Source organism: Paraburkholderia sacchari, from assembly GCF_000785435.2.
Taxonomy (GTDB): Bacteria; Pseudomonadota; Gammaproteobacteria; order Burkholderiales; family Burkholderiaceae; genus Paraburkholderia; species Paraburkholderia sacchari.
Genome location: NZ_JTDB02000003.1, coordinates 171,245 through 227,260 on the forward strand (window position 1 = coordinate 171,245; position 56,016 = coordinate 227,260).

Annotated in this window: 54 protein-coding genes and 1 pseudogene (1 of these 55 running past the window's edge); 36 read left to right on the top strand and 19 right to left on the bottom strand. The window is 62.8% G+C overall.

The window, feature by feature from the left end:
* From NH14_RS13005 to NH14_RS13015, 3 genes are all read right to left on the bottom strand, one after another.
* Nucleotides 1-832 carry the 5' portion of an MFS transporter gene (locus tag NH14_RS13005; protein ID WP_035532376.1) on the bottom strand. It extends 827 nt beyond the left edge of the window, so 832 of the gene's 1,659 nt are visible here — the first part of the coding sequence; its start codon is at nt 830-832; its stop codon lies beyond the left edge, outside the window.
* A gap of 286 nt (nt 833-1,118) precedes the next feature.
* Nucleotides 1,119-2,693, bottom strand: coding sequence for a sensor histidine kinase (locus tag NH14_RS13010; protein ID WP_035532379.1), 1,575 nt, complete (start codon nt 2,691-2,693; stop codon nt 1,119-1,121).
* A 12-nt stretch (nt 2,694-2,705) separates the two neighbouring features.
* Complete coding sequence (locus NH14_RS13015; RefSeq protein ID WP_035532381.1) at nt 2,706-3,488, bottom strand: response regulator transcription factor; 783 nt, start codon at nt 3,486-3,488, stop codon at nt 2,706-2,708.
* A gap of 275 nt (nt 3,489-3,763) precedes the next feature.
* Between NH14_RS13015 and recA the strand changes: the two genes are divergently transcribed.
* The 8 genes from recA to NH14_RS13055 all read left to right on the top strand — a co-directional run bounded on the left by recA (nt 3,764) and on the right by NH14_RS13055 (nt 12,449).
* Nucleotides 3,764-4,840 carry a recombinase RecA gene (gene recA / locus NH14_RS13020; protein WP_035532383.1) on the top strand — a complete coding sequence of 359 codons (1,077 nt, stop codon included), beginning with the start codon at nt 3,764-3,766 and terminating at the stop codon, nt 4,838-4,840.
* A 55-nt stretch (nt 4,841-4,895) separates the two neighbouring features.
* Complete coding sequence (recX, locus tag NH14_RS13025; protein ID WP_084225860.1) at nt 4,896-5,552, top strand: recombination regulator RecX; 657 nt, start codon at nt 4,896-4,898, stop codon at nt 5,550-5,552.
* Between the two features lie 133 nt (nt 5,553-5,685).
* Nucleotides 5,686-6,378 carry a DUF2889 domain-containing protein gene (locus NH14_RS13030; RefSeq protein WP_084225861.1) on the top strand — a complete coding sequence of 231 codons (693 nt, stop codon included), beginning with the start codon at nt 5,686-5,688 and terminating at the stop codon, nt 6,376-6,378.
* 50 nt (nt 6,379-6,428) lie between these two features.
* Nucleotides 6,429-7,595: an ADP-forming succinate--CoA ligase subunit beta gene (gene sucC, locus NH14_RS13035; RefSeq protein WP_035532385.1), complete on the top strand. Its 1,167-nt coding sequence runs from the start codon at nt 6,429-6,431 to the stop codon at nt 7,593-7,595.
* A gap of 94 nt (nt 7,596-7,689) precedes the next feature.
* Nucleotides 7,690-8,571: a succinate--CoA ligase subunit alpha gene (gene sucD / locus NH14_RS13040; RefSeq protein ID WP_035532387.1), complete on the top strand. Its 882-nt coding sequence runs from the start codon at nt 7,690-7,692 to the stop codon at nt 8,569-8,571.
* A gap of 214 nt (nt 8,572-8,785) precedes the next feature.
* A complete protein-coding gene (locus tag NH14_RS13045; protein WP_035532389.1) occupies nt 8,786-9,496 on the top strand; it encodes a TerC family protein in 711 nt (236 codons plus the stop codon).
* A gap of 185 nt (nt 9,497-9,681) precedes the next feature.
* Entirely contained in the window at nt 9,682-10,359 is a 678-nt protein-coding gene (locus NH14_RS13050) for a pilin (RefSeq protein WP_269151829.1), read from the top strand.
* A gap of 257 nt (nt 10,360-10,616) precedes the next feature.
* Nucleotides 10,617-12,449, top strand: coding sequence for a PglL family O-oligosaccharyltransferase (locus NH14_RS13055; protein WP_035532391.1), 1,833 nt, complete (start codon nt 10,617-10,619; stop codon nt 12,447-12,449).
* Between the two features lie 105 nt (nt 12,450-12,554).
* On the opposite strand, the pseudogene NH14_RS13060 reads toward NH14_RS13055, so the two are convergent.
* Nucleotides 12,555-12,689, bottom strand: a pseudogene (locus tag NH14_RS13060) (cyclic pyranopterin monophosphate synthase MoaC); the annotation flags it as partial.
* 317 nt (nt 12,690-13,006) lie between these two features.
* Here NH14_RS13060 and NH14_RS33855 point away from each other — a divergent pair.
* The 7 genes from NH14_RS33855 to NH14_RS13095 all read left to right on the top strand — a co-directional run bounded on the left by NH14_RS33855 (nt 13,007) and on the right by NH14_RS13095 (nt 18,493).
* A complete protein-coding gene (locus NH14_RS33855; protein ID WP_269151830.1) occupies nt 13,007-13,132 on the top strand; it encodes a hypothetical protein in 126 nt (41 codons plus the stop codon).
* Between the two features lie 10 nt (nt 13,133-13,142).
* Entirely contained in the window at nt 13,143-13,445 is a 303-nt protein-coding gene (locus tag NH14_RS13070; RefSeq protein ID WP_152617276.1) for a hypothetical protein, read from the top strand.
* Nucleotides 13,446-13,475: 30 nt separating this feature from the next.
* Nucleotides 13,476-13,991, top strand: a complete 516-nt coding sequence (locus tag NH14_RS13075) for a hypothetical protein (protein ID WP_035532393.1) — start codon at nt 13,476-13,478, stop codon at nt 13,989-13,991.
* Between the two features lie 131 nt (nt 13,992-14,122).
* The gene (locus NH14_RS13080; protein WP_202031655.1) at nt 14,123-14,350 is read left to right on the top strand and encodes a hypothetical protein; all 228 of its coding nucleotides are present in this window, start codon (nt 14,123-14,125) and stop codon (nt 14,348-14,350) included.
* 36 nt (nt 14,351-14,386) lie between these two features.
* Nucleotides 14,387-15,226, top strand: a complete 840-nt coding sequence (locus NH14_RS13085) for a hypothetical protein (protein WP_035532397.1) — start codon at nt 14,387-14,389, stop codon at nt 15,224-15,226.
* Nucleotides 15,227-15,358: 132 nt separating this feature from the next.
* Nucleotides 15,359-17,401: a phage NrS-1 polymerase family protein gene (locus NH14_RS13090; RefSeq protein ID WP_084225862.1), complete on the top strand. Its 2,043-nt coding sequence runs from the start codon at nt 15,359-15,361 to the stop codon at nt 17,399-17,401.
* Between the two features lie 456 nt (nt 17,402-17,857).
* Entirely contained in the window at nt 17,858-18,493 is a 636-nt protein-coding gene (locus tag NH14_RS13095) for a recombinase family protein (RefSeq protein WP_035532489.1), read from the top strand.
* Here the strand turns inward: NH14_RS13095 and NH14_RS13100 are convergent.
* Nucleotides 18,488-18,730 carry a helix-turn-helix domain-containing protein gene (locus NH14_RS13100; protein WP_084225863.1) on the bottom strand — a complete coding sequence of 81 codons (243 nt, stop codon included), beginning with the start codon at nt 18,728-18,730 and terminating at the stop codon, nt 18,488-18,490. The two genes, NH14_RS13095 and NH14_RS13100, sit on opposite strands and share 6 nt — an antisense overlap.
* Before the next feature lie 259 nt (nt 18,731-18,989).
* Here NH14_RS13100 and NH14_RS13105 point away from each other — a divergent pair, with 259 nt between their 5' ends.
* From NH14_RS13105 to NH14_RS13130, 6 genes are all read left to right on the top strand, one after another.
* Nucleotides 18,990-19,553: a hypothetical protein gene (locus tag NH14_RS13105; protein ID WP_152617277.1), complete on the top strand. Its 564-nt coding sequence runs from the start codon at nt 18,990-18,992 to the stop codon at nt 19,551-19,553.
* A 50-nt stretch (nt 19,554-19,603) separates the two neighbouring features.
* A complete protein-coding gene (locus tag NH14_RS13110) occupies nt 19,604-20,773 on the top strand; it encodes an ADP-ribosylglycohydrolase family protein (protein WP_084225864.1) in 1,170 nt (389 codons plus the stop codon).
* A 196-nt stretch (nt 20,774-20,969) separates the two neighbouring features.
* Entirely contained in the window at nt 20,970-21,236 is a 267-nt protein-coding gene (locus tag NH14_RS13115) for a hypothetical protein (protein ID WP_084225865.1), read from the top strand.
* A 262-nt stretch (nt 21,237-21,498) separates the two neighbouring features.
* On the top strand, nt 21,499-23,388 hold the full coding sequence (locus NH14_RS34010) for a DUF262 domain-containing protein (protein WP_035532400.1): 1,890 nt from the start codon (nt 21,499-21,501) through the stop codon (nt 23,386-23,388).
* Nucleotides 23,389-23,457: 69 nt separating this feature from the next.
* The gene (locus NH14_RS13125) at nt 23,458-24,444 is read left to right on the top strand and encodes a hypothetical protein (RefSeq protein ID WP_152617278.1); all 987 of its coding nucleotides are present in this window, start codon (nt 23,458-23,460) and stop codon (nt 24,442-24,444) included.
* A gap of 115 nt (nt 24,445-24,559) precedes the next feature.
* Nucleotides 24,560-24,925 (top strand): hypothetical protein, encoded by a 366-nt coding sequence (locus tag NH14_RS13130; protein ID WP_152617279.1) that lies wholly within the window; start codon nt 24,560-24,562, stop codon nt 24,923-24,925.
* A gap of 23 nt (nt 24,926-24,948) precedes the next feature.
* Here the strand turns inward: NH14_RS13130 and NH14_RS13135 are convergent, their stop codons facing one another.
* The 3 genes from NH14_RS13135 to moaC form a co-directional block, all read right to left on the bottom strand.
* Nucleotides 24,949-25,272 carry a hypothetical protein gene (locus NH14_RS13135; protein WP_152617280.1) on the bottom strand — a complete coding sequence of 108 codons (324 nt, stop codon included), beginning with the start codon at nt 25,270-25,272 and terminating at the stop codon, nt 24,949-24,951.
* Nucleotides 25,273-25,357: 85 nt separating this feature from the next.
* Complete coding sequence (locus tag NH14_RS13140; protein WP_035532404.1) at nt 25,358-26,341, bottom strand: tyrosine-type recombinase/integrase; 984 nt, start codon at nt 26,339-26,341, stop codon at nt 25,358-25,360.
* Between the two features lie 139 nt (nt 26,342-26,480).
* Nucleotides 26,481-26,960 carry a cyclic pyranopterin monophosphate synthase MoaC gene (gene moaC, locus NH14_RS13145; protein ID WP_035532406.1) on the bottom strand — a complete coding sequence of 160 codons (480 nt, stop codon included), beginning with the start codon at nt 26,958-26,960 and terminating at the stop codon, nt 26,481-26,483.
* Between the two features lie 371 nt (nt 26,961-27,331).
* On the opposite strand from moaC, the gene NH14_RS13150 reads away from it, so the two are divergent.
* The gene (locus NH14_RS13150) at nt 27,332-29,245 is read left to right on the top strand and encodes a M48 family metalloprotease (RefSeq protein WP_084225866.1); all 1,914 of its coding nucleotides are present in this window, start codon (nt 27,332-27,334) and stop codon (nt 29,243-29,245) included.
* Between the two features lie 16 nt (nt 29,246-29,261).
* On the opposite strand, the gene NH14_RS13155 is transcribed toward NH14_RS13150, so the two are convergent.
* The 5 genes from NH14_RS13155 to NH14_RS13175 all read right to left on the bottom strand — a co-directional run bounded on the left by NH14_RS13155 (nt 29,262) and on the right by NH14_RS13175 (nt 33,455).
* Entirely contained in the window at nt 29,262-29,915 is a 654-nt protein-coding gene (locus NH14_RS13155; RefSeq protein ID WP_035532409.1) for a DUF2946 family protein, read from the bottom strand.
* Complete coding sequence (locus tag NH14_RS13160; protein ID WP_035532411.1) at nt 29,908-31,032, bottom strand: hydrolase; 1,125 nt, start codon at nt 31,030-31,032, stop codon at nt 29,908-29,910. The genes NH14_RS13155 and NH14_RS13160 overlap by 8 nt, the downstream gene beginning before the upstream one ends.
* A 69-nt stretch (nt 31,033-31,101) precedes the next feature.
* Entirely contained in the window at nt 31,102-31,548 is a 447-nt protein-coding gene (locus NH14_RS13165; RefSeq protein ID WP_035532414.1) for a nuclear transport factor 2 family protein, read from the bottom strand.
* A gap of 327 nt (nt 31,549-31,875) precedes the next feature.
* Nucleotides 31,876-32,901: a lipopolysaccharide heptosyltransferase II gene (waaF, locus tag NH14_RS13170; RefSeq protein WP_035532417.1), complete on the bottom strand. Its 1,026-nt coding sequence runs from the start codon at nt 32,899-32,901 to the stop codon at nt 31,876-31,878.
* Nucleotides 32,902-33,260: 359 nt separating this feature from the next.
* Nucleotides 33,261-33,455 carry a zinc-finger domain-containing protein gene (locus NH14_RS13175; protein ID WP_035532420.1) on the bottom strand — a complete coding sequence of 65 codons (195 nt, stop codon included), beginning with the start codon at nt 33,453-33,455 and terminating at the stop codon, nt 33,261-33,263.
* 495 nt (nt 33,456-33,950) lie between these two features.
* Between NH14_RS13175 and NH14_RS13180 the strand changes: the two genes are divergently transcribed.
* Nucleotides 33,951-35,150: a phosphoglycerate kinase gene (locus tag NH14_RS13180; RefSeq protein ID WP_035532423.1), complete on the top strand. Its 1,200-nt coding sequence runs from the start codon at nt 33,951-33,953 to the stop codon at nt 35,148-35,150.
* Here the strand turns inward: NH14_RS13180 and NH14_RS13185 are convergent.
* Nucleotides 35,147-35,542 (bottom strand): hypothetical protein, encoded by a 396-nt coding sequence (locus NH14_RS13185; RefSeq protein ID WP_035532426.1) that lies wholly within the window; start codon nt 35,540-35,542, stop codon nt 35,147-35,149. The two genes, NH14_RS13180 and NH14_RS13185, sit on opposite strands and share 4 nt — an antisense overlap.
* Between NH14_RS13185 and pyk the strand changes: the two genes are divergently transcribed.
* The 6 genes from pyk (at nt 35,541) to NH14_RS13215 (ending at nt 42,543) form a co-directional block, all read left to right on the top strand.
* Nucleotides 35,541-36,977 carry a pyruvate kinase gene (pyk, locus tag NH14_RS13190; RefSeq protein WP_035532430.1) on the top strand — a complete coding sequence of 479 codons (1,437 nt, stop codon included), beginning with the start codon at nt 35,541-35,543 and terminating at the stop codon, nt 36,975-36,977. The genes NH14_RS13185 and pyk overlap by 2 nt on opposite strands.
* A gap of 382 nt (nt 36,978-37,359) precedes the next feature.
* Nucleotides 37,360-38,424, top strand: a complete 1,065-nt coding sequence (gene fba / locus NH14_RS13195) for a class II fructose-bisphosphate aldolase (RefSeq protein ID WP_035532433.1) — start codon at nt 37,360-37,362, stop codon at nt 38,422-38,424.
* A 228-nt stretch (nt 38,425-38,652) separates the two neighbouring features.
* Nucleotides 38,653-39,543, top strand: coding sequence for a phosphoribosylaminoimidazolesuccinocarboxamide synthase (locus NH14_RS13200; RefSeq protein WP_035532436.1), 891 nt, complete (start codon nt 38,653-38,655; stop codon nt 39,541-39,543).
* Nucleotides 39,544-39,586: 43 nt separating this feature from the next.
* On the top strand, nt 39,587-40,105 hold the full coding sequence (purE, locus tag NH14_RS13205; RefSeq protein WP_028217826.1) for a 5-(carboxyamino)imidazole ribonucleotide mutase: 519 nt from the start codon (nt 39,587-39,589) through the stop codon (nt 40,103-40,105).
* A gap of 154 nt (nt 40,106-40,259) precedes the next feature.
* A complete protein-coding gene (locus tag NH14_RS13210) occupies nt 40,260-41,477 on the top strand; it encodes a 5-(carboxyamino)imidazole ribonucleotide synthase (RefSeq protein WP_035532438.1) in 1,218 nt (405 codons plus the stop codon).
* 13 nt (nt 41,478-41,490) lie between these two features.
* Nucleotides 41,491-42,543 carry an L-threonylcarbamoyladenylate synthase gene (locus NH14_RS13215; RefSeq protein WP_035532440.1) on the top strand — a complete coding sequence of 351 codons (1,053 nt, stop codon included), beginning with the start codon at nt 41,491-41,493 and terminating at the stop codon, nt 42,541-42,543.
* Between the two features lie 97 nt (nt 42,544-42,640).
* On the opposite strand, the gene NH14_RS13220 is transcribed toward NH14_RS13215, so the two are convergent.
* The 3 genes from NH14_RS13220 to dacB all read right to left on the bottom strand — a co-directional run bounded on the left by NH14_RS13220 (nt 42,641) and on the right by dacB (nt 47,067).
* Nucleotides 42,641-44,029, bottom strand: a complete 1,389-nt coding sequence (locus NH14_RS13220; RefSeq protein ID WP_035532442.1) for an SGNH/GDSL hydrolase family protein — start codon at nt 44,027-44,029, stop codon at nt 42,641-42,643.
* A gap of 96 nt (nt 44,030-44,125) precedes the next feature.
* Complete coding sequence (locus tag NH14_RS13225) at nt 44,126-45,061, bottom strand: sterol desaturase family protein (protein WP_035532444.1); 936 nt, start codon at nt 45,059-45,061, stop codon at nt 44,126-44,128.
* Nucleotides 45,062-45,342: 281 nt separating this feature from the next.
* Complete coding sequence (gene dacB, locus NH14_RS13230; RefSeq protein WP_052148428.1) at nt 45,343-47,067, bottom strand: D-alanyl-D-alanine carboxypeptidase/D-alanyl-D-alanine endopeptidase; 1,725 nt, start codon at nt 47,065-47,067, stop codon at nt 45,343-45,345.
* A gap of 270 nt (nt 47,068-47,337) precedes the next feature.
* On the opposite strand from dacB, the gene NH14_RS13235 reads away from it, so the two are divergent.
* The 6 genes from NH14_RS13235 to NH14_RS13265 all read left to right on the top strand — a co-directional run bounded on the left by NH14_RS13235 (nt 47,338) and on the right by NH14_RS13265 (nt 53,183).
* The gene (locus NH14_RS13235) at nt 47,338-48,000 is read left to right on the top strand and encodes a response regulator (RefSeq protein ID WP_035532497.1); all 663 of its coding nucleotides are present in this window, start codon (nt 47,338-47,340) and stop codon (nt 47,998-48,000) included.
* Nucleotides 48,001-48,028: 28 nt separating this feature from the next.
* A complete protein-coding gene (locus tag NH14_RS13240) occupies nt 48,029-49,330 on the top strand; it encodes an ATP-binding protein (RefSeq protein WP_035532446.1) in 1,302 nt (433 codons plus the stop codon).
* Nucleotides 49,331-49,468: 138 nt separating this feature from the next.
* Nucleotides 49,469-50,962: a DegQ family serine endoprotease gene (locus NH14_RS13245; protein WP_035532451.1), complete on the top strand. Its 1,494-nt coding sequence runs from the start codon at nt 49,469-49,471 to the stop codon at nt 50,960-50,962.
* A 466-nt stretch (nt 50,963-51,428) separates the two neighbouring features.
* On the top strand, nt 51,429-51,875 hold the full coding sequence (locus NH14_RS13255) for a peptidase associated/transthyretin-like domain-containing protein (protein ID WP_407947147.1): 447 nt from the start codon (nt 51,429-51,431) through the stop codon (nt 51,873-51,875).
* Between the two features lie 117 nt (nt 51,876-51,992).
* Nucleotides 51,993-52,358: a DUF427 domain-containing protein gene (locus NH14_RS13260; RefSeq protein ID WP_035532453.1), complete on the top strand. Its 366-nt coding sequence runs from the start codon at nt 51,993-51,995 to the stop codon at nt 52,356-52,358.
* A 96-nt stretch (nt 52,359-52,454) separates the two neighbouring features.
* A complete protein-coding gene (locus tag NH14_RS13265; RefSeq protein ID WP_035532458.1) occupies nt 52,455-53,183 on the top strand; it encodes an SRPBCC family protein in 729 nt (242 codons plus the stop codon).
* Nucleotides 53,184-53,219: 36 nt separating this feature from the next.
* Here the strand turns inward: NH14_RS13265 and NH14_RS13270 are convergent, their stop codons facing one another.
* Entirely contained in the window at nt 53,220-54,281 is a 1,062-nt protein-coding gene (locus NH14_RS13270; protein ID WP_035532461.1) for a helix-turn-helix domain-containing protein, read from the bottom strand.
* A 233-nt stretch (nt 54,282-54,514) separates the two neighbouring features.
* Between NH14_RS13270 and NH14_RS13275 the strand changes: the two genes are divergently transcribed.
* Complete coding sequence (locus tag NH14_RS13275; protein WP_035532462.1) at nt 54,515-55,150, top strand: cysteine hydrolase family protein; 636 nt, start codon at nt 54,515-54,517, stop codon at nt 55,148-55,150.
* Nucleotides 55,151-55,230: 80 nt separating this feature from the next.
* Here NH14_RS13275 and NH14_RS13280 read toward each other — a convergent pair whose 3' ends face one another.
* The gene (locus NH14_RS13280) at nt 55,231-55,881 is read right to left on the bottom strand and encodes a TetR family transcriptional regulator (protein WP_035532464.1); all 651 of its coding nucleotides are present in this window, start codon (nt 55,879-55,881) and stop codon (nt 55,231-55,233) included.
* Nucleotides 55,882-56,016 lie beyond the last annotated feature (135 nt).

Genomic DNA, 56,016 nt, shown 5'->3' on the forward strand with positions numbered 1-56,016 from the left:
GCGTCTGCGTGAGGAAGAAGAGCGCGTAGAACTGGCCCGTGTACCAGACCACGGCCTGGCCCGCCGTCACGCCGATCAGCGCGAGGATCACGACCTTGAGGTTCTTCCATTGGCCGAACGCTTCCGAGAGCGGCGCCTTCGAAACCTTGCCTTCAGCCTTGATGCGCTTGAACGCAGGCGATTCGTCGAGTTGCAGGCGGATCCACACCGAAACCGCGAGCAGCAGGATCGAGGCCACGAACGGAATGCGCCATGCCCAGGTGGCGAACGCTTCTTCGCCCACCGTCGTGCGCACGCCGAGGATCACGAGCAGCGAGAGGAACAGGCCCAGCGTCGCCGTGGTCTGGATCCACGAGGTGTAGAAGCCGCGGCGTCCGGGCGGCGCATGTTCGGCCACGTAGGTCGCCGCGCCGCCGTACTCGCCGCCGAGCGCGAGGCCTTGCAAGAGGCGCATGGCGATGAAGATCACGGGCGCGGCGATGCCGATCGACGCGTAACCGGGCAGGAAGCCGACCACGAAAGTGGACAGGCCCATAATGACGATGGTGACGAGGAACGTGTGCTTGCGGCCCACGAGGTCGCCGAGGCGTCCGAACACGATTGCGCCGAACGGCCGCACCGCGAAGCCCGCCGCAAAGCCGAGCAACGTGAAGATGAAGCCCGCGGTGGGGTTCACGCCGGAGAAGAAGCTTTTGCTGATGTAGGCCGCGAGCGAGCCGGCCAGGTAGAAGTCGTACCACTCGAACACCGTGCCGAGCGACGACGCGAAGATCACGCGTTTTTCGTCGCTGGTCATCGGCGCGTGTGAGACTTGTCCGCCAACGGTTGCCATATGTGTCTCCAGTCTTGGTATGCGCTTGTCTGTATGGCCCGCCTCCCGGCGATCTCGGGCTCGTGCGGTCCTGCGGAGCATTATTGGAATGGAAACTTACGCGGTTCTGACGGCGGAGGCGCTTTTCGGCCGGGCATTCGGGATGTCCCGTTGTTTGCTAATTTTCGGCAACCCACATCGAACGACGGTCAACGCTTCTATAAATCCGGTTATCTGCTGAATTCATGCGAGGTGGGTTGGCGCCGGCTAAGGGTAAGTCCCATCCCGGTTTTTGCCCGTTCTGCCGTCAGCTAACGTCGCGCAGACGCAGTGTCACGCGCACCAGCGTGCCGGCGAGGCGCGGTTCGAGTTGATAGACGTTGTCGTCGATGGTGAGCGTGCCGCCGTGCATCGCGGCGATTTCGCGCACGATCGCGAGTCCGAGGCCGCTGCCATCGCCCTCGCGCCCGAGGATGCGATAGAAGCGCTCGAGCACGCGTTCGCGCTCGGCCGCCGGAATGCCGATGCCGGTGTCCTCCACTTCCAGATGCACCACGTGCGCGGCGGGTTCGGGCCGCACGCGCACAGTGATGCGGCCGCCGGCCGGCGTGTAGCGGATCGCATTGTCGATCAGGTTCGACAGCATCTCGCGCAGCATCACGGGGTTGCCGTCGACCTGCACCGGCGCGGCCCGGCCTTGGGCGCCGCGCTCGCCGCTCTCATTGCCGTCGTTCGTTGCGCTCTCCGGACCTTCGTAACCGAGGTCCATCTGCTTGGCGAGCGCGGGCTGCACCCAGTCGCGCACCGCGTGACGCGCCACATCGGCGATATCGACGGGGACGAAAATCTGCCCTGACATCCGGTTCTCCGCGCGGGCGAGCGCGAGCAGTTGCGTGACGAGCCGCGCGGCGTGCTCGGAACTCGTCGCGATCTGCTCGAGCGAGCGGTGCACTTCGGCGCTTGCGTCCTGGCGCAGCGCCAGCTCGGCCTGGGTGCGCAGGCCCGCAAGCGGCGTCTTCATCTGGTGCGCGGCATCGGCGATAAAGCGCTTTTGCAGCTGCATGTTCTGTTCGAGGCGCGTGAGCAGGTCGTTGAACGAGGTCACGAGCGGCTCGATCTCGGGCGGTGCGCGCCGCGCTTCGAGCGGCGAGAGGTCGTCGGGGCGGCGCATGCGCATGTTCGATTCCAGCGCGTGCAGTGGCGCGAGGCCGCGCGAGAGGCCGAACCAGACGAGCAGGATCGCGAGCGGCAGGATCACGAACTGCGGCAGGATCACGCCTTTAATGATGTCGTTGGCGAGCTGCCGGCGCTTGTCGAGCGTCTCGGCCACCTGCACGAGCACGGGCTGCGAGCCCGACAGATTGGGCAGTTCGACCGTCGTATAGGCCACGCGGATGTCGATGCCGTGCAGCATGTCGTCGCGGAATTCCACGAGGCCGGGGGGCGGTCGGTCGTCGTCGCGCGGCAGCGGCATCTCGCGGTCGCCACCCACCAGTTCGCCGCGGCTGCCGAGCACCTGGTAGAACACGCTGTCGATGTTGTCGGCGCGCAGGAAGTCGCGCGTGGAGGCGGGCAGCGAGAGCTCCGCCACGCCGTTGACCGGATGGATCTGGCGCGCGAGCACGTAGGCGTCGGTTTCGAGCGCGCGGTCGAACGGGCCGTTGGCGATCGACTTGGCGACCAGGTAGGTGACCGCGATGCTCATCGGCCAGAGCAGCAGGAGCGGCGCGAGCATCCAGTCGAGAATCTCGCCGAACAGCGAGCGCGGGCGCGCGGCGGCGGCTTCGGCCTCGTCGGGCGGGGCGAAGGGGTTGGCGTAGCGGGCGTCGCGCGCCTCGTCGTCGAGCGCGCCGGGCTGGGCTGCGGGAGCGGGCTCGGCCATCGTGGCGCCTGGCTATTTGTAGTAGTGGCTGGCCGGCATGGCGGGGGGCGCGTCGGCGTCCGCCGGGGTGCTTGTCGGCGCGTTCGCGGGAGCGCTCGCGGGCGCACTCGTATTCGCGCTCGGCGGATTTGCTTCTTTTTCGAGGCAATATCCGAGCCCGCGCACGGTCACGATGCGCACGCCGCCCGCTTCGAGCTTCTTGCGCAGCCGGTGCACGTAGACCTCGATTGCGTTGTTGCTCACTTCCTCGCCCCATTCGCACAGATGGTCGACGAGCTGTTCCTTCGAGACGAGGCGCCCGAGCCGTTGCAGCAGCACTTCGAGCACGCCGAGTTCGCGCGCCGAGAGATCGAGCACCTGGTCGTTGATGCGCGCCACGCGCCCGACCTGGTCGAACGCCAGCGCGCCATGGCGCACGACCGTGGGGCCGCCGCCCGCGCCGCGCCGCGTGAGCGCGCGCACGCGCGCTTCGAGCTCGTTGAGCGCGAAGGGCTTGGCCATGTAGTCGTCGGCGCCGAGGTCGAGGCCTTTCACGCGCTCGTCCACGCTGTCGGCGGCGGTGAGGATCAGCACAGGGAGGTTGGAGTTGCGCGCGCGCAAGCGGCGCAGCACTTCGAGGCCGGGCATTTTCGGCAGGCCCAGATCGAGGATCAGGAGGTCGAACGACTGCATCGACAAGGCCGTATCGGCATCCACGCCGTGACGCACGTGATCAACGGCATAGCCCGCCTGGCGGAGTGATCGGACGAGACCGTCCGCGAGTATGCTGTCGTCTTCGGCAATGAGAATTCGCATGTGCGCCAGCGTCGCCCTCGTCGCGCTTTGATGCCCGTTTTGTGCGGCGCGGGGTGTGCGGCGCGCGCAGCGCTCCCGGCAGGGAGCGGGCCCGGGCAGCGTCGGGCGGCGGTCTCCGAAAATTCGCGGTTTCGGCGCGCGCGTTTGCCCAAAACGGCCAAAAACGGCTTGCCAAAACCACTGTTTTTTTATACAGTGTCTGCGTTCAGGCGCATGCGTGCAAATGTACGCGCGCATCGTCACCAGACGCCGTTCATCATAGCAAAGGACGATTCATGGAAGATAGCAAGAAAGGCTCGGCTGGGCTGACTGCTGAAAAGAGCAAGGCACTGGCTGCCGCGCTCGCGCAGATCGAAAAGCAGTTCGGCAAAGGGTCGATCATGCGGCTCGGCGACGGCGAGGCGGTCGAGGACATCCAGGTGGTCTCCACCGGTTCGCTCGGCCTCGACATCGCGCTCGGCGTGGGCGGCTTGCCGCGCGGCCGGGTGGTCGAGATCTACGGTCCGGAATCGTCGGGCAAGACCACGCTCACGCTCCAGGTGATCGCCGAATTGCAGAAGCTCGGCGGCACAGCGGCGTTTATCGACGCGGAACACGCGCTCGACGTGCAGTACGCGTCCAAGCTTGGCGTGAACGTGCCGGAGCTGCTCATCTCGCAGCCGGACACGGGCGAGCAGGCGCTCGAAATCACTGACGCGCTGGTGCGCTCGGGCTCGATCGACATGATCGTGATCGACTCGGTTGCGGCGCTCGTGCCGAAGGCCGAAATCGAAGGCGAAATGGGCGACTCGCTGCCGGGTCTGCAGGCGCGTCTGATGTCGCAGGCGCTGCGCAAGCTCACCGGCACGATCAAGAAAACGAACTGCATGGTGATCTTCATTAACCAGATCCGCATGAAGATCGGCGTGATGTTCGGCAACCCGGAAACCACCACGGGTGGCAACGCGCTCAAGTTCTACTCGTCGGTACGTCTGGACATTCGCCGTATCGGTTCGATCAAGAAGAACGATGAAGTGATCGGCAGCGAAACGCGTGTGAAGGTCGTCAAGAACAAGGTGTCGCCGCCGTTCCGCGAAGCCGTGTTCGACATCCTCTACGGCGAGGGCATCTCGCGCCAGGGCGAAATCATCGACCTCGGTGTGCAGGCCAAGATCGTGGACAAGGCCGGCGCGTGGTACAGCTATAACGGCGAGCGCATCGGCCAGGGCAAGGACAACGCGCGCGAATTCCTGCGCGAGAATGCGGACATCGCTCGCGAGATCGAAAACCGCATTCGCGAGTCGCTTGGCGTGAGCACGATGCCGGACGGCGTCAACGACTCCGGCGAAGTCGAAGTCGCGGACGAAGAATAAGTCTCGAAGTTAAGTCTCGAAGTTAAGTCTCGGCACCAGGGAGTCCACGATCGTGATGCGCAAGAGTGGGTTCGCCTCGGTGCCGCATGAGACGGAAACGTCAGAGGCCCTGCCTTCGCCTTTGGACGAAGGCGGGGCCTCGTCGCAAGCCGATCAATTCGAGCGCACCTCCACTTCGCGTACCTCACGCACCTCGCGAAACGCGCGCACAAACGAAGCACCCGGCCGGCAGCGCCCCGAGCGCTCACTCAAGGGCCGTGCGCTCGGCTATCTCTCGCGCCGCGAATACAGCCGCGCGGAGCTTTCGCGCAAGCTCATGCCCTTCACCGAAAACGCCGACGAGCTCGAAGCACTGCTCGACGCGCTCGAACGCGAAGGCTGGCTGTCCGACGCGCGCTTTGCGGAAAGCGTCGTGTACCGCCGCGCCGCGCGCGTGGGGGCGGGGCGCATCGTCAGCGAACTCAAGCGTCACGCCGTGGGCGACGCGCTCATTGAAGAAGTGAACGCGCAATTGCGCGAAACGGAACTCGCCCGGGCCCGCGGCGTCTGGCAGAAGAAGTACGGCCAGTTGCCCGAGACGCCCGCCGAGCGCGCGCGTCAGGCGCGTTTTCTGGCCGCGCGAGGCTTTTCGATGTCGATTATCGGCAAGATTTTGAAGGGCATCGAAGACAGTTTCGAGGGCGACTTCGAAGGCGGGTTCGACGGCTACTAATCGAAAACTGATCCAGCTGGCTCAAAAATCAGTCGAGGCCCGGTACCGCCAGGCGCGGTGGGTTCATCGCTGTCTCAAATACTCGGTATGCTAAAATCGAGCGGTTTTCCTGTCCGGTCTTACCTCTACTAGCATGCCGCTTTCTTCGCCAGCGCCTCGCCAGTTGCGTCATCAGCGCGCTATCCGGGCGGTCGCCTATGAGCGCGAAGACGGCCTGTGGGACATCGACGCGTGCCTGACCGACCATAAGCCACGCGACGTGCCGCTCGCCTCCGGTGTGCGGCCCAATGGTTTGCCGATCCATGAACTCTGGCTCCGCATCACGATCGATCGCAAGCTCAACGTCGTCGACGCCGAAGCGTCGTCCGACTGGGTGCCCTACGACGGTCAGTGCCAGAACGCTCATCCCGCCTATCGGGCCCTTATCGGGCTCAACCTCCTCAAGAATTTTCGCCGCGAAGCGGGCCAATTGCTCGCCGGCACGGTCGGCTGCACGCATCTCACGGAAATGCTGGGAATGTTGCCGACTGTCGCTATTCAGGCGTTTGTCGGGGCGGTATGGGATGTATCGACTGGGGCGCCCGGCGAAGAGTCCGGGCAGGAACCGAGCAAGACCGCCGACGGCGAAGCCGCCGGCGAAAAGCCGCCTTTCCAGCTAGGCCGCTGCCATGCGCTGCGGTTCGACGGCGAGGCGGTGAAGCAGTTTTATCCGCGCTGGTATGGCCATGTGCCGCGTTCAATAGAGCGCGGCGCGCCAGCCTCCGGCGTGCGCGACAACCCCGGCCCGAGCCAAGAGGGCAGGGCCGGCATGCTCGCGCATGAATAACAACAGCGGAAACGAAGTTCACTCCAACTCTCAGACTGAAGGAATCACGCATGAAGATTCACGAGTACCAGGGTAAGGAAATCCTGCGGAAATTCGGAGTCGCGGTACCGCGCGGCAAGCCGGTGTTTTCGGTGGACGACGCGGTCAAGGCCGCTGAAGAGCTGGGCGGTCCGGTGTGGGTCGTCAAGGCGCAGATTCACGCGGGCGGCCGCGGCAAGGGCGGCGGTGTGAAGGTGGCGAAGTCGCTGGAGCAGGTTCGCGAATACGCGAGCCAGATCCTCGGCATGCAGCTCGTCACGCACCAGACCGGTCCGGAAGGCCAGCGCGTCAACCGTCTGCTGATCGAAGAAGGCGCCGACATCAAGCAAGAGCTGTATGTCAGCCTCGTCGTTGACCGCGTGTCGCAGAAGATCGTTCTGATGGGTTCGAGCGAAGGCGGCATGGACATCGAAGAAGTGGCCGAAAAGCATCCGGAACTGATTCACAAGGTCATCGTCGAGCCGTCGACGGGTCTGCTCGACGCCCAGGCCGACGACCTCGCCGCGAAGATCGGCGTGCCGGCTGCTTCGATTCCGCAAGCCCGCGCGATCCTGCAAGGCCTGTACAAGGCATTCTGGGAAACCGACGCGTCGCTGGCCGAAATCAACCCGCTGAACGTCACGGGCGACGGCAAGGTCATCGCACTCGACGCGAAGTTCAACTTCGACTCGAACGCGCTGTTCCGCCACCCGGAAATCGTCGCTTACCGCGACCTGGACGAAGAAGATCCGGCTGAAATCGAAGCCTCGAAGTTCGACCTCGCGTACATCTCGCTCGACGGCAACATCGGCTGTCTCGTGAACGGCGCAGGCCTCGCGATGGCCACGATGGACACCATCAAGCTGTTCGGCGGGGAGCCGGCGAACTTCCTCGACGTGGGCGGCGGCGCCACGACCGAGAAGGTTACCGAAGCGTTCAAGCTCATGCTGAAGAACCCGGGCCTGAAGGCGATCCTCGTGAACATCTTCGGCGGCATCATGCGCTGCGACGTGATCGCGGAAGGCGTGATCGCCGGTTCGAAGGCCGTGAACCTGAATGTGCCGCTCGTCGTGCGCATGAAGGGCACGAACGAGGACCTCGGCAAGAAGATGCTGGCCGATTCGGGCCTGCCGATCATCTCGGCGGACAGCATGGAAGAGGCTGCGCAGAAGGTCGTCGCGGCTACCGAAGGCAAGTAATTTTCAGCGGATACGAATGGCATCGTGCCGGCGCGAAGGCTCGGGTCCGCCCGGCTGACGCGACGCGCGACGCCAAACGAACAGAGGTCAATACATGTCGATTCTGATCAACAAAGACACCAAGGTCATCACGCAGGGCATCACCGGCAAGACCGGTCAGTTCCATACGCGCGCCTGCCGTGAATACGCCAACGGCCGCGAAGCGTTCGTCGCGGGCGTGAACCCGAAGAAGGCCGGCGAAGACTTCGAAGGCATTCCTATTTACGCGAACGTGCGTGAAGCGAAGGAAGCCACCGGCGCGACCGTTTCGGTCATCTACGTGCCGCCCGCAGGCGCAGCCGCCGCGATCTGGGAAGCGGTGGAAGCCGATCTCGATCTCGCGATCTGCATCACGGAAGGCATCCCCGTCCGCGACATGATCGAAGTCAAGGACCGTATGCGCCGCGAAGGCCGCAAGACGCTGCTCCTCGGCCCGAACTGCCCCGGCACGATCACGCCGGACGAGCTGAAGATCGGCATCATGCCGGGTCACATCCACAAGAAGGGCCGCATCGGCGTTGTGTCGCGTTCGGGCACGCTCACGTATGAAGCGGTGGGCCAACTGACGGCGCTCGGCCTCGGCCAGTCGTCGGCAGTCGGTATCGGCGGCGACCCGATCAACGGTCTGAAGCACATCGACGTCATGAAGATGTTCAACGACGATCCGGATACGGACGCCGTGATCATGATCGGCGAGATCGGCGGTCCGGACGAAGCCAATGCGGCTTACTGGATCAAGGACAACATGAAGAAGCCGGTGGTTGGCTTCATCGCGGGCGTCACGGCGCCTCCGGGCAAGCGCATGGGCCACGCCGGCGCGCTGATCTCGGGCGGTGCGGATACGGCCGACGCGAAGCTGGAAATCATGGACGGCTGCGGCATCAAGGTGACGCGCAACCCGTCGGAAATGGGTCGTCTGCTGAAGTCGATTCTGTAATTTCCGTGCGGTAATTTTCAAAACCGGCTGCGCGCCCGCGCATGGTGTGACGCGCGGGTGGCCAGCGTTTTTGATATGCTTGCGGAACCCTTTCACGAGGTTTCCGGACAGAAGCGAGGGAGTCAGTCATGGCTGCCTCGCTTTTTTACTGGTGCGGCTGTTTTTCCCTGCGGCCGCGCCTTGTCGCAGTATTCACGGTTCTCCTGCCGCTTTCATGCTTGAGTTTTTCACGTCGCTCCACTGGGGCGCTGTTTTTCAGATCATCGTCATCGACATCCTGCTTGGCGGCGACAACGCTGTGGTCATCGCGCTCGCCTGCCGCGATCTGCCCGCGCAGCAGCGCCTGCGCGGCATCGTCTGGGGCACCGTCGGCGCGATCGTGCTGCGCGTCGTGCTGATCGCTTTCGCAGTCGTGCTGCTCAATGTGCCGTATCTGAAGTTTACGGGCGGCCTGTTGCTGCTGTGGATCGGCGTGCGCCTGCTTGCGCCGGCGCATCTCGAGCATGCCAACGTGAAGCCGTCCGAGAAGCTGATCGGCGCGATCAAGACCATCATCGTCGCCGATGCTGTGATGAGCCTCGACAACGTCGTGGCTATCGCCGGCGCGGCCGAAGCCGCCGACCCGAGCCACCGCATCGCGCTCGTGATCTTCGGCCTGATGGTGAGCATTCCGCTGATCGTGTGGGGCAGCCAGCTCGTGCTCCGGCTGCTCGACCGCTATCCCGTGGTGGTGACGCTGGGCGCGGCGCTGCTCGGCTGGATCGCGGGCGGGCTGATCATCAACGATCCGGCCGGCGACCGCTGGCCGCTGCTCGATACGCCCGCCGCCGAATATGGCATGAGCGCGGCGTGCGCGATTCTGGTGGTGGTGGTCGGACATCTGCTCAAGCGCCGTAACGAGCGGCGCGCGCAAGGGTCGCATTGAGCGCGATGACGCAGGTCTACCGGTCGCGGTGACCGGGCCATTGCGAAGGCTGGCGCACAAGCCGATGCTCCGACAGCGCCAGGCCTAAGCCATCCGGCCGACTGCCGCGCCAACGGGGGCGCCGATACGATCGAAGCGCCTGTTCACTGTTTCGTGAGCAGGCGTTTTTCGTTTCTGGAGCCCTGATGATGACCGTATCCCCGTCCCTTTCCAGCCCGAGCGCCTCTCGCCTCGCCGGGCCATGCGCCGCGTCCGCGGCGGCCGCACCGTTTGCTACCCATGCCACGCATGCCGCGGCTTCGCTCGTGCAGTCCTGCCGCGCGTTCGTGCGTTTCGCGAAACGCTGGGCCGCGCCCGGTTTCACGCTCATCGAACTGATGATCGTGCTTGCCATTGTTGGCGTAATCGCCGCGTATGCCATTCCTGCTTATCAGGACTATCTCGCGCGCAGCCGGGTGGGCGAGGGTCTCTCGCTGGCGTCCGCAGCGCGGCTTGCAGTGGCGGAGAACGCGGCGAGCGGCAATGCGTTCGGCGCGGGCTACACGGTGCCGCCGGCCACGCGCAACGTAGACTCGGTGAAGGTGGACGACACAACCGGGCAGATCACTGTGATGTTCACCAAGCGCATCGCGCCCGAAGGCAGCAACACGATCGTGCTCGTGCCCTCGGTGCCCGACAACGCGGACTCGCCTACCGCGCGCGTGGCGCTCGCGCAAGGCAGCGTGCAGGGCGGCACGCTCACATGGGAATGCTTCGCAGGCGGCAAGTCGGCCTCGTCGCTTGGCGCACCGGGCTTGGGCCCTGTACCTGTCGAGGCGGCTACGCTGCCGGCCAACCTTGCGCCGCCGGAGTGCCGGGCTTGAGGTGCGCATAGAGCCAGTATGAAGCTCGTATGAAGCCCACGTGTGGGGCAGCAACTCGCGCGCCGGCCGTCGTGAAGGCGTCCGGCGCGCGATGTCCGGCGCATGCGCCGCGATGCTGCATCAACCCGCAGCCCGGGCCTGATGCGCGCGCACGGATCGAGGGCGTAGCGCGCGCGGGCGGATTTCATTCGTCCGCCTTCCGCACAGGGAGGGAAAAGTTTTGTATAGTGCGCCGGTTGCCGACGCCCCCCATTCCCATGCCTTCTCCTTTTGCGCGTTACCTTACGTTCGTCTTGCTGGCCGTTGCTTTGATCCTGCCGTATGCAGTCGTCGTCCACACGTATCCCATCCCGACGTTCTATTCCGAATTCACCGCGCTCGCGCTGTATCTGATGGTCGGTGCCGGGGTCTGGCTGCTGGTGCGCTCCGCGCGGCCGGCGCGCGACTTTGCTTCGCCCGCGGTAGCGCTCGTGCCGCTCGCCTTCGGCTTGCTGCTCGTCGTGCAAACTTTCGCGCTGCCCGTCGAGCAACCGTCGATGAACTGGCTGGGCGCGGGCTATCTGCTGGCTGCCTTCATGGCCGTTCACGCGGGCTATGGCATCGCGCGCGTGAATCTCACGCGCACGGCGATGGTGTGGGGCGCCTGGGCGCTCGTGATCGGCGGCCTGTTCGCGGTGTTCTGCCAGGTCATTCAACTGCTGCATCTCGAAGCGAAGGTCACGCCGCTCGTGGTCGCCTACAACGTGCGCTTCGACCGGCGGCCGTTCGGCAACATGGCGCAGGCCAATCACCTCGCGACCTACATCGCGTTTGCGACGGCTGCGGCGCTGTATCTAGTGCAGACGCGCCGTCTGAACGTCCTCTTGTGGGTCGTGCTTTCGGTCATCTATTCGGGCGGTCTAGCGCTTACCGTGTCGCGCGGCCCGTGGCTGCAGATGGCGGTGATTGTCGTCGCGGGGCTCTGGATGGCGCTGTCCGCGACGCGCGGCGTGCGCGCAGAAGACGAGGCGGGCAGCATCGGCGGTGCGGGTGCGCGGGCTGGCAACGCGCGGGCCTGGGTCGTGCCCATCGTGCTTTTCGTGATTTTCTTCGCCGTGAACGGGCTCGTGCGCTGGGCCAACGTCCACTATGAGTTGCTGCTCGACCAGTCGGCGGCCGACCGCTTCAAGGACGCTGGCCAGATCGCGCCGCGCATCGCACTGTGGCGCTACGGCTGGACGATGTTCAAGACGCATCCGCTGCTGGGCGTGGGCTGGGGCGACTTTCCGATCCATCAGTTCGAGCTTGCGCGCACGCTTGGCGGCGTCGAGATCGCCAACAACTCGCACGACATCTTTATCGATTTGCTCGCCAAGACGGGCGTGCTCGGTTGCGCGATCGCCGTGATCGGGCTCGTGGCCTGGTTCGTGCGCGCGTTGCGCGCGCCGCACACCGCCGAGCGCATTTTCGGTTTTGCGTTGATTGGCGCGCTGGTCATGCATGCGCTCGTCGAGTATCCGCAGCAATACATGTTCTTCCTGCTGCCCGCGATGTTCGTATTTGGTCTGCTCGAGACGAAGCCGCTGCGCTTCGTTCCGCCGAACCTCACGCGCGCCATTTATGCGGTGCTCGTATTTGGCGGCATCGTTTCGTTGTGGCCGGTGATGCGCGACTACAACCGCGCGGAGGTGCTGTACTACGGTTCGCATCCCGCCGAGGAGTATGCGGCGCAGCCGTCGTTCCTGTTCCGCGCGTGGGGCAATTACGGCATGGCAACGCTCATGTCGATCGACGCCCACGACCTCGCCGGCAAGCTCGCCGCGCATGAGCGCGCGATTGCGTTGCTGCCGGGCGAGACCGTGCTGCGCCGCTATGCGGTATTGCAGGCGCTCGATGGGAATCAGGATGGTGCGTTCGACACGGTCGAGCGCCTGAAGATTTTTGCGCAGGAACTGCATGACTGGCCCACGCAAATGGCCTCGCTCTACAGCCTCTGCGACGGCCAGCCGACGCTCGCGGGCTTCAAGGCCGCGCTCGTGAAGAAGTACGGCATGCCGGCTACGAAGGTCCAGCAAGAATCGGACGAGTCCGACGACGATTCGGAGGATTGATTATCGGCCGCGGCGGCTGGGCTTCGGCTCGCCGCCGTGACGCAGTGGGTGCCAACCAGCGCGCTCAGCGTCTGGACGTTGCCTTGACTCCGCCCAGGCTGCGCATCAACCCGCCGCCACCCAATCCCCCGACTTCCCGCCGTGCTTCTCCAGCACGCGCACATCGGTGATCGTCATGCCGCGGTCCACCGCCTTGCACATGTCGTAGACCGTCAACAAGCCCACCTGAACGGTTTTTAAAATCAATGGCTTAGATCGTCTCTCTCGCACCGAACTTGTCCAAATTGATTGAAAAGTTGGACAGCGTTTGGACAGGACTTGGACAACAATTCCTATCCTCCGCCACCCTGAAGTTTACGTGATGAGGCTGAGTGTGCGGAAGTGCAGCGCGATGCGTCACCTAGAATCTTGATGCGTGAAGTCGTAGTTCGTCGTCGAAGATTCCGGCTGCGTTGCTCGTGCGCGCCCGGTGAATGTCCCGGATGTAAGCCAATTGATCGAAAGGCATAATGTCGGCTTCGTGGCCGAAACGCCATCACCGCAAGATACAGACCCATATGACCGCTCTCGAAAAACTGCTCGACACTTTCCGCCACGCCGCTGTCACCGAGCGCGAGAAAGGAACCTACTTCGAAGAGTTGATCGCCTGTGATGCGCCCTCAAAGCAACGCGGGCCACAATAATAGTAGGCCTATGGACGAAGATATGTCTCGGATTAAAAGCATTATTCATGAGCAGCGATTAATGCTCTCTAAAGCTCGCCGAATGACTGAAGATGAAAATGACGATAATTTCTATTCTTTAATTATAGAATATCTAGATGAATTGTTGTATAAGATTGGTGATGATTCAAAGGAATTTTCTGTATGGATAGGCCTTGAAGATGGGTGCGGGTATCTTGAGGTTGCGCCACTTGTTTTTCCGTGTTCGCGTGAAGTGCAGATTTTGCTTTGTTGTGTAAATGAAAAGTTAAAAAATTTTCTTTGTTTGATCTAGAGGGATTTTCTAATTAAAAACGGGGGCTGTATGAAGCTGATGGTAAAAATCTTCATAGGGATATTGGCGATCTTGGCTATTATTGTAAGCGGGCTTGTTTGGAAGGAAAATCATGTTGGGCGTCTAGATGGCATCGGCGATGTGAAGCTTGGAATGCGTGAGGTAGACGTCACTGTGGCATACGGGCGAAAAGCGGACTGCGATGTAGTCGAATCGCCTACACAAAAAATATGGGCGTTCGACTATCTCCACTCCTCTTGCGACACGCAGGTTTTTCTGGAGAGCAACGATGATAAAGAGTTTAGGGTGACTAGGGTCTGTTCGAGGTTTTCTCCAAGCAAAAAGCTTTCAAGTGTTTACGAGGAAAAAGAGTTAGTTGAAAAAATAGGCGATCCATCGTCAATCAGTATATCGAAAGATGGATTTTCGAAAATATCCAACTTCGAAGATAACAATATTTCAGTGGATAGTAGGGGGGGCACCATTACGCAATGGTGTGTGACGAAATCGCCTTTAGAGTACAAAGAGGCGTATAAAGCTGGCTAAAGCGGATCAAATACAATGCCGGTAAGGTGGCCTGCCGGTATTGTAGCCCACCAAAGCCAAGATATCGACGCTTGCTTGGCGCACTCCCTGACCGTAAGCTAGCAATAGATTGGGTGGTCGAGCGCCAGTGCGTGAAGACCGACAAGGAAAGTGGCATTGGCAACGATGCGAACGACTATGCGATTGAGACAATGCACAATCCGCGCTGTCCGTTGGAATTGTTCCAGCGGTTCGTGACGGTCAGTCTTGAAACAATGAAGATCGTGAAATCGTTGCCGCGTCTCGATATTCAACAATCGGGGCCGAGTGTCGGGCAGTTGATGGAGGCGAAGGGAGAACCGGATGCGCTGACTGCGTGATTGGCGTCCAACGATCATAGACACGGAAACGGCAAGATGCAATCAAACACCTCGCCGCTTTTCTTGATGGATGGGTATTGGATGAAGAAAGAATTCCTCATGCTGTCAGACTTGGCAGACCGGTGGCAGTGTTCCAAGGAATACCTCCATGAATTGATCCGCCAAGGAAATCTGACCCCATCGGTACGGCTTACCGATCAAGAGCGCTATGTCGGCGGGGAGTTTGTCGGAGGAATGTGTATTGGGGACGTGGACGGCGCAGTGCACAAGAGCTACATAGAGTTCTATGTGAATTCGGATTCTGAAGCCCCGGATTCTTACGAAAACTGGCCTCAGTGTGCCCCGGTCGTGTTCTGTCATTGTCCAGAGATCGAGTCTGAGGGCCGGTATTTATTTCAATTCGTGAGTGAAAGTCTCTGGCCGGGGAAGAATGAGAAATGGTTTTATCTCAACGGATACGAAATCACAAGCGAAGATGCGGATCTTAGGTTTAGGTTCGAGTTAGAGGAAGTTGAGCGGGTCGAAGCGTCAGCGGGTGCTGGACAGACTGAAGGGAGAGGGGCTGAGGCCGGTCTTGATGATGGGCCAAGCACTGACGACTTACCGGTAAGGAAGATTACAACTCAAGGGCGGAGAAGCTATCCGCTGTCGGCTGAAATTAATTATGCAAGGAAGCTTGCGGGCGACAGTGACGATCCTCATAGCGTGTGGGCGAGCTTGGTAAAGTTGGCCGACGATGAGCATGAGTGCTTGTTAGCCTTTGTAGACGGGAAAATAAAATACATGGATGGTGGTAAGACGGAATTTTATACGTTTGAAAAGCTGTCGGCTCGATTAAGACAGACGAAACGGCGTAATAAACAAATTCGAAAATGACTCGGCGTGACGTAATGTGACATAGCGTGACGCAGTGTGACATGGGGGTGATGAGTCTCCGAGGTGAGGGGTAAATTTCGCCTGTCTTTTGATTAAGGCGAAATTTAAACAATCTCTCATAGGAGAATATCGATGCACCAAGCAGTGACCGCAGTAAATTTTGATGGTATCCCCGCTTCGCTGAAGCAACTTCCCAACTGGGTTATGTGGCGTTGGGAAGAGGTTAATGGGCGTTGGACGAAGCCGCCCTACCAAGTGAATGGTAGAAATAATGCCAAAACCAACAATCCTGAAACGTGGGGAACATTCGACGCAGTTAGTTTGGCATACAGAGACGGCAGTTTTGATGGTGTCGGCTTAGTTATTCGTGGAGATATGATCGGTATTGATCTTGATCATGTTATCCACGACGGTCAGATTGAGCCGTGGGCACAAGAAATTATCGACAAATTTCACGGCACCTATATTGAAATCTCGCCGAGTGGAGATGGATTTCATATTCTGACTCGTGGCACAATTCCGCGAAATGGAAAATTCGGACCAGAAAACCGTCTTGAATGTTATTCGAAAGATGGTTCGCGATACTTCACTGTGACCGGTCATATGTTCGGGGCTGGTATGGAAATCACCGAGCAGCAGAATTCAGTTGACTGGCTGTTCGAGACGTTCGATAAAAGAGAGGCGAGTTCAGGTAAGGCTGAACCTGCTTCTTCCGCGTCTCCCAAAACGCTCGATAGTAGGCAATCAAGCAAAGCAATCATCGACCGTGCTTCGAAGGCGAAAAATGGTGATAAATTTCGTCGCCTGTTCGAAGATGGCGATATTTCAAATTACGCAAGTCACTCCGAAGCAGACTTGGGTTTGGCTACCATGCTGTCATATTGGGTTGATGATGCAGATCAGATTGATGATATTTTCCGTCAGTCGGCACTGTACAGGCCAGACAAGTGGGATCGATCTGTCTCTGGCGCTGGTAAGACGTATGGTGCAGAAACCATAGAAAAGGCACTGAAAAGCGATAGCGCCCAAGCGGGTGCCATGGCGCGAGCGGAGTTTAACGCGCGGCTTTATCCGAAGGAAACTAAGAATTCCGCGAAAAGCTGTCTATTCAATGGCTTTACTCAGGCTGATGATTTCATTGAAAACTGCAATGATACCGCTTGGCTTATCGATGGACTAATTGAACAGTCGTCGATGACAATGCTGTTTGGCCCATCTGCAAGCGGAAAAAGCTTTGTGGCCTTGGATTGGGCGGCACATATTGCTGCTGGAATCGATTGGTGTGACCATGAGGTCGAACAAGGCGCGGTATTTTATATCTGTGCTGAGGGCGTCAGTGGGTTCAGGCGGCGACTGAAGGCATGGTCGGAGATTAACAATGTTAGTCTCAAAGGCGTTCCACTTTATATTCGGGACGTTCCCACCCATCTAATGGACTCAGAGAACGTAGGTGAGCTTGCTGAGCAGATTGGAACAATTTCTCGACAGATGAGCATCACGCCGAAATTTATCGTGATTGATACTCTCGCAAGAAATTTCGGTGGCGGCGATGAAAACTCAGGTCGAGATGTAGGTCAACTGGTAAATTATCTTGACGAATATTTGAAAATCAACTTCGGTGTCGCCATCATGATTGTTCATCATTCCGGTCATAGTGCATCGGATCGGGCACGTGGTTCATCAGCATTGAAGGCTGCGATGGATCAGGAATATTCTGTCGAGAAGAAAGGCGATCGTCGAATTCTTAAATGTACGAAAATGAAAGATGGGAAAGATGATTTTGAATTCCATTTTGATATCGAAAATCATCAATTTTCCGAAGGTGGTTCTTCTGGCTACCTGGTTTCTCTTGGTGTGCCGTCAAAACAGGAAAAAATAATTCTGTCAGGTAAAGAGCGTATTTGCTTTAATTTGCTGAAAGAGATGGTTGAGTTTACTGGGATGAAACCATCGGAAGAGGTTGTGGAGCAAGAGGCCGGGGCTGATGTGCCAGAGTACGTTTGCACAAAGGATCAATGGCAGAAAGCTTCAGTTGATAAGCTTCTCGAACGCGGTGAATTCAAAGCAGATTCTAAGCCGGAGTCTCACAGTCGCACCTTCCGGGTATTTTGTAAAAACCTGGTTGATAAAGGTTATGTTCGCTGTTGCGGTAACTACTACTGGCCGGTGCGGTGATCGGATAGACGGAACCGATGAGTTGAAATAGTCACAGAAGAAGAGAAAGATCAATTATCCGGCATGATGAGTCTTCTTTTGTCGACCTAATCAGGACGGATACGGATATATCTCTTTAGAGATATCCGATCTGTCCAAAGGTTTGGGTTTTTATTTTCTTCTGTGATCATTGAACCATAGATGGTTCCGCACATCCTGCCCGCCACCGACGAAGCCCCAACAGTGGGGCTTTTTATTTCATGAAAAATTATTCACCAATCACTTCCGGCACTGATCAAGACAAATGATGGCGGCGAAGCCCGCGAGCGAAGCGAGCATGAACCCTGTTCCATCGGTAACAAATGGGCATGCCTTAGCCGAACCGGGTTGAAGGTGGTTCGATAAATACATTGACACAACCCAAAACGAACCATTAAAATGCGAACCATCCTAAACAGACTGTTGCGGAGGAAACCGATGTTTGTACGTGCGTATCTCCGTGCCAGTACGAAAGAACAAGATGCTCGTCGGGCCAAAGACGATCTCATCGAGTTTGTGAAGGAGCGTGGGCTTCAGATCGCGGCGTTCTATGTTGAGAACGAATCGGGGGCATCACTCGCCAGACCGGAATTGTTCCGACTTCTTGACGACTGCCACGAAGGGGACATCCTGCTTATCGAACAGGTAGATCGTCTATCGCGCCTCAATGCCGACGACTGGAACAAGCTTAAGGCTGAACTTCAGGCTCGCCGGGTTCGTGTCGTTGCTCTCGACCTTCCGACTTCTTGGATGATGACCGGTTCGACCGATGACATCACGGGGCGCATGATGAATGCGCTCAACTCCATGATGCTCGACATGCTTGCCGCGATTGCACGCAAAGATTACGAGGACCGGCGTCGCCGCCAAAAACAGGGAATCGAGAAGCTGAAAGCCGAAGGTGGCTATAAAGGCCGGAAGCCGAACGATCAACGAAACGCCGCCATCATGCAGATGCTTCGGCGCGGCGATAGTTGGAACACGGTCATCGCGGCAACCGGGGCATCTCGGTCAACGTTGTCGCGCCTGAGCAAGCAGGTCAAGGTAGAAGCTGCCGCCGAGGCCGTCTCATAACCCTGCCTCAGAAATCAACTCGGCCAATGTCATTCCCAATGCATTGGCGAGTCTCTTGAGCGTGAGCGTGGCCGCATTGTTCGTTCCACGTTCGACCCGGCCGACGTAGCTTCGATCTACTTCAGCCATTAATGCCAGTGCTTCCTGTGAAAGCTCCTTTGCTTCGCGCAGGCGGCGGATTGCGGCACCGAGTGCAACTAACGACGGGTCTTGGGATTGGTGCGTGCTGACTGGCATCCCCACAGCATGTGGGGTACTATCGACAAATTCGACGGACCATGGTCCTCTTTTCGGGAGTTATACCGGGGCGCGTAAAGGTGTCGATTCATGGGGGGGCAGCAAATAGATCGCTCTCCTCGATTTGTCACGTTTGCCGATCCTTCCAGGCAATAAACAGTGCTCTCGATAAGCGTGAGTGGCACCACAAAACAGAGAAAAATACCGAAAAATTTAAAACCCAGCTCCGGCTGGACCACCTTCTCAACGGAGGTAGATCATGCGCGTAAGTGAACGTTACGGAAAGAATGGATATAAAACCGGGGAAACGATACATTATAGCTCGTCAGAGTATATCTGGAAGGGCGCAGTCCCGCTTCTTATTGGGTGCGCTATTGCTCTCTACATCGTTTGGCAGGGTTACCAAGAGCAAAGGAAAATTGACGCGGTTAAGTTGACGAGTCAAGATTATTCAATTTATAAGAGGCTTCGTGATAAAAGCATTGAAGAGCAGAAGGATAATATTGCGACGATCAAAAAATATGACCATCTTCGCCATACCGTCTGCACGACTTCTGTGCACACTGACGACTATGATAATAAGCAATGTGATATTTATGAGAGGGTTGAACGTATGCCGGGTGATTTTGTCGAGGTTCGCACGACGGTGTATGAAAAGTACGGGCAAGCACTTTCGAATTTTGAATGTAAAGGGGCGCCAAATTGGTGTTCTTTGACTGGGAAGTTGGAGCGGTATTATTCGCAGCAATATAGCGACCCAGTGGCAAGAGTTCGAGCCGAGGCTGCTGTACAGAAATGGGGCGATATACAGGTAATGCACTGAATACCGCCGCCGACAGTATTGACCAAATTGACCGATGCTCGCGGGAGACTATGAACGGATATCTATCACTGGTACAGACTGTATCCGCCACGGGGAACAATATCTACAGTCGCAAGATTGCAGGTTTGCTCGGCCTATTGATTGGCGACAGTCTTGGCGTACCCTTCGAGTTCAAACGAGTAGAGCAAATTCCGGCCCGTGAACTGATCGATATATGCCTGCCCACTGGATACAACAGTACGTACCCAGACATTCCATATGGCACTTGGTCTGATGATGGAAGCCAAGCGCTGTGCCTGCTCGCGAGTCTGCTCGACTGTGGCCAACTTTCTCTGAACGATTTCTCCGACCGACTGTTGCGCTGGATTGATGACGGATACATGGCTATTGACGGTCATGTGTTCGACATCGGCATACAGACGGCTGAAGCATTGAACAGATTGCGCGACGGCGTATCACCATTGAAATCTGGCGGTTCAGACGAGCGATCCAATGGCAACGGTTCACTGATGAGACTGTTGCCATTGGCACTGTTGCATACAGGTTCTGATGATGTGCTCGTACAGTCTGCACACAGACAGTCGTTGCCGACGCACAGTCATCCGCGATCACTGGTTGCCTGTGGATACTATGCTCTGGTCGCAAGAGGTTATCTGAACCAGGTGACGACCCCTTGGGAATGGGCCGACGAGCAGTTGGAGGCCGTCTATCGGGATTGGCGGAAAGAATCTGAACGTTCGGTACTGTTGGTAGAGTTGGAAGGGTTGCGACAGTGCCTAAAAATTAATCAACCTTGCGGTACTGGGTATGTGCTTGATACCCTGGTAACGGCCCGGAGAGCCATGGAAGAAGGGTCGTTCGATGACGTTGTGAAGACTGCAATCAGCTTCGGAAATGACACGGATACGACCTCGGCAGTTGCTGGCGGGCTCGCCGGTATCAAGTTCGGCGTCGAAGGTCTCCCGGCAACGTGGTTGCAGGGTCTGCGAGGGTTCGAGATCGTGGAGCCGGTGGTTGCGAAATGGTTGGCACTCTCCACTGACTCTGATGACGATCAGGGGGAGCAGGCCGACATGTGCGGCATTGGTCCTGACGGTGTGCCGATTGCGCTCGTCAATTGGGACCGACGAGGGATTCGCCGAAGAGCTACGTACCGATTCGACAAGAATGGCGTGCCCGTGATCGTCGATGACCTCGATGGCGATGGCGATCAGGCGTGATTTCAAGCGAAGGTACGATTTCGCGCCTACAGGGTCAGCTTTTTCGATGAAATGCTGATGAAACGACTAAAGTTGGATGCGCCCATGCCGTTATAGATGGTGACGTTCTGGCGAGCGGGGGAGATCGGCCTTCGGTCGGCCAGCATTCAATCTCGCTATAACAACCGCAATCAACGCATCAAGTTAGGGAAATAGAATGAAAGTTAAATGTGGAAATTGCAATCATAGCGAAAAGGTCACCGTTGAATTTATTGTAAAAATAATCGGTGGTGCACTTCCTGCTGGTGGTTTTGCAGCGTGGGTGACGTATTTTTTTGCGGGAACGGGACTTGCAATGGAAATTTGCGTTGCCTTAGTCGCTGGCGGGGTTGCTATGCTAATTTTCAAGGATGAGATCGTCACGTGGATTGTTAATCGGGGATACAAGTGCCCGAAATGTGGCTCAGTAAAATGGGACGCGTAATTTACTAAGCCAGCCATTGAGTCGAGCCAGCGCCGAAGTCAGTCTTGGGAACTACAGCGGCACAACTGCTGCGGTTGCTGGCGGGCTTGCTGGTATCGGGGTAAGTGGTTGGTTGCAGGGTCTACGAGGGTTCGAGATCGTGGATCCGTTGATAGCGAAATGGTTGGCACCCAACCCAGCGACACTCCGGCCGTCTTGATTTCAAGCGGTAGGCACGGGCTAAAATCAGCAGAAACCCTGACGATCACGAGAGAGAACGCCTGTGGATTCCCGCACATTCACCATCCAGCAAGTCTTTCAGGATCGCCGCCAATATCGCGTTCCTTTCTACCAGCGCCCCTATGTATGGAACCGCGAGGACCAATGGTGTCGTCTGTGGGAGGACATTCGTGACAAGGCCGAAGATCGGCTGGATGGGAATAAAGCCGTCCCACATTTCATGGGCGCAGTCGTCCTTGAGCCGCAACAGAGAACAGGCTTGCTTGGCGTGGTGCGCGACCACATCATCGATGGGCAACAGCGCCTGACCACGCTGCAATATGTTCTGACTGCACTCACGCATGCATTGCGTGAGTGGGACCAAATCAAGCTGTTGCCCCTGGTCGATGTATGCCTGTGCAACGACAACCCCCAGACGATGGAAGATCCGGGCGTTGAGGTATTCAAGCTCTGGCCGACCTTCCGCGACCAGTCTCAGTATGTGCAGGCGATGACGGCCACATCGCCCGATGAACTACGCGAGCGTTTCCCGGCCAGCTTTACGCAACGCGCCGAACTGAAAAAGATCGGTATCGACCACCCACCTGCACTGGAGGCGATACTGTTCTTTCGTGGCGCGATGGCCGACTGGCGACAGGAACATGCGGAAATATCGGCAGAGACATTGGCGACGGCACTGACCACCGCCATCCTGACTGATCTTTCCATCGTATGCATCTCCTTGGGAGAGGAAGACGACGCCCAAGTGATATTCGAGACTCTCAACGGCCACGGGGCGGAACTGCACGCCACCGACCTGATCCGCAACTTCATCTTCATGCGGGCCAACCAGAATGCCGACAGCCTCTACGCCAACCTGTGGAGCCAGTTCGAGGCACCGCTATGGTCGGAATCGCAAAAGCGTGGTCGCCTAAGCCGCCCCAGGCTTGAGTGGTTTGTGCAGACCGCCGTGCAAGCAGAGACGGGTGACGAGATTGATGTGGGTCGGCTGTACGCTGGGTACCGGCGATTCATAGATGGCTCGGCACAGCTACGCAGCGCCGATGCCCAGCTGGAGATGCTGAATAGGCATGCTGAGAATTACCGCGCCCTGGTTACGGGCGCGGGCGAATCACCCATCGGCATTTTTGGTCGGCGTATCGGCATTTGGGAGGCATCCCCCACCCATTCGCTGGCGCTACGCATCGCCAACTCCGCGTTGCCGCCAGATGAGCAGACTGAGATTTTCCGGTCCATCGAGTCCTACCTCGTGCGTCGAGCCATCTGCGGCCTGACACGCAAGAACTACAACAAGGTCTTCGCGCAGCTACTCAGGAAAGCCCAGACAAGCGATCTGAGCGCCGCATCGTTCCGTGCCCTGTTGTCCGACGGCGCAGGTGAAATTTCGCGCTGGCCGCGTGATGAGGAATTCCGTAGTCACTGGATCAATGGGGACATCTATCCCGGCCGACTCACCGCCTCGATGTTACGAGCTATCTTCCATCGCTTGGAAACTGCAATGCGCTCGGAAAAAAGCGAGGAGCGTGTGCCACTGGCCTTGGATGACCTGGACATCGACCACATCCTGCCGCAGTCATGGAACACCTACTGGCCGCTGTCAGATGGCACGGTTGCCAGTGCCGATGAGATTTCGCAGGCCCATATCCTCCAATTCGCGCCAGAAAGCATGGACGCGCACTCCAAGCTCATCCTCGAACGCGAGAAGGCTGTGCCCCGGATAGGCAACCTCACGCTCGTGCATTACGGCGTGAATCGCTCCTTGCAGAACCACGCGTACCCGCAGAAACGGGCCGCTCTGTTCGAGCACTCGAACCTGCAACTTAACCGAAAGCTGATGCAGTTGGACGGATGGGACGAGAGCGCCATTGCCAAGCGTGGCGAGACCCTGTTTGAGACGGCGCGTGGATTGTGGATCGGGCCGTCCACAACGTAGTGAGTAGCAGCGAAACGAGCATTGATTCTCGGTGTAGCTTGCTAATGGCGGTTCAAGGGAACCCGAAGAATGGGAAAAATAACGCGTATCGCATACAACAGTGCCGACTGGCATCATCCGACGGGCGAAGCCGCGCAACACGAAGGGGGAGAGTCATATACCAATCTCAACGGCTTCGGCCATGAAGACTGGCTGTTTCGCGATGAATGGCAGATCGATGGTTGGCGATATGCGTTTCTTCAAGGAGTAAATCGGAGCTATCGGAAACTGGTGGAAGAGCGCAAACCATTCGACGTCACGCTCTACACGATTCAACCGGATAAACAAAGACGGTACGTTGCAAGGATTGAAGACGTTGAGTGTCTAGATGATAAACAGGCAGCGACGGCGCTAGACGTTTTCAAGGCTAACGGTTGGTTCAGCTCGATGCAGGAGGAGGTCCGGGAGATCGGCGGCAACATCGAAGCTCTTGGTAACGTGCAGTGGGCGAGGCATGCCTTAAATGTGAGATATCGCCTCGAAAACGTACACCGCTTTGCGCGAGACACCTTTGCCTCGCAGGATGATCCTGTATGGCACCTGAATCGCTATTCGTTGACTGGTGTCGATGGCTTGCGTGAGAAATTTCGTCGCAACGGTGGGCGTGCAGGTTCCGCTGATTTCCCAAGCATCGCAGAGTACACCCGCCACGGTGTTGGGCCGACGCGGGTTAGCCCGGAACACGCACGGATGCAGACTGTTCTCATGAAGCAGCTACGAGCCGAGTTCCCCGGCACAGCTGTCGTGCGCGAAGAGAATTTCATTGATGTAATGGTCAAGACGAATAGCGAACTGCGGTTGTACGAAATCAAGTCGGACCTTTCACCACGAACTGTGCTGCGGCTCGCCATAGGGCAACTGTTGGAATACTCCTACTTCCAGATTGACAGTGAGGGGCGAAAAGTGACGCTCGTCGCGGTTGGGCGAAACCAGCTTTCGAACGATGACGCAGCCTATTTGGCTCATCTACGCGATTCAGTCGGGTTGCCGCTCGAATATCGGGTGGTTACCGTTTAGGCTCGTCGCGCCAAACCGGATCCGCAACGCGATCAACGAGATCGTCAGTCACGAACTGATGGCCGATGGCGAATCAAAGTGCATACTCAGATCAATTTCCAAAAGAAAAAGTCACATGAAAACTGCAGATCGAATCGCCGCCGCCTTGGCCCTGCCCGAAGCATCAATGCTGGGGCCGGAATACAGCGGCAGGGGTAAGCAACACCTTTGCATCGTGACCGGACTCAATGGCAAGCCGCGAAAGCCAACGGCGCACGCCTCAGTGCATCAGGCATTGCGGGACCTGGGCATTGATGCACGAGGTAACGGTTTGGAAACTTGGCCGGAAAAATGGCTTATCGACGAACGAAAGGCGCTGAAGCTGGGTCAGTCGACAACGATCCAGACGCCCGACGGAACGCTGATCGAAATGCACCTGGTTTTCTCAACCCCAGGCAGTCGTCGCTTGTTGAATCCGGTAATCGGTCGTGCGGTGGAATGAGCCAGCGCGGCCCGCATAAAGACTTACCCAGGCAAAAATCCGCGTTCCAGGAGATATTTGCCAGGGCTGCGTTTCCGAAATGCCAGTTGACCTACGAGAAGGTAAACACCTGACGAGAAGGTAAACACCTGACCGTCAGACAGGATTCCGGCCTGATCGAGAACCGTCTTCTCGGATTGTGGGCCGGAATACCCTTCAACCATGCCACGGGGCGTCAGGCGACCGCAATGGAACCATGCACCAGGGTTGCTTTGAAAATGGCTCTGCACAGAATTGATGAACGTGTCGATCTTCTGCTGGCTACTGTAGATGTCTTGCCCGACACGATGAGGACAGTTTTCATGCACGGTCTCCGTGAGGGTTAGGGAGCCACCCCTTTCGAGGGGGCTGATGGCTGACGACCAGTCTCGACGGTAGTCTAAAGACTATCGGTCAGCCAAGTTTCCTAGCCAGTTCGGTCGCTGATGGGTGGTAGTACCGTTTGAGCATTGCCAAGCTTTGATGTCCCGAAACAGACGCCAGTTCGATCACGTTCGGCAACTTGGTGGCCATCCGAGTGATAGCGATATGGCGAAGATCGTGCCAGTGGAAATTCGCTATCTGTGCTCTTGTGCAAGCTCGTTTGAACGCCGCATGTAGCGTGCATGCCCTTAACGGTATGACTGTGCCATCGATGCTGTGGGGTAGGGTAGAGAGAACTTCAATCGCCTTCGACGAAAGCGGTACGGTTCTCGCCAACCCATTCTTGGTCATCGGCAAATATGCTGTACGCGACTGAAGATCGACGTTCGACCACCGAAGCGCGAGAAGCTCGCCACGGCGCATGGCAGTTTCGAGGCTGAGGATTGTCGCGGGCAGTAACCACGGATTTCTTCGCCCGGTGGGAACGACGGCGCTCAGAAGCCTCGCTTCCTCGTCTGGTGACAGTATCCGGTCTCGCCCCTGTGGTGCGGGTGGCTTCCTCACCTTGGGGATGGGGTTCGTGATGTTGATGCCCCATTCGCGGATCGAGTGATTGATGATCGACGACAGGTAAGCGAGGTCACGTATAACCGTGCCGGGTGCGACCGATTCCAGCCGTTCATCCCGATACGTGGCTATAGCCTTCGGAGTCAGCCCCGCCATGCTGAGTTTTGCCAGCTTGGACCGGCAGGTTGCACGCAAGCGAATGATTTCGTCTGTGCCGCCTCTTTTGTCAGGGCAGACCTCGTCGATATACCGTTCAATGATTTCTTTGAGCGTGGTCGATTCAGCTTCGCTACGGCTGACGAAGGAACCTCGATCCATTTCCTGTTCGATTGATCGTGCCCACCGTTCTGCATCTTGTCGGCTTGCGAACGACTTCGTTTCAGATGGGAAGCCGTGCCGCGATACCCGTGCTTGCCACTTGTCGCCCCTGCGTCGGATGGATGCCATATTCCGTCTCCATTTGGACAGAATTTGGACAAGATCGAATTTTGAGGCGTCTAAGACCCGATTTCGACGAGAAGCGTGGGATGGGGCCGTGATCTAAAAATTCGTCTCGGCGTGAAATTAAGACTTACAAAACAATATCTCAACCCGCCGCCACCCAATCCCCCGACTTCCCGCCGTGCTTCTCCAGCACGCGCACATTGGTGATCGTCATGCCGCGATCGACCGCCTTGCACATGTCGTAGACCGTCAATAAGCCCACCTGAACGGCGGTCAGCGCTTCCATCTCTACACCCGTGCGGCCCAGCGTCTCCACTTGCGCCGTGCAATGCACGCCCGGCAGCGCCTCGTCGAGTGCGAAATCGACCTTCACGCGCGTGATGGCGAGCGGATGGCACAGTGGAATCAAATCGGAGGTGCGCTTGGCGCCCTGGATTGCGGCGATGCGCGCGACGCCAATCACGTCGCCTTTCTTCGCGTTGCCGTCGCGCACCAGCGCGAACGTGGCCGGCAGCATGCGGATCGTGCCGCTCGCCACGGCAATGCGCCGGGTCTCGGCCTTGCCGCCGACGTCGACCATGTGCGCGTCGCCTGCGGCGTCGAAATGGGTGAGTTCGGGCATGGTGGGTTCTTTCGTGATGGAGGCGCGAATTAGCAGGATTTCGCTCGACGTGCCGTGTGTGACGTGTATTGGCTATCGAGGCAGGGGCTGCGCCAAGGCTCTGGAATTGTAAGCTCGGAGGGCATCGTTTGCGTCGATAGTTCGCGTCGATATATTAAGCGAAAGATTCGAATCCGCCTTCACCCCGTGGGAGCATCCAGCCTGGGGGAGTGCAGCGTTCCGGGCTTGCCGCACCGGGCTACAATCGGCCAGTCGGGGCCACTCGGGGGCCAGTCGGGGCCACTCGGGGCCATCGGGGCCGTCGGCGCAGGCGGCACACGATGGGTTCCTGCCACCGGGCCAGCGTCCTGCATTCTTCGATCCTGTCATCAATGCATCTGAAACGGCTACTTGCTGCGTGGTTGTGCACGTCGCTTGCCGTTACGCCGCAAGCGCACGCGCAAGCGCCGGGCGGCGCGGCGGGGGCATCGGCTGCGCGCGCGGCCGTGCTCGATCTCCATGCGGCGAGCGCGCCCGCCACGATGCCGGCCAGGCCTGGCGCGAGCAAGCCGTCCGTCGTAGCCACGCCGGGCGTCGCTACGCCGGGCGTCGCTACGCTCGCGCCCGATGCACCCGCGCTCGTAAGCGGCCCGCTCGACGATGAGGCCGGCTTCGCCATTCCCGCCTCAATCGCGCAGGGCGTGTTCGGCACTTATGGCGGCGCGCAGAGTCGCTTCGGTACATCCGGATCAGGACAACTCGCCGACTCCCCCGGGATGTCGGGCTCACGCGGCAACGCCAGTGCGCGCGCACCGGCCTGGGTGCCGCAACTGCCCGACCTCGGCGACGGCTCGGGCGGCAAGCTCACTCCGCAGGCCGAGCGCCGCATCGGCGAGCGCGTGATGCGCGAGGTCCGGCGCGACCCCGACTATATCGGCGACTGGCTCGTGCACGACTATCTCAACTCGGTGGCGGAGCGCCTCTCGGCTTCGGCGGCGGCGCAGTTCATCGGCGGGTATCGGCCGGACTTCGATCTGTTCGCCGTGCGCGATGGGCAGATCAATGCGTTCTCGCTGCCGGGCGGCTTCATCGGCGTGAATACGGGGCTGATCGTGGCCACGCAGACCGAGTCGGAGCTGGCGTCTGTGCTCGGCCACGAGATGGGCCACGTGCTCCAGCGCCACATCGCGCGCATGCTTTCGCAGAACGAGCGCTCGGGTTATGCCGCGCTCGCGGGCATTGTGTTTGGCATTCTCGCGGGCGTGCTGGCACGCAGCGGCGACCTCGGCAGCGCGATCGCCATGGGCAGCCAGGCGTACGCCGTCGACAGCCAGTTGCGCTTCTCGCGCGCCGCCGAGCATGAGGCGGACCGCGTCGGCTTCAAGCTGCTGGCTGGCGCCGGCTACGATCCGTGGGGCATGGTGGCGTTCTTCGAGCGGCTCGAACACGCGTCGCTGGGCGACGCTGGCGTGCCGGCCTACGCGCGCACGCACCCGCTCACCATTTCACGCATCGCCGACATGGAGGATCGCGCCCGCCGCTCGCCTTACCGGCAGCCGCGCCAGTCGCCCGAATACGGCTTCGTGCGCGCGCGCGTGCGTGTGCTCCAGGACCGTTCGCGCGGCGACTACCTCGATGAGATCGCGCGTCTGCGCGCTGAGATCGACGATCGCGTCGCGCTCAACGTGGCGGCGAACTGGTACGGCATCGCCTGTGCGCAAATGCGCGCCGAACGTTACAACGATGCAGCGGCGTCGTTGGCGAATGCGCGCGCGTCGTTTGCCCGCTTCGAAGCAGCGGATGGCACAAGCGCGGGCGGCAATGGGGGCAAAAGCAGTGGCGGCAAAATCCGCAGCTCGCCGAGCCTCGACGTGCTGGCCGCCGAGATCGCGCGTCGCGCGGGCCGCGTCGACGAAGCTGTGCGGCTCGCGCAGGTCGCGCATGAAGCGTGGCCCGCGTCGCACGCGGCCACTGACGGTCTGCTGCAGGCGCTGATCGACGCGCGCCGCTTCAAGGAGGCGCAGACGCTTGCGCGCACCGAGACCGAGTCCGAGCCGCGTGAGGGGGCGTGGTGGCAGTATCTCGCGCAGTCGAGCGCGGGGCTGGGCGACCTGCTTGCGCAGCGGCGCGCGCTCGCGGAGAAGTTCGCGCTCGATGGCGCGTGGCCCTCGGCAATCCGGCAGCTCAAGGAGGCGCGCGACATGAAGTCGGTGGGGTTCTACGATTTGTCGACGATCGATGCGCGCCTGCACGACTTCGAGGCGCGCTACAAGGAAGAGCGCGCGGACGAACAGGATCAGGGATGAGCGCGCCGGTCCGGCCTCAGCCAGCGGCTTTTGCCGCCTTTTCAGCTTGCTCCGGACTCCGTACGAATGCGAAATGCGCCGGCACGTCTGCGCGTGCAATGGGCCGCAAGGGCAGTGCGGTTTCGGCGCGCCAGTGAAACGTGCCGCTCGCGCCGTCCTCGGCTAGCGTCGCATGCTCCGTGAAGCAGTCGAGATCGTGATCATGCAGCAGGGCCACGCGCGCATGCGTGGCGGCGGATGTGTCGACGCTTTCGGTGGTCGATTCGGTGGTCGATTCGGTGTCCGCTTCCGGCACGGCTTCGAATAGCACGCTGCCATGCTCGTCCACGTATACGGCGGTCGGCTCGAAAGGCTGGCCCGCTTGATCGGCGAGCGTCAGTGCGCCATCTTTCGCGCTGGCGAGGCGCACGACCCATGGCGTGTATTCGAGCTCGACATAGACGCGTTGCGGCCCGTTCTGGAAGAACCACTGGCCCTTTGCGTCGCGCGCGTAATTGCGGTTGATGAAGCCGATGAGCGCCTCGTGCCGGATCTGCGAGCCCGGTGCGCCCTGGGCCTGGTCGGCTTCGTCGCGCAGGCGCCAGTGGCCGCGCGCGTCGAGCAGCAGCCAGCCGGTGCAATGGGGAACGTTGGGCCAGCGCGCGAGCGCCTGTTTGACGATGTCATCCATGAGTCTTGGCGAGGTGGGGCGACAGGTAGCGGGTCACGCGCTGCGCGAGCCAGTCGTTGCGGCCCGGAAACGGCCCCGTCATGAAGCCGACGTGGCCGCCGGCTTCGGGCTGCTCGAGCTCGACCGCGGCGCTCACTTCGTGGCGCGAGGGCAGCACGTCGCCGGGCAGGAACGGGTCGTTGCGTGCGTTGAGGACGAGCGTGGGCACGGCAATCTCGCCGAGCTTCGGGCCGACCGTCGCGCGAGTGTAGTAGTCGTGTGCGCTCTTGAAGCCATGCAGCGGCGCGGTCACGACGTCGTCGAATTCGTACATGTTGCGCGTCGCCAGCATGGCTTGCGCGTCGAACAAGCCCGGATACTGTTCGAGCTTTTGCAGCGCCTTTACCTTGAGCGTCTTCAGGAAGCTGCGCGTGTAGACCATGCCGAAGCCGTTCGCGAGCATCTTGCCGCCTGCGTGCACGTCGAGCGGCGCCGAGATCGCGGCGGCGGCGCTCAAGATTTTCGCGTCTTCGCGTTGCTGCGCGAGCCAGTGCAGCAGCACGTTGCCGCCGAGCGAAACGCCCGCCGCCACGAGCGGACCCGCGTGGCGCGCGGCGAGGCGGCGCAGGACCCAGTCGACTTCGGCGGCGTCGGCGAGATGGTAGAAGCGCGGCAGCAGGTTCATCGGCCCGCTGCAACTGCGAAAGTGCGGGATCACCGCGTGCCAGCCGCGCGCATGCGCCGCCGCGGCGAACGCGCGGGCGTAGTGCGAGCCGGAGCTGCCTTCGAGGCCGTGAAAGAGCACGAATAGCGGCGCCTGTGATGAAGGCTGTGGCGTATTCGGCGCGTCGGCCCAGTCGAGCTCGATGAAGTCGCCATCGGGCGTGTCCCAGCGTTCGCGCCGGTAGGCGGGCAGGGGCAGGCGCGAGAACAGCGCGGGAATGATGGTCTGGATGTGCGCGCCCGGCAGCCAGAACGGGGCCTGGTAGGGCGCTTGACAGGATGTTTGACAGGGTGAGGGAGTGCTTGAGCCGCCCTGCGCGTGGCCGCGCGCGCCGTTCAGGACAGACGCGGCAGGGTGTCTTGCCGCTTCGTTGCTAGTCCGGCTTAACGCCGCTTTTTCGCTTGTCGTGCTCATGGCCGTCCCCTTTCTACCGCGCCTGGCCCTGCTTTTACCGCTGTCCTGCTGGCGCCGCGCCCGCCTTCGTCAATGCAGCGCGCCCTGGCCGTGGCGCAGCTTCGCTGAGAACTGGCTCGCGGCGTCGTCGGGCATGCGGCTCGCATGAATGTGCGCGATGCGCCACTCGCCGCGTTCATGCACCATCACATAAGTCGTGAAGACCATCGCCGGAATCGCGTTCGGATCCACGGGGCGATGCGCCTCCACGATCGCGTAGACCACCGTGCCCAGACTGTCGTAGACGCGGATGTCGAGCGGTTCGATCGACACCGGCGCGGCCTCGAGCTCCGCGACAAGACCGGCGCGAATGTCGGACAGGCCGTGCAGATGCGAACCCTGGGCGCTGATGCAGCTCACGAACTCCTCGTCGATCCACAGGCCCATCAACGCGTCGATGTTGACCTCCGCGACGGCCTGATAGTAGGCATTGAGGGTGTCCGCGGCGGCTTCGAAGATGTGGGCAAAACGTGGCATGGTTCGTTGATCTGATGCGCTTCTAGCGCGGGTTGGCGTTGGCTTCGGCATTTGCTTCGATTCCGATGCGGCAGTTCGCGGCGCCTGGCAGCCAGGCGCGCCGCCGCATCATGAGACCGTCGCGAGACAGGCCTGTGACGCCCCGCTTCGTTGCGCGTTACCTGAATTGGGCGCGCGCTCGATGCATGGTGTCAGTGGCGTGCCGCACATCCACGGCCCGAAGCCCATGAGGCGCGTGAGATTTGCGGGGCGCCGGCAGCCCGCAGGCGGTCCGAAGGGAAACCGCGCGGGGCACGCGCAGCGCGCTCGCCGCCGGGTTCAGTGCTGCTAGCGCTGGGCGACCAGCATACCGCGCAAATCGTCGAAAACCTGTTCCGGGCTTAGTTCACGCAAGCAATTCAGATGCCCGAGCGGACACTCGCGCGCAAAGCAGGGGCTGCATTCGAGGTGCAGCCATTGTACCTTTGCGAGGTCGGACAAGGGCGGCGTGTGGCGCGGATCCGTCGACCCGTAGATCGCCACGAGCGGCCGGCGCAGCGCGGCGGCGACATGCATGAGACCCGAGTCGTTGGTGACGACGGCGCTCGCGCGCGAGATGAGCGCGCAGGCTTCGCCGAGCGCGGTCTGGCCGCACAGGTTGCGCACGTTCGGGGCTTTGTCGGCGATGGCCTGGGCGAGCGGGGCGTCCTTGGGCGAGCCGAGCGCGACGATGTGCGTGTACGGGAACGACTGTCCGACCATGCGCGCGAGCGCAGCGAAGTGCTCTGGCGGCCAGCGCTTGGCCGGGCCATATTCGGCGCCGGGGCAGAACACCAGCAGCGGCACGCGCGTGTCGAGATTGAAGCGCGCCGAGACGCGGGAGGCTTCGTTCGGATCCGCTTCAAGGCGCGGCAGCGGCAGGTCGTCGGGCACGGTGGCGCCGGGCGCATAAGCGAGTGCGGCGTAGTGCTTGACCATCGGCGGGCGCTCGGTCTTGGGCGGATTCGCGTGGCGCACGTTCAGGAAGCCGTAGCGGCTCTCGCCCGTGTAGCCGATGCGCAGCGGAATGTTCGCGAGCCACGGGATCAGCGCCGATTTGAGCGAATTCGGCAGCACGTAGACCGCGTCGTAGCGCTCGGTGCGCAGATCGCCAGCCAGTTGCCAGCGGCGCAGCAGCTGCAGCTTGCCGTGGGCGAGGTCGGTGGCGTAGACGTCGCGTATCTCGGGCATGCGCTCGAGCACGGGCGCGACCCAGGTGGGCGCAATCGCATCGATGTCGATGCGCGGATGCAGTTTTACGAGCCGCGAAAGAAGCGGCTGCGCCATCAGTGCGTCACCGATCCAATTCGGTGCAATTACCAGCGCGCGGCGCATCGGGAGTCAGAGTCCGGAAAAAGGGCAGGGATTTCGTGCGCGGCCGGCAACCTTGGTGCCGGTGCTTGCGCGCGAAACGCGGTTAGGGGATCGGCGCGGCAAGCGCGCCAGCGGGCTGCGGGCCGCTCGAACGGCCTGCGTGGCAGACGATGCACCGTAGCGGCAGGTGTGAGGAGTACGCCGCGAGCCGGCGCGGGCATCGTCGGGTGCCTACGCTGGCGCGGCGTCTTCCGTTGCGCTGTGCGCCCGGAATGCGGCGGCCTGGGCCGCCGGTCCTCACCGCCTGTCCTCACGTCACTCACGTTACGGCCGTGGGCACGAACCTCGCGAACCGTACCGCTTCATGCCGGCAGCAGCCGTCAGTGGCCGTGCACGACCTCGCCGTCGCGCAGCTTGTAGCGCGTGCTGCAATACGGGCACTTCGCTTCGCCGTGGGTCACGTCGAGAAAGACACGCGGATGATTGCTCCAGCGCGGCATCGACGGATTCGGGCAATACGCGGGCAGGTCCTTGGCCATCAACTCGACCAGGGGCATTTCCTTGAGTTCGCTCATGAGGATGATTCTCTTTGTATCCGGTGTATCGATCGGGCACAGGCCGGGCGCAGCCGGCTGTCGCGCCGCACGCCCCAAGGCGCGAACCCTTCGGGCGTGCGCGGGGGCAAAGTGTGCCATTTTAGCGTCATTTGTGCGCCGCAAGCGCGTTCGCGGGCGCATGTGTTGGCGCTGTAAGGTCCCGTAAGGTCTGCGCGGCGTTCATGCAAATACGCGACATTCGCTGATGCACGGCTCAGATCAACCTGGCTATCGGCTAAAATACCGATCTCGCAAATCGATGCTGGCCTTGCGCCCGGCGCCGAGCAGCGACCCGCAGCGGTGCCGCGGCCTGTCACAGGGCCGGCAGAGGGCAGCCGCGCGGATCCCGCGCCGCGCCCCTCGCGCCTTTGTCCCCGATTGCACGTGCCGCGCAGCCATAGCATCCGGGCACGCGTTGCATTCGGCGCCCGCATCGGCTTGCCACCGCCTTCCCACCATCAAGATGAAATCTCCATGAACAAGGTTCTGCGTCTTTCCGACCTCATCTCCGAAGGCAAGCTCCAGGGCAAGCGGGTGTTCATCCGCGCCGACCTGAACGTGCCGCAGGACGACCAGGGCAACATCACCGAAGACACCCGCGTGCGCGCATCCGTGCCGGCCATCAAGGCGGCGCTCGACGCTGGCGCGGCCGTCATGGTCACTTCGCACCTGGGCCGCCCGACCGAAGGCGAATTCAAGCCTGAAGACTCGCTTGCGCCGGTTGCGAAGCGCCTTGCCGAGTTGCTTGGCCGCGACGTGCCGCTGGTCGCGAACTGGGTCGAGAACGGTGTGAACGTCGCGCCGGGCAACGTGGTCCTGCTCGAAAACTGCCGCGTCAACAAGGGCGAGAAGAAGAATTCCGACGAACTCGCGCAGAAAATGGCGCAGCTCTGCGACATCTACGTCAATGATGCTTTCGGCACCGCGCACCGCGCCGAAGCCACCACCTACGGCATCGCGAAGTACGCGGGCATCGCCTGCGCGGGCCCGCTGCTGGCGGCCGAACTCGACGCGCTCGGCAAGGCGCTCGGCGCGCCCAAGCGCCCGCTCGTGGCGATCGTCGCCGGCTCGAAGGTCTCGACCAAGCTCACCATCCTCAAGACGCTGGCCGAGAAGGTCGACCAGTTGATCGTGGGCGGCGGCATCGCCAACACGTTCATGCTCGCGGCCGGCCTGAAGATCGGCAAGTCGCTCGCTGAAGCCGATCTCGTCGATGAAGCGAAGGCCATCATCGAAGCGGCGCGCGCGCGCGGGGCATCGGTGCCGATCCCGACCGACGTCGTGACAGCCAAGGAATTCTCGCCGACGGCCAAGGCTGAGACGAAGAACGTGGCCGATGTGGCCGACGACGACATGATCCTCGACATCGGCCCGGTCACGGCCAACGCGCTCGCCGCGCAGCTCGCGCAGGCCGGCACGGTGGTGTGGAACGGCCCGGTCGGCGTGTTCGAGTTCGACCAGTTCGGCAACGGCACGAAGACGCTCGCGAGCGCCATCGCCAATTCGGGCGCGTTCTCGATCGCCGGCGGCGGCGACACGCTCGCGGCCATCGCGAAGTACGACATCGCCGACAAGGTCAGCTATATCTCGACCGGCGGCGGCGCCTTCCTGGAATTCCTCGAAGGCAAGAAGCTGCCGGCCGTGGAAGTGCTCGAAACCCGGGCGGCAGGTTAAGTGGCGCCGCGCGCCCCGGCCGGGAAGGTGGCAAAGGCCGCCGCTGGCAAGTCTCCTCGCGCTGGCGCGGCCAGCCCGCGCGGCGCAGCCGGGGCCGCAAAAGCTGTAAAAGAGCAGGGGCGCGCAGCGCCTCTCGCAGGCACAGCGCGGGCGAGCGCGACGCCCGCCGCCGCGCCAAAGCGCGAGCATGCGCCGCTCGCGGGCACGAACATACGCAGCACCATCACAAGCAACGCCGCGCCAGTCCAGCCGACTGGCGCCGAGCTCTCCAAGAAAGCGACGCCGGGTCTGACCGGTGCGCGTTCCGGCCCCGCCGCATCGGCGATCGGGCCGGCCAGCACATCTCGCAACAACGGTTTTTCCAGCGATCCTATCCAGACGAGGAGACTCATGCATCGCGCCACCAAGATTGTTGCCACCATCGGTCCGGCTTCCAGCACGCCGGACGTCCTGCAGAAAATGATCCGCGCGGGATTGGACGTGGTGCGTCTGAACTTCTCGCACGGCACTGCCGACGATCATCGCCAGCGCGCCGAGATGGTGCGGGAATGCGCTCGCCAGTCCGGCCGCGAAGTCGCGATCATGGCCGACCTGCAAGGCCCGAAGATTCGTGTGGGCAAGTTCGAAAACGGCAAGACGACGCTCGAGCCGGGCAAGTCCTTCATCCTCGACGCCGACTGCGAGCTCGGTAACGACGAGCGCGTCGGCCTCGACTACAAGGACCTGCCGCGCGACCTGAAGCCCGCCGACGTGCTGCTGCTCAACGACGGCCTGATCGTGCTCGACGTGGTGCGCGTGATCGGCAGCGAGATCCACACGACAGTGCGCGTGGGCGGCGACCTGTCGAACAATAAAGGCATCAACCGCCAGGGCGGCGGCCTCACGGCGCCCGCGCTCACCGCGAAGGACATGGAGGACATCCGCACGGCGATGTCGCTCGGCGCGGACTTCGTAGCCGTGTCGTTCCCGAAGAACGCCACCGACATGGAAATGGCGCGCCAGCTCGCGAACATCGCGGGTGCGCCCTACGGCATCAAGCCGAAGATGATCGCGAAGATCGAGCGCGCCGAAGCCATTCCGGCGCTGCAGGAAATTCTCGATTCGTCGGACGGCATCATGGTCGCGCGCGGCGATCTCGCTGTGGAAGTGGGCAACGCGGCGGTTCCGGCGTTGCAAAAGCGCATGATCCGCATGGCGCGCGACTCGAACAAGCTCGTGATCACGGCCACGCAGATGATGGAGTCGATGATCCACGCGCCCGTGCCCACGCGCGCCGAAGTCTCGGACGTGGCCAACGCCGTGCTCGACGGCACCGACGCCGTGATGCTCTCGGCCGAGTCGGCGGCGGGCAAGTATCCGGTGGAGACCATCGAGGCGATGGCCGCGATCTGCGTGGAAGCGGAGAAGTCGGAGCACAGCGAGCTCGACAAGGATTTTCTCGATCGCACCTTCACGCGCATCGACCAGTCGATCGCCATGGGCGCGCTGTTCACGGCCTATCACCTGGGCGCAAAGGCCATCGTCGCACTCACGGATTCGGGTTCGACCGCGCTCTGGATGTCGCGCCACTGGACCCATGTGCCCATCTTCGCGCTCACGCCGCGCGCCGGCAGCGAGCGGGCGATGTCGCTCTACCGCAATGTCACGCCGCTGCATCTGGACACCAGCAACGACCGCGACACGGCGCTCCAGCAGGCCATCGAAGTGGTGGTGAGCAAGGGCTACGCGGCGCGCGGGGACATGGTCGTGCTGACCGTGGGCGAGCCGATGGGCCAGCCCGGCGGCACCAACACGCTGAAGATCGTGCGGGTCGGCGACGTCTTGTAAAGCCGCGGCGAATTTTTTCGCTTTATTTGTGAGGCTCGCGCGAAAAAGGGGAGCATGACGTTGGTATCGAATTGGTATCTTAAAGGTGCCAACAAGGTGCTGATGGGGCCGCTTTCCCCAGCATTTGTGGCCCGCGCGCAATCGAGGCGGTGCGCGGGCTGTCAACTCTTTTTGCATCTTCTCGCCGATTTGACGTCCTGATACGCTAATTTCATGCCAGTTCGTTTTTTTGGCGGCGGGAACGTAGCGGCTTCGCGATAAAATCACGAAATTGAGCCCGCTGCCCCGCGCGCGGGCGATGGCCGCAAGGCCATCCTCGACCGGCCGCGCAAGACGGCCGGCGGCACGAAGCAATTCGTTTCAAATCAAAGGAGTAGCAACAATGCCTCTCGTTTCAATGCGTCAACTGCTCGACCACGCCGCTGAAAACGGCTATGGCCTGCCGGCGTTCAACGTGAACAACCTGGAACAGGTCCAGGCCATCATGGAAGCCGCCAACCAGGTCGGCTCGCCGGTGATCATGCAGGCTTCGGCAGGCGCGCGCAAATATGCGGGCGAGCCGTTTCTGCGCCACCTGATCGAAGCCGCGATCGAGTCGTATCCGCATATTCCCGTGGTGATGCACCAGGACCACGGCCAGTCGCCGGCGGTCTGCATGGCAGCCATCCGCAGCGGTTTCTCGAGCGTGATGATGGACGGCTCGCTCGAAGCCGACGGCAAGACGGTCGCTTCGTACGAGTACAACGTCGATGTTTCGCGCAAGGTCGTCGAAATGGCGCACTCGATCGGCGTCACCGTGGAAGCGGAACTGGGCGTGCTCGGCTCGCTCGAGACGATGAAGGGCGACAAGGAAGACGGTCACGGCGCCGAAGGCACCATGACGCGCGAGCAGCTCCTGACCGATCCGGAGCAGGCCGCCGACTTCGTGAAGCTCACGCAGTGCGACGCGCTGGCCATCGCCATCGGCACCTCGCACGGCGCGTACAAGTTCTCCAAGAAGCCCACGGGCGACATCCTGTCGATCCAGCGCATCAAGGAAATCCACGCACGCATTCCGAACACGCACCTCGTGATGCACGGTTCGTCGTCGGTGCCGCAGGAGCTGCTCGCGGAAATCCGCGAATTCGGCGGCGACATGAAGGAAACCTACGGCGTGCCGGTCGAAGAGATCCAGGAAGGCATCCGTCACGGCGTGCGCAAGATCAACATCGACACCGATCTGCGTCTGGCGATCACGGGCGCGATCCGTCGCTATATGTTCGAGAATCCGTCGAAGTTCGACCCGCGCGACTACCTGAAGCCGGCTCGCGAAGCCGCGAAGAAGGTCTGCGTGGACCGCTTCCTCGCGTTCGGCTGCGAAGGCCAGGCTGGCAAGATCAAGCCGGTCTCGCTCGACAAGATCGCAGAGAAGTACAAGTCGGGCGAACTCGCGCAGATCGTCCGCTAAATGGGTAGCCGCGCTGGCGCGGCTGTCCCGAAGTCGTAAAAAACATCGCCGTTTCCGCCTGTTTTGGGGGAACGGCGATGGGCTTTTCCGGGATTTCTGATTAGTTTTGGTTTACCCTCGCAATACTTTCAGATTCCGGCTCCCCGCCGGGGACTGATTCCGCGATCCGTGGCCGCGATATTGCCCGGATCTGCCCGTTTTCGATTGTCCTTTTAGCGAATCACGACGATGTCTACCCTCTACGAATCCACGCTCCGCTCGCTGCCGCTCCTCGGCCGCGGCAAGGTCCGCGACAACTACGCCGTGGGCGACGACAAGCTGCTGATCGTCACGACCGACCGCCTGTCGGCGTTCGACGTCATCATGGGCGAGCCGATTCCGCGCAAGGGCGAGGTGCTCAACCAGATGGCCGACTTCTGGTTCGAGAAGCTCAAGCACGTCGTGCCGAATCACCTCACCGGCATCGCGCCCGAGACGGTCGTGGCCGCCGACGAAGTCGATCAGGTCAAGGGCCGCGCTGTGGTGGTCAAGCGTCTGGAGCCGATCCTCGTGGAAGCCGTGGTGCGCGGCTATCTGGCCGGCAGCGGCTGGAAGGACTATCAGGCAACGGGCGCCGTGTGCGGCGTGCAACTGCCGTCGGGCCTGCAAAACGCGCAAAAACTGCCCGAGCCGATCTTCACGCCGGCAGCCAAGGCCGAAATGGGCCATCACGACGAGAACATCACCTACGAAGAAATGGAGCGCCGCATCGGCACCGAGCTTTCGCGCACCATCAAAGAGATTTCCATCAAGCTGTACAAGGAAGCGGCCGACTACGCGGCCACGCGCGGCATCATCATCGCCGACACCAAGTTCGAGTTCGGTCTGGACAACAAGGGCCAGCTCTATCTGATGGACGAAGCGCTGACCGCCGACTCGTCGCGTTTCTGGCCTGCCGATCAATACCAGGTGGGCTCGAATCCGCCGTCGTTCGACAAGCAGTTCGTGCGCGACTGGCTCGAAACCCAGCCGTGGAAGAAAGAGCCGCCGGCGCCGAAGCTGCCCGACGACGTGCTGGCGAAGACGTCGGCGAAGTATCAGGAGGCGCTCGAACGCCTCACGGGCCAGAAGCTCGCTTAAAGCAGCGCCGTAAAGCAGCGCAAAGAGGGAAGAAGGAAGCACAATGAGTGAAGTTCAGACGGCTCACCAGCACGCGGCGCCGCTCGTCGGCGTGTTGATGGGCTCCAGCTCCGACTGGGACACGATGAAGCATGCGGTCGCGATCCTGCAGGAATTCGGCGTCGCGTACGAGGCGAAGGTGGTCTCGGCGCACCGCATGCCCGACGAAATGTTCGAGTACGCGGAAAAAGCGCGCGAGCGCGGCCTGCGCGCGATCATCGCGGGCGCGGGCGGCGCGGCGCACCTGCCCGGCATGCTGGCGGCCAAGACCACGGTGCCAGTGCTCGGCGTGCCGGCGGTCAGCAAGTATCTGAAGGGCGTGGACTCGCTTCACTCGATCGTGCAGATGCCCAAGGGCGTGCCGGTCGCGACCTTCGCCATCGGCGAGGCGGGCGCGGCGAATGCGGCGCTGTTCGCCGTATCGATGCTGAGCGTGACCGATCCCGAATACGCGAACAAGCTCGCGGCCTTCCGCGTGCGCCAGAACGAAGCGGCGCATGCGATGGTGCTGCCGGCGCTTTGATGCAGCACCTGCTCGCTGCGAAGCAGGCAAGTGACATCGTCTAGAGGCAAAGAGGCGGGGCAGCGCTCCCGCCTCTTTGCGTTGCGACGTTAAACCTCGGTCTGGCCCGCGCGCCTTCCTCAGGCGCCGCGGCCAGCCGCGACCGACCACGAAGATGACTCCTGACAACTCTCCGGTTTCACCGATCCTGCCCGGCGCCTGGCTGGGCATGGTGGGCGGCGGCCAGCTCGGCCGCATGTTCTGCTTTGCCGCCCAGGCCATGGGCTATCGCGTCGCCGTGCTCGATCCCGATGCGACGAGCCCCGCCGGCGCGGTCGCCGACCGCCATATCCGCGCACCCTACGACGACCCAGCCGCGCTCACCGAGCTTGCGCGCCTGTGCGCGGCCATCTCCACCGAATTCGAGAACGTGCCCGCGGCGAGCCTCGACGCGCTCGCGAAGTCGACCTTCGTGAGCCCGGCCGGCCGCTGCGTGGCCGTCGCGCAGGACCGCATCGCCGAAAAGCGCTTTATCGCGGCGGCGGGTGTGCCGGTCGCGCCCCATGTGGTGATCGAGTCGCGCGAGGCGCTGGCCGCCATCGGCGACGAGGCGCTCGCCGCCGTGCTGCCGGGCATCCTCAAGACCGCGCGCATGGGCTACGACGGCAAAGGCCAGATTCGCGTGACCAACGCCGAGGAAGTGCGCGAGGCGCATGCTTCGCTCGGCGGCGTACCGTGCGTGCTGGAAAAGCGCCTGCCGCTGAAGTTCGAGGTGAGCGCGCTGATCGCGCGCGGCGTGAGCGGCGCGAGCGTGGTGTACCCGCTCGCGCAGAACGTGCACCGCGACGGCGTGCTTTCGCACACCATCGTCCCCGCGCCCGACGCGAGCGCGGCGCTCGTGCAGCAGGCGCAGCAGTCGGCGTTGCAGATTGCGGCGAAGCTCGGCTACGTGGGCGTGCTGTGCGTGGAGTTTTTCGTGCTCGAAGACGGCTCGCTCGTCGCCAACGAAATGGCGCCGCGTCCGCACAACTCGGGCCACTACACGACCGATGCGTGCGCTACGAGCCAGTTCGAGCAGCAAGTGCGCGCGATGACCGGCATGCCGCTCGGCGACCCGCGTCAGCACTCGCCGGCCGTGATGCTCAATATTCTCGGCGACGTGTGGTTTGCCGTGGGCGCGGGCGAGACGAAGGTCCAGAAAGGCGCCGCGCCCGTCACGCCGCCGTGGGACCAGGTCGCGGCGATGCCTTCCGCGCGCCTGCATCTGTACGGCAAGGAAGAGGCGCGTCCGGGCCGCAAGATGGGCCACGTGAACTTCACCGCGCCGACGCTCGACGAAGCGCGCACGGCCGCGCGCGATTGCGCGCGTCTGTTGCACATCGCCACGCGCTGAGCCGGGCCGCATCATGTCTGATCAGCAGCCAGGCCCCAACGTAACGGCAGCACCCGCAGTAACCGCAGCCGAGATCGAGGCCGCCGCCGCCTTGCTCGACGCGGGCGAGCTGGTCGCGTTTCCCACCGAGACGGTCTACGGGCTCGGCGGCGACGCGGCGAGCCCCGAGGCCGTCGCGCGCATCTACGCCGCGAAGGGCCGGCCCGCGAATCATCCGGTGATCGTGCATCTGCCGCCGGGCGGCGATCCGCAATACTGGGCCGCCGAGTGGCCCGAGGCCGCACAGAAGCTCGTCGATGCGTTCTGGCCCGGCCCGCTCACGCTGATCGTCAAGCGTCACGCGCGCATTCCCGACGCAGTGAGCGGCGGCCAGGATTCGGTTGGCCTGCGTTGCCCGTCGCATCCGGTGGCGCAGCAACTGCTGGCCGCGTTCTCGAAGCGGCGCGGCGGCCATGGCGGCGTCGCGGCGCCTTCGGCGAACCGCTTCGGCCATGTGAGCCCGACCACGGCGCAGCACGTGCGCGACGAATTCGGCGCGGCCGTGCACGTGCTCGATGGCGGGGCGTGCGACGTCGGCATCGAATCGACGATTCTCGACCTCTCGCGCGGCTTCCCCGCGCTGCTGCGCCCGGGCCACGTGAGCCCGCACGATATCGCGCGCGTGCTGGGCGAGGCGCCGCGTCTGCCCGATGGCTCGGACGCCACGGCGCCGCGCGCGTCGGGCACGCTCAAGGCGCACTACGCGCCGCGCACGCCGCTCGCGCTGCTGCCGTTCGAAGCGCTGGAGCCGCTGCTCGCCGCCGCGCGCGATGCGGGTGAAACGGTGGCGCTGGTGGCGCGTGGCTCGCGCGCCGGTGCCTGGGCGAGCGCCGCGAACGTGCATTTCGTGGCCGCGCCGGAAGAGCCGCAGACCTATGCGCGCGAGCTCTACGGCCTGCTGCGCGCGCTCGATCGCGCGAACGTTTCGCGCATCCTCATCGAGAAGCTTCCCGAGACCATCGAGTGGATCGCCGTGAACGACCGCCTTGGCCGCGCGGCCGCGGCATTCGAGGCGCAGCAAAACTAACGCGCGATTCTCCGCGCTTGATGCAAATGCAAACACCCACGACCCTGGCGGGCCGTGGGTGTTTTTTTACGCCGGGAGCCCCGGCGCATACAGTCTATTACTGCGGCGCTTTGCCGATGCCCGCAGCAGCCAACTGCTTTTCCACGTAGGTGGCGAACTGGGCGTGCAGCTCGGTGGTCGGGTGCACGAGATCCGCGAACATGTACGTCGTGGGCGCGTTGGGGGTCGTGTAGGTCTGCGGCGAGCAGAACAGCGAGTCGCCGAAGGCCTGGCCGTATTGCTGCGCGGCCGCGTTGATGACCGCTTGCGGCGTCGTGGCCGGGTCCAGGCCGAGCGTCGCTTTCGGATTGGCCAGCGCATAGTTGGTGGCGCTGGCCGCCATCTGCGTGATGTTGCAGCCGGTACCCGTATTCGTCACGGTGAAGCCGAGGCTCGCGGCGTTCTGGATCGACTGGTCGATCCACGAGAACGTATCAATCGGGATGACCTTCTTGGCCGCGATCGACGGCTGGAGACCCTTGAGCAGCGCGAGGTTGTAGACCGCGGAGATGAGCGAGAGCGCCTGGTCGGGTGCGTTCGCCGAGCCCGGCGTCGCGCCGACGGCTGCATCGGCCGTCATTGCTGCTGGCGTCTTGCCGACGTCGGGCACCGTCACGACCGCGACCTTGGGCGTGCCCGCGATTTGCGTGTTGACGATGGTGGCCAGCGTCGTGGCCGCCGTGACGATTGGCAGGACCGATGCGAAGTCGGTTGCGGCGTTCGGATCCGTCGTGATGATCTGCAGCGCGATGGCGGCCGGCACCAGCGCCGTGGCCTGCGCCTGCGTGAAGCCCTGCGAAACCAGCGACTGGACCGTCTTCGCCTGGGTTGCGGGATCGTTCACAAGCGTCGAGAACGGCGTGGCCGCGAGGGCCTTGCCGAACGCCGTGAGCCCAGCGCCGCTGTTGTCGAGCAGCGCCAGGATTTCGTTCGCGCCGCCTTCGACGAGCACGAGCTGGTTCGCATTGAAGCTGCCGTGCTGTGCCAGGTACTGGCCGACCTGCCAGGTCACGGGCTGCTGGCTGGCGGTGGCGATCGGGGCGCTGGTATTGGCCACGCCGCCGGTGGAGACCATCGCGCCGCCCTGCGCATAATCGAAGCCGCCCGAGGCCGTCAGCGGCAGGCCGAAGCCGCCTTCGAAGGCCGGCGTGAGCGGATTGCCGAAATACTCGGATACCTTCTGGGCCCAGACTTCGCCCGGATTGGTCGTGAAGCGGCCGCCGCCGAAGCCCGGCGTGATCTGCGGCGAATACGTGCCGGCGTCGGTGAGGCTCGTGCCGAAGGCCACGACCTGCAGGCTCACGCCCGACGGCGGCGGCGCGCTCGTGCTGCTGCTGCTGCTGCCGCCACCGCCGCCGCACGCGGCGAGGAGCGCGAAAGCCGCGCTCGCGACTGCGATCTGGGTGGCGCGCACGAGCGTACGGTGTCTCGGTCCTTGTTGCTTCATATTCACTTCATCTCCTCTGTTGTGGCGTGTGTTGCGTTTGTTGCGCGTGTTGCCATTGCCTGCTGCCAGCTTTTAATCGTCAGACTACGCAATCCGTCAGGTCTTGCGCGATCCGATGTCACCCTCGGTGTTGTTTTCCGACACGCATGTGCGTATCGCAGCGAAGCCAGTTACTGCTTGTGCGCAATCGCGGCGCTCGCACCAGTCGGGCGGCGCGAACAGCGCAGCGAGCCGCGAGCGCCAGTCGGGCATGCGCGAGCAATCGCGCACCATCGCCAGCCATTCGTGAAAGCTCGCCTTAAGCGGGTTGTAGGTATCGAGCGGCTTGACGATGCCGTAGACGGGCGGCTCGTGTGCATCTTCCTCGACGTAGCTGCCGAACAGGCGGTCCCAGATCGCAAGCACGCCTGCGTAATTGCGATCGATGTATTGCGCATTGCGCGCGTGATGGACGCGATGGATCGACGGCGTGTTGAACACGTACTCGAGCCAGCCGAGTTTGCCGACGGTTTGTGTATGCACGAAGAACTGGAATGCGAGATTGACGAGCACGATGCCGACGATCTGCATCGGCGGGAAGCCGAGCACGGCGAGCGGAATCCAGAAGACCCACATGCCCGCGACGGGATACATGAGGCTCTGGCGGAACGCGGTGGAGAAGTTCAGCCGCTCCGACGAGTGATGGACGACGTGCGCGGCCCATAGCCACCGCACGCGATGGCTCGCGCGGTGGAACACGTAATAGAGCAGATCCTGCGCGACGAACAGCGCGAGCCACGCGCCGACGCCCGGCTGCCACGAGACGATGCGCCAGTGCCGGTAGAGATACGCGTAGACGGGAATGGCGACGAGCCAGGCGAGCTTGTCGGCGCCCTGGTGCATGAGCGCGAGCGCGGCGTTGCAGAGCGTGTCGGGCCAGTTGTACAGCGCGGCGCCAGGGCGCGTGCGGGCAAGGTGCCATGCCTCCCAGCCGATGCAAGCGAGAAAGACTGGCGCGAGGGCGAGCAGCAGCCATTCAACGTCGAACTGCACGAAACCCGTCCTCCTTGTCCCTTGGGCGGCGCTGGCGAGTCAGCGCGGCATTGTTGTGTGTTGTGTCGATCAGCGCATTCCGACGAGCCAATCGACTTCGCCTGTCAGAGTACACGCCCGACGCGCGCGGCGCTCGGGGCTTTGCTAGAGGAAAACTTCGAGCGGAGCGCCCGGCGGGAGAGGATAGGGGGAGCGGGGAGGGGGAATGCGCGGGCCGGATTCACGCATCGAGTTTGCGCGGAAAGCGGGGCGCGCCAGCATCGGCTGGCGCGCCCTGGCGATCAATGGGCGCCGCGCGTCCGCTTGACGGTCTTGCTGGTCTTTTCCGCTTTCGTGGCGTGGCTGGCAGAACGGGATTTCGCCGCCTTCGACGCACGCTTCGGATGCGGATCGACATACACGGGCCGTTCCTCGGGCATGCCCTGATAGACCCATTCGAGCAGCGCGTCGTGCGCGGCGCGCGCAGCTTCGGCGCGCGGATCGTTGATGAGACTCACGACGATCCAGCTCTCGCCGTTCTGGGCGGCCACATAGCCCGCGATCGCGCGCACGTCGCGCAGCGTGCCGGTCTTGATATGCGCGTTGCCGTCGACGCCCGCGTTGTTCAGGCGATGGCGCATGGTGCCGTCCACGCCTGCAATCGGCAGCGAGTCGATGAATGGCTGCCCCACCGGGCTCGCATTGGCGGCTTGCAGCAGATTCGCGAGCGAAAGCGCGCTGATGTGCTCTTCGCGCGAAAGACCGCAGCCGTTGTCGAGCACGAGATCGGGCATGTTCAGGCCGCTCTTGCGCAGGAACGCAGTGACGGCAGCGGAGGCCTTCGCCGTGGTCGCGGGCGGCTTGCCGGCGACCGCGCCGAGCGTGAGGAACAGGTTGCGCGCCATCACGTTATTGCTGAACTTGTTGATGTCGTGCACGACGTCCGAGAGCGGCGGGCTTTGATGCACGGCGATCGGCCTCGAGCGCGGCGGCACGACGCCTTCGCGCGTCGTCCCCGCAAAGCTGCCGCCGGCCTGCTGCCAGAGCGCGAGAAAGCCGTCGGCGAAGAACGTGCTGTGATCGACGGGCGCGGCCATGTTGAGCGTGCGCTCGCCGCAGCGCGTCGCGTAGTTGCCCGCGAAGCTCGCCGTGACCACGCCGTTCGTGCCCGGCGTGACCTGCGGGCTCGGCAGAAGGCCGCCGCATTTGCCGCCGCGCTCGCGGATCTGGTTGTCGATCTGCCATTGCGCGACGGGCGGCACCACGTTGACCGACACGCCGTCGGGCGACGGCGCGAACGTGAACGAGACCGCCTTGAACGCGTACATCAGCGGATCGGGGCCGACGTTGTACGGCGCGCCGTCGTCGCCGTCGAACGAAGGCAGGTCGCGCGTGGACACGTCGAACTCGCTCTTGTCGAGCACGAGTGAGCCTTCGATGCGCACGATGCCGGTCGCGCGAATCTTTTGCACCAGATCGATCAGTTCCTCGGGGACGAGCTTCGGGTCGCCGGTGCCCTTGATATAGAGATTGCCGTGCAGCGTGCCGCTCGCGTCCACGTCGCCGTCGGTGTAGGCGCTGGTCTTCCAGCGGAAGTCGGGCCCGAGCATCGAGAGGCCGGTCCACGTGGTGACGAGCTTCATCGTCGAGGCGGGCATCATCGGCTGGCCCGCGTTGACGGCCACGCTCGGCTGGCGGTCGCCCACTTTTTCGATCACCACGCTCACCGACGAAAGCGGCACGTTTGCGCGCTCGAGCCCCGCCATCACGCTGGGCGGCAGGACGGTGCTGACGTTGACGGCAGGCACGCGCGCGCCGGCGGGCGGCGCTTCGCCCTGGCCTTGCGCCAGGGCGGGCGTGCCGGCTAGCGACGTGGCGAGCGCGGCGCAGGCGAGGACGAGCCCGAGGGGGCGTGCAGATTGACGAGCAAATTGACGAGCAAGCGGACGAGCAAGCGGACGAGCAAGCGGACTCGGGGTGTTCGGGCAGAACAGGGTGCGTAGACGGAACAGCGAAACGGGCGGCATGAAGAACGTAGGACGAGAAAGGGGGCGTTCGCATCGCGGCGCCGCGCGCCGCAAAAGCGCCCATTGTAAAGACCTCGCGTGGCGTGCGCGCATCGGCGGCGAGAAATGTGGGAAAAGGTCGAGCGGGCGCAGGGCGGGGCGCTCGCGTCGTTCGAGCGGGTCGTGCGAGTCGTGCAGGCGGTGCGTGACGAGGCGCTAGAATGCACCCATCTTCATTTACTTCGAGCTTCAAGCGCGGCGCCGCGTGCACCGCCTTGCCGATTCATTACGATGCGCATACTGCTAGTCGAAGATGACCGCATGATCGCCGAGGGCGTGCGCAAGGCGCTGCGCGGCGAAGGCTTCGCGGTCGACTGGGTCGAGGACGGCGAGGCCGCGCTCTCGGTCGCGAGCGCCGACTCCTACGATCTGATCCTCCTCGATCTCGGGCTGCCCAAGCGCGATGGCCTCGACGTGCTGCGCACCTTGCGCGCGCGCGGCGTGGCGTTGCCGGTGCTGATCCTCACCGCGCGCGACGCCATCGCCGACCGCGTGAAAGGCCTCGACGCCGGCGCGGACGACTACCTCATCAAGCCCTTCGATCTCGACGAACTGGGCGCGCGCATGCGCGCGCTGATCCGCCGCCAGTCGGGCCGCAGCGAGTCGACGATCCGCCACGGTTCGATCACGCTCGATCCCGCCTCGCACCAGGTGACCCAGGACGGCGCACCCGTCGCGCTCTCCGCGCGCGAGTTCGCCTTGCTGGAAGCGCTGCTTGCGCGCCCCGGCGCGGTGCTCTCCAAGACCCAGCTCGAAGAGAAGATGTACGGCTGGGGCGAGGAGATCGGCAGCAACACGGTCGAGGTCTATATCCACGCGCTGCGCAAGAAACTCGGCGCCGACCTGATCCGCAACGTGCGCGGCCTCGGCTACATGATCGCGAAAGACGCGTGAGGACGAGCGCCCGCTTGATGAGTTCCGAATGAGTTCGATTCGACGACAACTGCTGTTCTGGCTGCTCGCGATCGTGGTCGCGGGCGTTGGCCTCGCGGGCTGGCTGATCTACCGCCAGGCGCTCGCCGAAGCCAACGAGCTGTTCGATTACCAGTTGCAGGAGATTGCCGCTGCGCTGCCTTCCGAGCCGTTCAACGAGATTCTCAGCTCGCGCGACACCGGCACCGAGGGCATCGTTCTGCAGATCTGGAACCGCAATGGCGTGTTGATGTACTACTCGCATCCGCGCGCGCCGCTCGCGCCGCGCGCCGAGCTCGGTTTTTCTACCGAGCGCACCGACCGTGGCGACTGGCGCGTCTATGGCGCGATCGTCGGCGACAACGTCGTGCAGCTCGCCCAGCCGATGACGGTGCGCAACCGGCTCGCCGCGAACGTCGCGCTGCGCACGCTGTGGCCGCTGATCGTGGTGCTGCCGTTCCTCGGGCTCGCTGTGTGGCAGGTGGTGGGGCGCGGTCTCAAGCCGCTTTCGCGCGTGGCGCGCGCGCTCGACACGCGCCATCCCGAGGCGCTCGAACCGCTGCCGGAAGAGCGTCTGCCGCGCGAAGTGATGCCGCTCGTGCACGCGCTCAACGCGCTGCTCGAGCGCCTGGCCCAGGCGATCGATACGCAAAAGGCCTTCGTGGCCGATGCGGCGCACGAACTGCGCACGCCGCTCGCGGCGGTGCAGATTCAGTCGCAACTCGTTGCGCGCGCAAGGGATGACGAAACGCGCCGCGAAGCGCTAGTCGATCTGCAGGCGGGCGTGACGCGCGCCACGCGCCTTGCGGAACAACTGCTCGCGCTCGCACGCTCGGAGCCGGACGGCCACGCGCGTGCGCAAAACGTCGACCTGCATGCGCTGCTCGATGATTGCGTGCTCAACTATGCGCCGCTCGCGCAACAGCGCGGCGTGGACCTCGGCATCGAAGAGAGCGCCGACGCGCACGTGCACGGCGACGCCGATGCCTTGCGCGTGATGTTCAATAACCTGATCGACAACGCGACGAAATACACGCCCGCGGGCGGCCGCGTGGACGTGAGCCTCATGGTGGACGATGGCCATCCGCTCGTGCGCATCGACGACAGCGGGCCGGGCATTGCCGTCGACGAACGCTCGCGCGTGTTCGATCGCTTTTATCGCGTGGGCGCGAGCGCGAGCCGCGCGCGCACGGACGTAGCGGGCACGGGGCTCGGTCTCGCGATCGTGCGCCGCATTGCCGACCAGCACGAGGCCGCCATCACGCTCGGCGATTCGCCGGCGGGCGGGTTGCGGGTGGACGTGCGGTTTTGAGGTCGCGACTCCTTTTGAAAACCCCGCAAACGCCCGTTGCGCGGGCGTTTGCGGAGAAGTTCCCCGCTTAAGACTCCTTTAAGCGATAGCGCTTAACCTTCGTTACGTCGTGACAGCATCCCGCGCAAGGAGTCCGCTATGAATACCAAAGTCATTACCCGCAGTGCCGTGACCATTGCCGTTGCCGTCGCGTTGTCGGCGGGCTACGTGGCCGGGCGCCGCGACGTGCCGCCGCCGCAGGTGATCACCCCGGCGCAGGCCGCGATGATGCCTGCAGAGGCCGCGGCCAAGACTGGCATTCCGGACTTCTCGGGCCTCGTGGAAACCTACGGCCCGGCCGTCGTCAATATCAGTGCGAAGCACGTGGTGAAGCAGGCTTCCTTGCGCAGCAGGGCGCAGCAACTGCCGATCGATCCGGGCGATCCGTTCTATCAGTTCTTCAAGCACTTCTACGGCGGCGCGCCCGGCATGGGCGGCGACGGCGGCGGCATGCAGCCCGACACGCCGAGTTCGAGCCTCGGCTCGGGCTTCGTCATCAGCCCGGACGGCTACATTCTCACGAACGCGCACGTCGTGGACGGCGCGAACGTCGTGACCGTGAAGCTCACCGACAAGCGCGAATTCAAGGCCAAAGTCGTGGGCGCCGACAAGCAGTCCGACGTCGCCGTGCTCAAGATCGACGCGAAGGATCTGCCCACCGTGAAGATCGGCGACCCGCGCCAGAGCAAGGTCGGCCAGTGGGTGGTGGCGATCGGCTCGCCGTACGGCTTCGACAACACCGTGACCTCGGGCATCATCAGCGCGAAGTCGCGCTCGCTGCCCGACGAGAACTACACGCCGTTCATCCAGACCGACGTGCCGGTGAACCCCGGCAACTCGGGCGGCCCGCTGTTCAATCTGCAGGGCGAAGTGATCGGCATCAACTCGATGATCTACTCGCAGACGGGCGGCTTCCAGGGCCTTTCGTTCGCTATCCCGATCAATGAAGCCATGAAGGTCAAGGACGAGCTCGTCAAGACGGGGCACGTGAGCCGCGGGCGCCTCGGCGTGGCGGTGCAGTCGATGAACCAGACGCTCGCCGACTCGTTCGGCATGGACAAGCCGCGCGGCGCGCTGGTGAGTTCGGTGGACGCGAACGGTCCGGCCGCGAAAGCGGGCCTGAAGCCCGGCGACGTGATTCTTGCCGTGAACGGCCAGGCGGTGGGCGACTCGGTCGACCTGCCTTCGTTGATCGCGGGCATGAAGCCGGGCACGAAGGCCGACATTCAGGTGTGGCGCGACAAGTCGACCAAGGACTTCACGGCGACCATCGGCACGCTCACCGACAGCAAGCTCGCCTCGAACGACGCGCAGCAGTCGCAGATGCAGGGACGCCTCGGTGTTGCGGTGCGCCCGCTTTCGCCGGCGGAGAAAGACAATGGCTCGATCGATCACGGTTTGCTCGTCGAGCAGGCGTCCGGCGCGGCGGAAAACGCGGGCATTCAGCCCGGCGACGTGATTCTCGCAGTGAACGGCCGCGCGGTGACGAGCCCCGATCAGCTCAAGCAGATGATCGCGCAAGCGGGCAACAGCATCGCACTCCTGATTCAGCGCGACGACGCGCAGATCTTCGTGCCGGTCGATCTCGGCTGAGCGCGGTCGCGCTTCGCTTCAGCGGCCTGGCGTACAACGCATACCGGGATTTCCGGGCCGCTGTTTTCACTGCCGCCATGGGCTTCGCGCCCCGGCGGCAGTTTTCTTTTCAGCGTGCTGTTCGTGCCTGATCCAGTTGGGCATGCGTTTTGCGGCGGTTCCATACCGAGGCAATGTGTAAGGAGCAGTCACGATGAAGAGATTTAATAAAACGCGTCCAGTCCTTTCGAACGCCGCGATCGCGGCGACCCTGACCCTTGGTTTCGCGGGCATTGCGGCAGCGCAGCAAGGCAGCGCGCCGGTGCAGCAGGTGCCGATGCCGCAAGAAAGCGCGCCGGTACAGCAGGCGCCGATGCAACAAGCGCCGATGCAACAAGCGCCGATGCAACAAGCGCCGATGCAACAAGCGCCGATGCAACAAGCGCCGATGCAGCAAATGCCGGCGCAGCAAGCACCAATGCAGCAAATGCCAGCCCAGCAAGGCGGCGCCAACGGCGCGGCGAACGGCATGAATCCCTCGAACGGCACGGTGGGCGGTTCGAGCACCGACATGTCGAGCGCCGGCAACACCAACGGCGGCGGCATGCCGCAAGTGCAGCAGCAAGGCGGCGTGGAGTTCGTGTCGGGCGGTGTCGGCCTCGATGAGTCGAAGGCGCTGCAAGCCGCGCGGTCGCAGTGGCCGCTTTCCTTGCGCTTCACGGACCGCAACGCCGAATTCCTCGCCGACGTGCGCGTGCAGATCGTCGACGCCCGGGGTGCGAGCGTGCTCAATGCGACTTCGCGCGGGCCGTACATGCTCGTGCGCGTGCGCCCGGGGCGCTATACGGTACACGTGAGCCACAACGGCATCGACAAGACCAGTGCCGTGACGGTGGGCTCGAATGGCAGCGCCCGCGCATCGTTCGTCTGGTAAGCCCTGGCGGCGCGCGGCAGCCGAATTCGCGCAAGCCGCCGAAGTTTCGCGGATAATGAAGTCACGGGCTTGCCGTGACTTCCCGGGCAGCGGCGCCCATCGCTCAGGGAGCAGACCATGACGGTCGAACCGGATGCCGGCCATCGCATCGACATCATCACGAACCGTCACCGCGTGCGCGTGATCCACGGTGGCATCACGATTGCCGATACGCTCGCGGCGCTCACGCTCGTCGAGACCGGCAATCCGGACGTCTTTTACTTCCCGCGTGCCGACGTGAACATGGCGCGGCTCGAACGCTCCACACACACCGAAGCCTGTCCGCACAAGGGCGAGGCGTCCTTTTACCACCTGCGCACCGAGGACGGCTGCATCGAGGACGCCGCATGGAGCTATGAGGCGCCACTCGAAGCGGCGCACAGCATCAAGGCCTATCTGGCGTTTCACGCCGATCGCGTGGACCGCATCGATCAGACCTCCTGAGAAAGCGCCCGAGCGCTCGCATATTGACCGCCGATTGATGCTCTAATCAGCCGAACGACCTGAAGGAACTTCTCGAACTGCCACCGGGGAGCCGCCATGGAACTGAACGATGCGTTGAGGATTCCGCTCGAGCCGTCTGCCGTCTGGCAGGCGCTGCAGCAGGCCCCGCTCGTGCGGGCGAGTCTGGAGCATTGCGAGTCGTTCAGGCGGCTCGGCCCCGGCGAGTACGCGATCACGCTGACTGTGCCGCTCGGGCCGCTGCGCGCACGTTACGAAGTGCGCGCTCACATTGCCAGCGACGTTGCGACGGTGCCGCTCACGCCGCGCCGGGTGCTGAGCTTTCGTGCGCGCGCCGACGGCATCGGCTCGCTGCGTGGCCAGATCGATGTGGCGCTGCGCGAGGAGGAGCCCGCCGCGATGGGCAAGGGCGCGAGCACGCGCATCGACTATTCGGTGTGGGCCACGCTGACCGGGCCGCTGGGCGAGCTGCCGCCGCGTCAAATCGAAAACGCGCTGCACGAACTCGCCGACGAGTTCTTCACCGAGTTCTGCGCCGTGGTTGCGGCCAAGCACGGACGGGCGCCGAACCGCGTTCGTGGCGAGGCGCCCCGGCGTCAGCATGTGTTCTTGCGGCCCATCAATCTTGCGGCGGTCGCGCGGCGCGCGCATCTGCTCCCGCAAGCGGGCGGCACGCTGTCGGGTCGTGCCGCGGGCACGCTTCATCATGAGCCCGCGCCGCACGCGATGCCAAACTGGGTCTGGGCCGCGATGATCTTTTTCGTTGCGCTGCTGTTTTACGTCGCGCGGCATCTGGCGGAAGGCTAAGGCCGCGCGCGGCTTCGCATCGCCCTCACATCGCTCTCACGTCCCCCGGAACTCCCGTCGCCATGCCGACGGCGAGGTCCTGAACGCTTCCACGAAATGCTGGCGCAGCGACGCGGCCGAGCCGAAGCCCGCGCCCTGCGCGATGGCGTCGATCGGCTGGTCAGTGGTTTCGAGCAGTTGCTGCGCTCGGGCGAGCCGCTCGCCGAGCAGCCACGCGCTCACGGTTGCGCCGGTCGTCAGGCGGAACTGGCGGGTGAAGGTGCGGCGGCTCATGAGCGCGCGCTGCGCGAGCGAGTCGAGCGTATGCGGCGTGTCGAGATGGGCCCGGATCCAGTCGAGCAGGCTCGAGAGCCGGTCGCCGCGCCCGCGCGCCGCCACCGGCTGCTGCACGTACTGCGCCTGGCTGCCCTGGCGGTGCGGCGGCACCACTAGCCGCCGCGCCACGTAGTTGGCCGCCTGCGTGCCGGCGAGGCGCCGCAGCAGATGCAGGCAGCAGTCGAGACCCGCCGCCGTGCCTGCCGAAGTGAGAATGTCGCCATCGTCGACGTAGAGGACGTTTGGATCGAAGCGCACTTGCGGGAACTGGCGCGCGAAGGCGTCGGCGGCGGCCCAGTGCGTGGTGGCCGGGCGGCCGTCGAGCAGGCCCGCGTGCGCGAGCACGAAAGCGCCGAAACACAGGCCCACGAGCACCGCGCCGCGTGCGTGCGCCGCATGCAGCGCTTCGCACAGTGCGCGGGGCGGCACTTCTTCGGCGTCGCGCCAGCTTGGCACGACGACCACATCGGCGTATTCGAGCGCTTCGAGGCCGCAGGGCGCGCCGATCGTAAAACCGGCCGTCGTGGCGAGCGGCCCCGGTTCGGCCGCGCAGACGATCAGCTCGAACGGCGGCACGCCGCCTTCGGGGCGCGGCTCGCCGAACACGATGCAGGGCACCGAGAGATGAAACGGAATGATGCGATTGAACGCGACCACGGCAATGCGGCGTGCTGGCGGTGCCGTTTCTTTCGTTGGAGCTGTCGTTGGCGAGGCCAGTGCCGCCAGTGCGGCAGGTGCGGCAGGTTCGGAAACCGGCGTCGGAGTACGGGGAGCGGTGGGCATCGATTTCCTCGCAAGTCGAGAGGGGCCGTGGACGCGCGGGTCTCTATTCTCTCGCCCACGTTTGGCCCAATTCTATCGAAAGTTGTCATTCGGGCCACTGTGCGCGTGCGATGCGCCAACGGACAATGCCTCCATCGCAGCCGCGTCGCCTGGACGGCCGCGGATTCCATCGAGATTCCACCGGATTTCCCCGATTTTCTCGCCAGGTTCATATCGAAGAAGGAGGTATCGCCATGTCCGTAACTCCCCGCCGTGCGCTGGTCGTCATCGACGTGCAAAACGAATACGTCACCGGCGATCTGCCGATCGAATACCCGGACGTGCAGACGTCGCTCGCCAACGTGGGCCGCGCGATCGACGCCGCTCGCGCCGCTGGCGTGCCGGTCGTGGTGGTGCAGAACTTCGCGCCTGCCGGGTCGCCGCTGTTCGCGCGCGGCAGCGTCGGCGCCGAGTTGCACCCCGTGGTGGCTTCGCGCCAGCGCGATCATTACGTGGAAAAGGCGTTGCCGAGCGCTTTCGCGGGCACCGATCTCGCCGCATGGCTCGCGGCGCACGACATCGACACGCTGGCCGTCGCCGGCTACATGACGCACAACTGCGACGCGTCGACGGTGTTCGATGCGACCCACGCGGGTCTCGCGGTCGAATTCCTCGAAGACGCCTCGGGCTCGGTGCCCTACGAGAACGCAGCGGGCGCGGCGAGCGCCGAGGAGATCCATCGTGTGTTCAAGGTCGTGATGCATTCGCGCTTCGCGGCGGTCGCGAGCACCGATGCCTGGATTGCCGCGCTCGAAGCGGGCGCGCCGCTGGAGCGCGACAACATTTACGCCTCGAATCAGCGCGCGCGGGCCAGCCAGGTTGCGGCGTGATGTTGCGGTAACCCCGGGCTTGATTCCGGCAGGGCGGGGCAGCACGCTCTCGCGGGCCGCACCGTCTGGACGGCGGCCCGCTATTCCTTCGCCGCCGGCTCGACGCGCAGCGCCGGGCTGTAGCGCAGCGCATCGAGCATGGCCTCGACGTGCCGCTCCGCGTTGTGCGCCACGTCAAACATGTCGGGCAGGATCGCCATGTCGTGCAGCGCCCCGGTGATGAACGAGTGCAGCACGCGCGTCGCGCGCGGGGCGTCGAGACTGGCGGGCAGCTGCCCCTTGGACATCGCGTTGCGCAAACCTTCCTCGATGCGCTCGAGGCCCTCGCGCATATTGCCCTGATGGCGCGCCATGACAGGGCCCATTTCCTCCACGAACTCGCACTTCAGAAACAGGATCTCGAAGACACGCCGGCGCTTCGCGTCGGTGGCGGTGTCGCGCAGGCACAGCACGCACAGGTCCTTGATGCGCCCGAGAGGGTCGGGCTCGTCCGGGTCGACCGTGGCCGCTTTCATCTCGTCGAGCGGCAGCACCACGCGGTCGAACATGGCGTTGAAGAGATCGCCTTTGTTCTCGAAATGCCAGTAGATTGCCCCGCGCGTGACGCCGGCTGCCTGGGCGATGTCGGCAAGCGAGCTGCGCGACACGCCTTTTTCGAAAAAAACCTGTTCGGCAGCGTCGAGAATGCGGTTGCGCGTCTCCAGCGCTTCCTCTTTGGTGCGTCGGACCATGAAAGGCTACTGCTCAGTATGTGGGTTATCAGGGTAAGAAAGCATATAAGAGCCGGATCAGCAATGTATTAATTTGTAATACGCACGCCGTGCGCCGAACGCTCTTGTGCAGTCCCGGGATCGGAACGATTTGTT

What these genes read in the sequence shown, in the direction of transcription:
- NH14_RS13100 (WP_084225863.1), bottom strand. Translation starts at nt 18,730, where the DNA reads ATGCCAGTCAGCACGCACCAATCCCAAGACCCGTCGTTAGTTGCACTC.
- NH14_RS13275 (WP_035532462.1), top strand. Translation starts at nt 54,515, where the DNA reads ATGTCCGTAACTCCCCGCCGTGCGCTGGTCGTCATCGACGTGCAAAAC.
- NH14_RS13095 (WP_035532489.1), top strand. Translation starts at nt 17,858, where the DNA reads ATGTTTGTACGTGCGTATCTCCGTGCCAGTACGAAAGAACAAGATGCT.
- NH14_RS13075 (WP_035532393.1), top strand. Translation starts at nt 13,476, where the DNA reads ATGAAGCTGATGGTAAAAATCTTCATAGGGATATTGGCGATCTTGGCT.
- NH14_RS13150 (WP_084225866.1), top strand. Translation starts at nt 27,332, where the DNA reads ATGCATCTGAAACGGCTACTTGCTGCGTGGTTGTGCACGTCGCTTGCC.
- NH14_RS13155 (WP_035532409.1), bottom strand. Translation starts at nt 29,915, where the DNA reads ATGGATGACATCGTCAAACAGGCGCTCGCGCGCTGGCCCAACGTTCCC.
- NH14_RS13110 (WP_084225864.1), top strand. Translation starts at nt 19,604, where the DNA reads ATGAACGGATATCTATCACTGGTACAGACTGTATCCGCCACGGGGAAC.
- pyk (WP_035532430.1), top strand. Translation starts at nt 35,541, where the DNA reads ATGCATCGCGCCACCAAGATTGTTGCCACCATCGGTCCGGCTTCCAGC.
- NH14_RS13220 (WP_035532442.1), bottom strand. Translation starts at nt 44,029, where the DNA reads ATGAAGCAACAAGGACCGAGACACCGTACGCTCGTGCGCGCCACCCAG.
- waaF (WP_035532417.1), bottom strand. Translation starts at nt 32,901, where the DNA reads ATGCGCCGCGCGCTGGTAATTGCACCGAATTGGATCGGTGACGCACTG.
- NH14_RS13045 (WP_035532389.1), top strand. Translation starts at nt 8,786, where the DNA reads ATGCTTGAGTTTTTCACGTCGCTCCACTGGGGCGCTGTTTTTCAGATC.
- NH14_RS13050 (WP_269151829.1), top strand. Translation starts at nt 9,682, where the DNA reads ATGATGACCGTATCCCCGTCCCTTTCCAGCCCGAGCGCCTCTCGCCTC.
- NH14_RS13245 (WP_035532451.1), top strand. Translation starts at nt 49,469, where the DNA reads ATGAATACCAAAGTCATTACCCGCAGTGCCGTGACCATTGCCGTTGCC.
- NH14_RS13185 (WP_035532426.1), bottom strand. Translation starts at nt 35,542, where the DNA reads ATGAGTCTCCTCGTCTGGATAGGATCGCTGGAAAAACCGTTGTTGCGA.
- NH14_RS13255 (WP_407947147.1), top strand. Translation starts at nt 51,429, where the DNA reads ATGCCAGCCCAGCAAGGCGGCGCCAACGGCGCGGCGAACGGCATGAAT.
- NH14_RS13235 (WP_035532497.1), top strand. Translation starts at nt 47,338, where the DNA reads ATGCGCATACTGCTAGTCGAAGATGACCGCATGATCGCCGAGGGCGTG.
- recX (WP_084225860.1), top strand. Translation starts at nt 4,896, where the DNA reads ATGCGCAAGAGTGGGTTCGCCTCGGTGCCGCATGAGACGGAAACGTCA.
- NH14_RS13010 (WP_035532379.1), bottom strand. Translation starts at nt 2,693, where the DNA reads ATGGCCGAGCCCGCTCCCGCAGCCCAGCCCGGCGCGCTCGACGACGAG.
- NH14_RS13015 (WP_035532381.1), bottom strand. Translation starts at nt 3,488, where the DNA reads ATGCGAATTCTCATTGCCGAAGACGACAGCATACTCGCGGACGGTCTC.
- NH14_RS13085 (WP_035532397.1), top strand. Translation starts at nt 14,387, where the DNA reads ATGCAATCAAACACCTCGCCGCTTTTCTTGATGGATGGGTATTGGATG.
- NH14_RS13055 (WP_035532391.1), top strand. Translation starts at nt 10,617, where the DNA reads ATGCCTTCTCCTTTTGCGCGTTACCTTACGTTCGTCTTGCTGGCCGTT.
- NH14_RS13175 (WP_035532420.1), bottom strand. Translation starts at nt 33,455, where the DNA reads ATGAGCGAACTCAAGGAAATGCCCCTGGTCGAGTTGATGGCCAAGGAC.
- NH14_RS13090 (WP_084225862.1), top strand. Translation starts at nt 15,359, where the DNA reads ATGCACCAAGCAGTGACCGCAGTAAATTTTGATGGTATCCCCGCTTCG.
- NH14_RS13165 (WP_035532414.1), bottom strand. Translation starts at nt 31,548, where the DNA reads ATGCCACGTTTTGCCCACATCTTCGAAGCCGCCGCGGACACCCTCAAT.
- NH14_RS33855 (WP_269151830.1), top strand. Translation starts at nt 13,007, where the DNA reads ATGACCGCTCTCGAAAAACTGCTCGACACTTTCCGCCACGCCGCTGTC.
- NH14_RS13160 (WP_035532411.1), bottom strand. Translation starts at nt 31,032, where the DNA reads ATGAGCACGACAAGCGAAAAAGCGGCGTTAAGCCGGACTAGCAACGAA.
- NH14_RS13070 (WP_152617276.1), top strand. Translation starts at nt 13,143, where the DNA reads ATGGACGAAGATATGTCTCGGATTAAAAGCATTATTCATGAGCAGCGA.
- NH14_RS13105 (WP_152617277.1), top strand. Translation starts at nt 18,990, where the DNA reads ATGCGCGTAAGTGAACGTTACGGAAAGAATGGATATAAAACCGGGGAA.
- NH14_RS13265 (WP_035532458.1), top strand. Translation starts at nt 52,455, where the DNA reads ATGGAACTGAACGATGCGTTGAGGATTCCGCTCGAGCCGTCTGCCGTC.
- NH14_RS13030 (WP_084225861.1), top strand. Translation starts at nt 5,686, where the DNA reads ATGCCGCTTTCTTCGCCAGCGCCTCGCCAGTTGCGTCATCAGCGCGCT.
- NH14_RS13215 (WP_035532440.1), top strand. Translation starts at nt 41,491, where the DNA reads ATGTCTGATCAGCAGCCAGGCCCCAACGTAACGGCAGCACCCGCAGTA.
- NH14_RS13280 (WP_035532464.1), bottom strand. Translation starts at nt 55,881, where the DNA reads ATGGTCCGACGCACCAAAGAGGAAGCGCTGGAGACGCGCAACCGCATT.
- recA (WP_035532383.1), top strand. Translation starts at nt 3,764, where the DNA reads ATGGAAGATAGCAAGAAAGGCTCGGCTGGGCTGACTGCTGAAAAGAGC.
- NH14_RS13125 (WP_152617278.1), top strand. Translation starts at nt 23,458, where the DNA reads ATGGGAAAAATAACGCGTATCGCATACAACAGTGCCGACTGGCATCAT.
- NH14_RS13180 (WP_035532423.1), top strand. Translation starts at nt 33,951, where the DNA reads ATGAACAAGGTTCTGCGTCTTTCCGACCTCATCTCCGAAGGCAAGCTC.
- sucC (WP_035532385.1), top strand. Translation starts at nt 6,429, where the DNA reads ATGAAGATTCACGAGTACCAGGGTAAGGAAATCCTGCGGAAATTCGGA.
- sucD (WP_035532387.1), top strand. Translation starts at nt 7,690, where the DNA reads ATGTCGATTCTGATCAACAAAGACACCAAGGTCATCACGCAGGGCATC.
- NH14_RS13270 (WP_035532461.1), bottom strand. Translation starts at nt 54,281, where the DNA reads ATGCCCACCGCTCCCCGTACTCCGACGCCGGTTTCCGAACCTGCCGCA.
- moaC (WP_035532406.1), bottom strand. Translation starts at nt 26,960, where the DNA reads ATGCCCGAACTCACCCATTTCGACGCCGCAGGCGACGCGCACATGGTC.
- dacB (WP_052148428.1), bottom strand. Translation starts at nt 47,067, where the DNA reads ATGCCGCCCGTTTCGCTGTTCCGTCTACGCACCCTGTTCTGCCCGAAC.
- purE (WP_028217826.1), top strand. Translation starts at nt 39,587, where the DNA reads ATGAGTGAAGTTCAGACGGCTCACCAGCACGCGGCGCCGCTCGTCGGC.
- NH14_RS13200 (WP_035532436.1), top strand. Translation starts at nt 38,653, where the DNA reads ATGTCTACCCTCTACGAATCCACGCTCCGCTCGCTGCCGCTCCTCGGC.
- NH14_RS13240 (WP_035532446.1), top strand. Translation starts at nt 48,029, where the DNA reads ATGAGTTCGATTCGACGACAACTGCTGTTCTGGCTGCTCGCGATCGTG.
- NH14_RS13130 (WP_152617279.1), top strand. Translation starts at nt 24,560, where the DNA reads ATGAAAACTGCAGATCGAATCGCCGCCGCCTTGGCCCTGCCCGAAGCA.
- NH14_RS13260 (WP_035532453.1), top strand. Translation starts at nt 51,993, where the DNA reads ATGACGGTCGAACCGGATGCCGGCCATCGCATCGACATCATCACGAAC.
- fba (WP_035532433.1), top strand. Translation starts at nt 37,360, where the DNA reads ATGCCTCTCGTTTCAATGCGTCAACTGCTCGACCACGCCGCTGAAAAC.
- NH14_RS13140 (WP_035532404.1), bottom strand. Translation starts at nt 26,341, where the DNA reads ATGGCATCCATCCGACGCAGGGGCGACAAGTGGCAAGCACGGGTATCG.
- NH14_RS13210 (WP_035532438.1), top strand. Translation starts at nt 40,260, where the DNA reads ATGACTCCTGACAACTCTCCGGTTTCACCGATCCTGCCCGGCGCCTGG.
- NH14_RS13115 (WP_084225865.1), top strand. Translation starts at nt 20,970, where the DNA reads ATGAAAGTTAAATGTGGAAATTGCAATCATAGCGAAAAGGTCACCGTT.